A 57671-nucleotide genomic window follows, 5' to 3' on the forward strand; every position below is an offset into this window, starting at 1 on the left:
CCAAAATATCGCTACCAGCAGCATCGTTAGCATGCCCAGTTTGTAGTACTTCGAATCGTACCACAACGACATGTCGTAGCTTGCGCTCGAACTTGCGCTAGTTGTGCCGTATGTTGTTGCCATCATAGTCCTCCATGTGTTGAGTTAAGTAACGCAGTATTAAGGTTTATCAAAACATCCGTCATCTATGTAATGTTTCCATAAAACCCTCTTCTACGCGATTAAGAATAGCCGGTTGCCGCTTCTTTGCAATGAGTGGATCCACTCATTTTTATAATCACAACCTGTTTTCTATAATCTTTGGTTTCTGACAAAGAGATTCAGTGTGTTGAGATCGATGCCAGATCGTTCAGAAACTGATTGCCCGGTTTTTGTACTTTTAGTCGCAATGCAAAACTAATCAGACTATTAGGACCACTAAGATCTAGTTTTCTTGAAATGTTGACGCGATGATTTTCTATCGTTTTTTTGCTTACAAATAATTTCTGGGCAATTTGCGGCGTGGTGAAGCCTTCGGCTATCTGATTCAATACTCTGCGTTCTGCTTTGGTGAGGTTCGTAATTTTATCGAATGTCACCTCAATTGATGCATCCTGTTTCGATTGATATCCATTGATTTCTGAGAGTTTTTCGAGACGTGCTTTTATACTGTTAATCAATTCCTCCTTGGTAAATGGCTTGGTTAGGTAGTCATCGGCTCCCATATTCATACCTGTGCGCGTATCGGCACGAGTCGATTTCGCTGTAAGAAATATAAATGCGGTGGGCGGTAATTGCGGTATTTGTTTTATCCGCGAGAACACGTCAAAACCGTCTATTCCCGGCAGCATAATATCGCAAATAATAATATCCGGCGTATGTTCCAGCGCCATTTGGATGCCTTCTTCACCGGCAGGTGCGCTGATGACGCGAAAACCGTAATGCGCAATGATTTCAGATATATTTTCACGTAGTGCTTGTTCGTCTTCTATTATCAGAATCAGTGAATCATTCATTGTCGTTACTCATAGGGGTAATTGAACCGTTACTGTGCAACCGTTACCAGATGTACTCTCAAAGCTGATATTTCCACCATGTATCATGATTAGTTTTCTTGCGATCATGAGTCCAAGCCCGTTGCCAGGGAAAATTTTGGCATTTGATGCTCTGAAAAACGATTGAAACAGGAACGGCTGGTCTTTTTCTGGGATACCGATGCCATAGTCCTTGATCGTTATTAAATACGCACTATCGTGGAAAGTAACTGTCAGCTCAGGGGCTGGCTTGCCTTCAGAGTATTTAAATGCATTCGACACGATATTGCGCAAAACATTCCTTAGCAGAATTTCATCGATACTAATGATGCGGTCTGATGTGTCAAATTGATAATTGAGTTTTCTCTGTTGCCCATTGGGCTCAGTATTAGACTCGACAAATTCATCCATGAATTGCCTGAACGGCAGGTTCTTTTTGAATAACTCTATTTTTCCTTCGTCAATTCGCCCGATATCCAGAATGTTTTCCATGAGTTCTGTCATGCGGATTATCTCCTCAGCCATGACAGCTTTATGCTTCTGAAAGAACTCAACAAAGGAGGGATTGAGGTCGATTGATTCCATTTTTAGATCCAGGAGATCAATGCTGGAACGAATGGTGGCAAGCGGTGTGCGGAACTGGTGCGAGGCTAGGCTGACGAACTGGATTTTAAAGCGATTCAGTTCGCGTTCTTTTTCCATCGCTTTTTGGTGCCGTTGTTCGGCCATCTTTATCAGCGTAATATCATTTTCAACAGCTACATAATTGATCAATTTCCCAGTTTCGTCATATACTGCAGCGATATCGAGATAGAGCCAGATCTTGTTACCACTTTTGGTGTAATTCAGAATCTCACCGGAAAATGCGTCTGTACTCTGTAGTGAGCAAGTGATTTCCCGAATTGTTTTGCTAGAAGTTTCTGGACCTTGGAGGAAATCTGCCGGATCAAGCCCCATGACTTCTTCAGATCGATACCCCAGGACTCTTTCAAAGCTGTTGTTCACCCATATAATCTTTTTTTCATGATCGGTGATCATGACGATGCCATTGGTTTTTTCAGCAACAAAGGCCATGCGCTGCAGGTCCAGCTCGCTTTTTTTTCTAGCGCTGATGTCTACACCATATTCGATTAGAAATTCTGCATCACCGTTTTCATCCAGCAGCGGATACATGTTGCGCATATAGATTCGCTCTATGCCATCAGCATCAGTGAGTTTTTCTTCACAAGTCACGGGCTTTTTATGCATCATGCATTCTTTCATTACGCCGCTGTGTCTTGATTCGGCGGCAGGAATCTGGTTCCCGGGAGCATGATATTCACTATGATTCATTCCGGTCATCACGCCACGGCGTTCCGTGCATTTAATAGCCGCACCATTGGCGTAAATGCAGTGGCCTTCTTTATTCCGCACGATCAATTCGGTAGGTAGTCGATCCAATATGTGATGGTAGAGATGCTCCTTCTTTTTATGACTTTCTATTTGTTTTTTCTGCGAGATATTTTGTAAAACACCATACAAACCGGCTAAATCTCCGTGATCATCAAGCATGGGGTAGATGGTGGTGGTGTGCCATTTCAGCCTGCCATCATTCATCACAATCATAAATTCTTCGGTACACTGTGTTTTTGTTGATATGGCATGCTCAATCAATTTGCGCATTTTTTCTTTTTCAGATTCCCTGTAGAAATGGGTATTTTCAAGCAGGATTGAGCAATTGAAGTCTTTATCTAACTCATAAAAATCATATAGATAATCCGACCAAGTGATGGTGTTTGTTGTAAGAATGCAAGACCAATCGCCGATTTCCGCTATTTTTCCGAGAAGGTGAAGTCGCTTCTGTTGAGATTCCGATGAATCGAAAGTTGTCAGATTAAAGTTAGGTTCAGAAATCATTGGAAGTTATGCTATGGGTTGATAGTTCTGATACTCAATAAATTGATTATTAATAGATTTATGATGGTCTTGATGCCACGCCACGTTATGATTTCACAGTGTGATACGGGGGGCGAATGAGAAATTCTAAAGAAATGCTGAGCAAAATGAAAATGCAATATGCGTTATTACAGAAAATGAATTTTTAGTGCGATAGCCTGAATTTCAATGACGCATATTGAAAGGATTTTCAATTCATAAAAAAACAGCGCTACTGAATAGCGCTGCCATAACGGAGAAAATGTAAAAACTAAGCAGTCGTATTGATATTTTGCCCGAGATGCGGGGGTAGATTTTGTATGGGTTGAGTATCTGGGATCGCTTCAATCAAAGCGAGTGCGCCAGCTGCACTCAGATCCATTGCTTTTTTAAGCACGGCGATGCTGACTGCCTGGTTGGTGCTGGTTTCTGCCATTGTCGTTGCTACATTTGCTATACCTGTTACGTCCATAAAAATTCTCCTTATCATTTACAGTGCTAATAGCGGCATGCGGCGTACGTTATTTTAGGAAAGGATCGAAATTTCTATAATCGATGCGCAATGAACTCGGTTGCATTGCAACAGTGTCGGTTGGTTTTTTCGGATCAGTCTTTTCTTAGAAATGTTGAAAAAATTCTTTTTAAATGATCTTTCCAATCAAAACCGACTTTTATGGGGACTTTCACCTGGAAGTCCATAGTTCCGGCATTGTTGCTATCCAGATACAAAATATACTGTCCTACTTCACTCATTCGAAATGACTGGGTGATTACTCCGAATGGATGTTGCTGTGCAGGCACTGACAGTATTTCATGTTCTTTCTCTTTATCATCATGGAACTCTACTTTTACTAAACGCAGCGCCAGTGGAATGTTGCGGGCCGATTCTGGATACAACAGATCAATCGTGATATTCAATGTACCAGGCTCAGGTATCTTGCCGCATTGCACAGGTATGTGCGGTGATCTGATAGTATCCTGAGGTGCTACGTAGTCATTGGGGAGATAGTATCCCGAGTAACCGACAGTGAGTGCTTCAGTTTGTATGGTACAAGCACCGCCGCGAAAGCCTTTCGGATAAGTTTCGGATAAGTCGCCTTGCGAACTTGCGTGATACAGCGCACCAAACGCTACAAAAATTGCCAAAATTCCAAACAAAATCGCAAACTGAGACTTGCGGGATAACAACTTTGATTGAACTGGCATAACAATCCTTTTATCAATTGAGTGCGATAGTAGAAATTCTATTTATCAACGCAGATTTGCTTTTGAAGTGCAATAACATAACTGATGGTAGTGTGATTAACAAGTAATTGTACTAAAGCAGCTCGAGCCTTTTCATCGTATGGGTACGGTGTTGTGTCGTTCCCGTACGATCCGGCTTCAGCTTGTCGCAGTACGGGGATGCTATCAGGTAGCCGATTTTGGCAGCGTAGCGCCTCGTCTGGGGCGATTTAGACTTGTGGCTTCCCGACGAATGATGAGTTTCTAAAATTGTTTTTTGATACTATTTGCATATCATCTTGTGGTTTGCAGGGTTTTGACAGGATTCGCTATAAGGAGGCAATTGACAATGCCAAGAATTGAAGCAGTATTCAAGAACGCGAGCGGTGAATCATTATCGGGCTCCCTGGAAATGCCGTCTGGTGCTGTTAAATCGTATGCATTATTTGCGCATTGTTTTACCTGTTCTAAAAATAATCTGGCGGCTACACGGATTGCACGTGCTTTAGCCGATTTTGGGATTGCTGTATTGCGCTTTGATTTTACCGGACTGGGGAATAGTGAAGGTGATTTCTCAAACACCAATTTTTCATCGAATTTGCAGGATTTATTGGCGGCGGCTCATTATCTCGAGGCGCAATATGCTGCGCCGTCCCTGTTAATTGGGCATAGTTTGGGCGGTTCCGCTGTACTCGCTGCGGCTCAGAATCTCTCGGCTGTCAAAGCAGTGGCTACTATCGGAGCACCAGCAACTGCGGCGCATATTAAACATTTATTCGCTGATTCCTATCAGCAATTAAAGAATCAACAATCGGTGCAAGTTGAGCTGGGCGGGAGAAGTTTCAAAATTCAACATCAATTTGTCGATGATTTGGAGAATTACAATTCTGTCGAGCATATTAAATCGTTAGAAAAAGCCTTATTGATATTTCATTCGCCGCTGGATGATGTGGTGTCTATCGACGAAGCGGCACGGATATATACTGCCGCCAGACATCCCAAAAGTTTTGTATCGTTGGATCATGCAGACCACCTCTTATCCAATCCTGAAGATTCCCGGTATGTCGCAGAGGTTTTATCGGCGTGGGCCAGTCGCTATCTGGAAACAGATCAAACTCCAGTTAAAAAAGCAGATTCGGACATGCTAGCTGTTGCGCCGGGTAATGTGATCGTGCGCGAACGAGATAAAAAATTTACGCGTGAAATCTCGATGCAACATCATACGCTAATCAGTGACGAGCCCATCGCCATGGGAGGCGCCGATCTTGGACCGAATCCCTACGAATTGCTGCTCGCCGCATTGGGTAGTTGTACCTCGATGACGCTGCGCATGTATGCCGATCATAAGCAGCTTGATTTGCAAGATATTCAAGTCGAATTGCACCACAGTCGGATTCATGCGGAAGATTGCACCGATTGCGAGAAACAAACTGCACTCATTGACAGGATTACGCGCGTCATTCAATTGACAGGTAATCTGGATGCGAAGCAACGCACCCGGTTATTGGAAATCGCGAATAAATGCCCTGTCCATAAAACCTTGCAAAATAAGATACAGATAGAAACCAGTATAGTAGATTGATTTTGTTATGCAACCAGATGATAGCGTAGAAAAATATCGCATCGATAAATGGCTGTTCGCGGCGCGCTTTTTTAAAACCCGTTCATTGGCGGCTGACGCGATTGACCGTGGCAGGGTTACGCTGAATGATCATCGGATCAAACCTGCCAAAGTGGTTGCAGTGGGGGATACGCTGACGATCCGTATCGGTAATGTTCAATATGTGATTACAATATTGGCATTATCCAATAAACGAGGCTCCGCAACGCAGGCGCAGCAGCTTTATAGTGAAACGGATGCAAGCCAAACACAACGAGAGATGGTAGCGGCTCGCTTAAAAGCGCAGCCTCAGCCATTTTTTACCAAAGGCCGGCCAACCAAGCGCGATCGGCGCGTGATTGAACGAATTTTTTCGAGTGACGATGAGTTCTGAGCTTGCGACAAGGAGGTTAGTGGCCTTTTTCAGCAGTCTGAACGCTACTTTTCTTATAATGAATGCAATCAAGTGAGAGAACATGACCAATAACACTTTTAGCCTGGACAAAGACCAGTTGATTAAACAGTCTTTTGCGCAGATGGATGTGCATCTGCAAGGGACAAATTACACGCAAGCACAGAAACTGGCACTAACCTGTCGCATTTTGTTTGATAACGGGCACGACTCAGGGTTAGCAGGGCAAATCACGGCGCGTGGTGAAAAGCCGGGAACCTATTTAACGCAAAGACTAGGGTTGGGCTTTGATGAAATTTGTGCGAGCAATTTACTGCTCGTCAATGAAGACCTGGAAGTTTTACAGGGCGACGGCATGGCGAATCCGGCAAATCGCTTTCATTCATGGCTGTATCGCGCCAGACCGGATGTACAGTGCATTGTACATACCCACGCAGTCCATACGGCTGCACTCAGTATGCTGGAAGCGCCGCTGGAAATATCGCATATGGACAATTGCGTACTCTATGACGATGTGGCTTTTATACCCAAGTGGCCGGGGGTACCGGTAGGTAACGAAGAAGGTGAGTTGATTTCCAAGGCCATTGGCAGCAAACGCGCTTTATTGTTGGCACATCATGGCTTGCTGGTTGCCTGTTCGAGTATTGAAGAAACCTGCATGTTATCCATTGCTTTCGAACGGGCTGCGCGTATGCATCTGTTGGCGGCATCTGCGGGTAAGATTCAACCCATTGATCCTGATTTGGGACGAGAAGCGCATGATTGGATTCTGCGCGGACAACGCAGTGCTGTGGGTTTTGCCTACTATGCACGACGTAGTCTGAGAAAGAATGCCGAGTGCTTGGAATAAGTTTTAATTAAGTCTGAGTGACTGAAACGGTCACTATTTTGGCTGCTAGCGCATATATGAATTGTACCGATTAGCTGTTTCAGTTAAAATCCGCTCTTCCCAGGCGCGTAGCTCAGTTGGTTAGAGCACCACCTTGACATGGTGGGGGTCGTTGGTTCGAATCCAATCGCGCCTACCAAATCAGATTCCGCAGCAATCCATATGCTTAAGCTGCAGCTAGATTTGCATAGTAGTGCTGTGTAAATTGTGCTGGCGATAGATAGCCCAATCTTTCCTGTTTGTCCTGCCGGTCATAGAAGATTTTGATATATTCTGTATCATTTTTAATGACTTGTTGCCGTGTTTTGAATCTCCGATGGTGCACCAACTCGGTTTTAAGTATTCCCCAGAAGCTTTCCATTGGAGTACTACCATTGCAGCCGCCTTTACGGCTCATCTTAAGAAGCTTAACTGCTTGTTCCCTAAATTTCTGACTATATTGCGTGCGAAGTAATTCCATCTCTCCATTCCTCCATTCCTCCTTCCCCCTTCATTTCGTAAATATACCTAATTCGAAAGATCAGAAATAAGTCCGTAAAGCTATTTTAATCCTTGTAAGGTTTCTTCATTTCAGGCCGTTGGTGATAAAACTGGATTTTCAGGAAACCTGTTTGTTTCCTGATACTTCCAGTTTTTATTTGAAAAGGGCAAACCTCGTGAAAATGAGGGACGCAAAGTCTAGGTCTACAGGGTTTATACCTCAGGATAGCATGACTGCCAAATACATCGCTAATTTGCTGCATGAGAAAATATGCGCGAGTGCATAGCGTTTTAACGATGATTTGTTCAAGCAGTTTCTTTCCGAAGTTTTCCCTGATGTTGAGAGGAGTCAACTTATGGAAAGCAATAAACAATCGTTACTAGCATTCGCTTCACTAATTGCTTCGTATCATCAATCAAATGTCCCTGAATTAAGCAACACCCAAATAACGCAATCCAGTTCTACAAAAGCTTTTCAATTTGTATTGTCGTGCAGTATGGTTGTAATTGCGAGTGTTTGTAGCACGATATTACCTGTACATGCCAATCCGAGTTTTGTTGATCCTGCATCACTTAAATTTACACCTGCAAAAAAGAATGGTGGCGCAGAAGATTGGGTAAAAGGGCGAATTTTGGTTATGCCACGTGCTGGTTTGCCAGAGAAAGTACTGGATAAGATCTTGGAGGAGCACGACGGTAAAGCCAGGAAAATTGGTCAAAGCGATTTGTACATTGTCGATTTGCCGGAGTATTCGGAAGAGGGCGCCGTTACAAAACTGAAACACCATCCGCATCTTAAGTTTGCAGAGCTTGATCGCGTTGTTACTTCCGCATTGGTTCCTAATGATCCTTATTATAACTATCTGGGGGATGCATGGCATTTGCCCAAAATAGGTGCAACCGCTGCATGGGATATTGCTCAAGGCGCGGGCATTACCATTGCGATACTGGATTCAGGTGTTGATGGCACACATCCTGATCTTTCAGCGAATATGGTGCCGGGTTGGAATTTTAACGACAATAGTGCTGATTCCTCGGATTTAGGTGGGCATGGCACATTAGTGGCCGGCGCGGCTGCTGCCATTACCAACAATAACTTAGGTGTAGCAGGTGTCGCGGGGCAATCAAAACTCATGCCAATTCGTGTTACTGATTCGGCTGGGTACGGTTCTGTAAGTGCGATCGCGCAAGGAATTACTTATGCTACTGATAATGGAGCACGAGTTGCCAATGCAAGCTTCCTAGGGCTTAGCAATTATCCGACAATACAAAGTGCTGCACAATACATGAAAAACAAAGGCGGTTTAGTAACAGTTTCTGCAGGAAATACGGCATCTTTGGAAAATTATCCGGTTATCACATCAATGATTTCCGTATCGGCTACTGATGAGAATGATTTAAAATCTGGCTTTTCAAGTTATGGTGATTATGTAACAGTATCAGCACCCGGTTCTGGTATTTGGACCACTCATAGCGGTGGTGATTACTGGGGAGTTTCCGGCACTTCGTTTTCCAGTCCAATAACCGCTGGTGTTATCGCTTCAATGATGTCGGCCAATCCGAGATTGAGCAGTGGTGAAATTGAGAATTTATTGTTTTCCACTGTGGTTGATTTAGGCGCAAGTGGGCGTGATCCTTATTTTGGCCATGGCCGGGTGGATGCTGCGCGAGCTGTACAAGCTGCAAAAATAGCCGTGCCAATCCAGGATACAGAAGCGCCCAATGTGTCGATTGTCGATCCGTTGGGGGGGGCTACTGTGCAAGATTTAGTACCCGTTGATATTCAAGCGATCGATAATGTTGGTGTAGCACGGGCTGAATTGTGGGTTAACAATACCAGTGTTGCTGTGGATAGTTCTGCACCGTTTGCGTTTACCTGGGATTCGAAGGGTGCTCAGAATGGTACGGCCAGTCTTACGGTTCGTGCATATGATGCGGCAAATAATATGGCTGCTTCGAGTATTGAAGTGAGCGTCAATAATCCAGTGCAGCCGCCGGTTGCGGATACGCAACCCCCTGTTGTACAGATCATTAATCCGGTAGCAGGCAATGTTTCCGGTAATGTCGCGATTAGTGTGAATGCATCCGATAATAGTAGCGCTTCGGGTATTTCGCTATGGATTTATATCGATGGATCGCTAAAGGCTTCCGGCACGGGCAGTACCATGAGTGCCAATTGGAATATTCGTAAAAATGTCAGAATCGGTACTCACACCATCCAAGCTGTGGCGAGAGACGCTGCCGGGAATACATCCAGTACTGCGGTAAATGTCAACGTAGTCAAGTAAACCAAACCAAACCAAAAGTTGAGTTACTGCTCCTCGGTATGACTCAACTTTTTTGGATTGAATAGTAAGAGATTCGTCCCGGTATTGTCTATGTTTTACTGAAGTGAATAAGACTGCTAACTTACGAAGACCATGGAAACTTAAATCCGCGTTGAGTTTCTTCTTTGGAAATATTTTTTTCATCGGAAGTCATCGTATTTAAGGGGGCCTCACTATCACTGATTGCATTTTGTTGCACAGCCGATGCTTTAGGTTCCGGTTTGGTGTGAAATAGTTGACTGAGTTGCTGTGCCAACTGACTGGCTGCTTCTATACTCAACGCGATACGGCAGGACATGGTTGCATCAATGGTATCCGGTGTTTTTTCTCCGGATCTGGCCATGCGATTTAATGTGGTGATCAGTTGCGGATCAACAAAACCAAAGTCCACGATGATAACGCGTTGTCCACCTTGCACAGCGGTGAAATTTGCATAGATTGGCTGGCTGGTATGTTGATTTTGCTGCATTTTAACGTTGATCTGTAGTGCTTGTTGGCGAGATGTATCGGCCGAGTTACCGGCTTGTGTATCACTATTATTCGTCATAATTATCTCCTTTAATTTTGAGTCTTGATTTGATTGCTATGTTCAGCGGTCAATCGGTATCGCTTTGTTTTTTTCTGAGCATACCATAACAAAGACCCCTTCCAGATTTGATTCTGGAAGGGGCCGTGGTACTTCAGTTCAGACTATAAAATAAAAAGCCTAGAGAAGCATATCATGAGTGAGATTCGCACCTACAATTTCAACTTCAGGTAGCGATCTTTCACCAACAGATAGATCGGATCCCAATACATCGTGGTCATATCCCAATACATGGCCATACTCGTGAACGACTGCAGAGTAAAGGTCGATCATGTGTGGGTTGACATGATTGCTGCCGATAGACCAACCATAGCCGGCTGCATCGTCGTCGATAGTGATTCCCAACGAACCGTTCCATTCCGCCAGTGTTTTACCATCATCCTGATCTCCCAGGTTGCTGATATTCAAGCTGGTTTCACGAAGCGCTATCAAATCATCCGAGCTTGCACCGTGCTCTGACCAATAAGCAATTGCTTTATCGGCGACATGCCCCAATACGGCCGCGTTCAATATTGGCGCATGACCGCCTACAACAGGGTTGCCATCAAGGGTGAGAGCAGCTTTTGGCGCTAACGTAATGCCGCCGGTATCGGTTTCGTCAATCGTACCGTCTTTGCCAACATCGGTATTGAACATGTATTTCACAGTGGGCCATGCTGCAGAGTTAGTTCCTACGGTCGTACCCACTACTGCACCTGTATCATACTTCGTTGAAATTACATACAAGGAACCATCTGCATCTGGTGTGAAATTAATGGTTACATCACCCGCATTAACGCCAGTTCCCAATGTGATTTGATTTGCAGCAAGACTGACTTGTGTAGCAGTATCACCCGGATCAATACCATTGTTGTCAAGATCAGTGATTTTGAACAACTTGACATCGTTCTTGGTCAGGCTGAAAGCACCCACTGAACCACTGTTGTCACTTTGGTCAATAAACACGGTCATTGGATCCGGTGCGGTACCTGGATCGGATCCATCAAATCCTTTAATGGTATTGGATAGACCTGTGTAGTAGAAGAACACACCAGGATTGGTACTGTTGATCAATCCGCTTTTTACACCATACTGGATAACACCGCCTTGCGAGGCATAAAAATCCTCGAAGTTTGGTGCGGTACCATTAATATACTGCTGAACAGTCGTGCCGGTCGGTGTAATTTGAGCAAAGTTGATGAACTTGACGTTCGCGGTATCCGTATCGGTAGCCGTTGAGTTGTCATCATCTTTACCAATCGCCGTCACTGTATTGGTGTTGGTTGGAACTGCAATACTCACTGGCACGGTCAGGTTGGCTTTAAAGTTCCAGGATTCATTTTTGTCAACTTTATAATCGCCATTCGTATCACCGCCTACATAATAATCGCCATACGAAGTGCCGGATGAGAATCCGGTGAGTAAATTAACATCATCACCTGGTGCTGCAGTACCACGATCATCTACCAATGAGGTAAGAACGAGTGCTTGATCCGTTGAAGCAGGGCTCGTATTGGTAACCACATACTGATAATTTGCTTTGCCATCAGCGGTTGTGAGTGATTCACTATCATTGAAAGTGCCGTCTTTGTTAGCATCGACAGTTTTCACAATATTGATGGCAGGCAAAATATCCCGTGCGGTGACGGTGTGATCATCATCATCGGTAGCGGTAGAGCCATCATCGTCGGTAACCACCACGGTTGCGACGTTATGGTGAGTTGCATTGGCATTGAGATCCAATGCGCGATCGATACTGAACGAGAACGATGCGCCGACGCCCAACACGACTGGCAAGCCGCCATTGGCTGCTTCCGCCGCTGCTTTCAGATCACCGAATTGGTCATCGGTCAGCGAAGTCACTGTGACTGAATCCACCGTGCTGTTGTTGGTGATGGTGAAATCATAGGTTGCGGTATCGCCGCCTTCATTGATGGTAGCTTCGCCGGCCTTGATCAGGGTGACCGCTGGTGGAACATCTTGTGCGGTGACGGTGTGATCATCATCATCGGTAGCGGTAGAGCCATCATCGTCGGTAACCACCACGGTTGCGACGTTATGGTGAGTTGCATTGGCATTGAGATCCAATGCGCGATCGATACTGAACGAGAACGATGCGCCGACGCCCAACACGACTGGCAAGCCGCCATTGGCTGCTTCCGCCGCTGCTTTCAGATCACCGAATTGGTCATCGGTCAGCGAAGTCACTGTGACTGAATCCACCGTGCTGTTGTTGGTGATGGTGAAATCATAGGTTGCGGTATCGCCGCCTTCATTGATGGTAGCTTCGCCGGCCTTGATCAGGGTGACCGCTGGTGGAATATCGGTTCCAAGATACGAGCTGTCATCGGTATCATTAACAGTTTTAGTAATATTTGCATCGTCTTTAAAACTGCCAGTTGCCGTTCCAATGTTGGAGTATGCACCAACACTCGCAACGCCTGTAGCTTCGTAAATCCAGCTTTCGCCTAACTCTAGAACATTATCGCCATCATCGCCGCTAACGTAAGCCGGTACGACACCTTTATTGTCGCTTACGCTTACATCGGATAAATCGACGTTGCCGGCTCTGGTGACAGTGTATGTCCATGTAACGGCGCTGTTTTCCGATATGGACAATCCATCGCTGCCGTTGGTGACTTTGTCGATGTTGATGACAGGATCTGCACCGAAGTAATTGGCGTCATCGGAATCTGTGTCAGTGACTGTTTGTCCGTTTGAATTTACCGCTTGATAGGATATTGTTCCTGTATCTGTATGTTGCCCGCTCTGCCAGGTTGCTCCAGTGAAAGTAGGTGATACGTATATCTGTGAAGGACCAATCGAAGAGATAAGGATATTACTTCCTGCTACTGCGCCATTCAGATCAAAATCCGAGTCTGAAAGGGTAATGTTTGATAAGGTAGCGGTAAGACTGGAATTTGTTACTTCAAATTTAAATAGCGGATTGGTGCCACTGTTCATGATGGGACCGGGTGCAGTATCGGCATCTACCCACGTGGTGCCGCCATCAATAGAAACGAATTTCTGAATATCCAATAGCCCTGTTGTAGGGACTATCGCACGGTTACCAAAATTTACGTTTGTTTCGGTTGGATCCACTGCCGTAATTAAAATGGGCGCTGGATTTGTGCTGGTTTGCGTCCAACCAGTTTGGTTGACTTCCCGCACACTATACGGATCGTTGTCGATATCGGATTTGTCCGCATCCGGTGTGACGGAGAAAGTATATGTGCCATTGGCAGCAGTGACTGTCGATGTCTCTCCGGCATCCAATGTGCCATCGTGGTCGGTATCCAGGAATATGGTCCAATTGGCCAAGCCGACTTCGTCGTCTGCGTTGCCTGCAACATTATCGATACCATCAGCATCGCGCGTGCCGTCACCATTTTTATCGTTGAATTTCATGCCGCTGATTTCACCGGCAATAATCGCTGAAGGTGCAAGCTGTATCGATGTTGCGCCAGAGCCGCCGATCTCAACGGTTGTTTGCAATGAACCGCCTGTCCAAGCATTGGCACCATCGGTGGGGCCGCTTCCCTGATTAGGTACTTCGCCCGGCTTGGCGATGCGCAGGCCATAGTAGATTTCGGCGAGACCATTCGTCGTCGTCACGCCGGTGTATACAAAGGTAACGGTGACCTGACCGTCCTTATTGCCTGTTCCGGTATAGGTTACAGCGCTGACATTAGTAATATTGGCATCGACAGTGTGGAAAACACCACCACCATTTATGCCGCCACCATTGGTGAAGGTGTTATCCGCAGTAGGCGCGATATAGGGAGTGGTTGCATCATGGGGGCCGGGTTGCCGACTAGTGTCAAAGGTTGTGATTTCGGTAAAACCACCTGCATTGGAGGTTTGCTGATAATAATTGTAGGTAATGTCAAAGGAATACGTTTGTCCATTGGTGAGGGGCGTTTGATTCGATGCTTTGTATATGAATACATGCGGAATGACTTCGCCCTCAAAATAATTGGATTTCGCATCTGAAAGAATGTTGTTATTCCAATCCGCTACTTGTGAATCACCATCAGCCCAGTGTTGATAAACTTTATTAGTACTTCCTATTGCCATGATTATTCCCTCCAATTGGTTTTAAGACGCTTTGCCGTCGACGACTATTTCATTTTTTTGTAACGTAATGACAATGGAATTAACCTTGCACTTCGCCCGTCTTGGCATTCGTTTACTGTTATGGTTCTTTTTGTTAAGCTTAAAGTTGTATTTTTCTACATGCCGTTTTTATTCCAGTAAACTTCTAAGTCAAATATCCCGATAAATTGATAACTTCTAAGTCAAATATCTCGATAATTTTATTAAGAAATAAAAACCACTCTCTGAATGTAGCAATGTGAATCTATCATCGAACGAAACGTTGAAGTTGGCTGAAATCTCTCAAGAGATTCGATGAATATAACTAGAATAATCAGGATAAACCTCCTAGGAGGTTTGTGCGTCAACCAATCGTGACTTAGCTGTGCCGTGGAATCTGAATAAATTGTTAGGTGTTAATGGTTTATCGAGTTAGCGAGTAGCTACAGTCAAGCCACTATGTTTCCATAGCCGGAATTTGTAGTCTTGATTGAATTGCCCACTTGTGGAGTGTGAATTGCTGGTATTGCATTGATGCGTCCTACAAGAAACATGGGATTGTCTAGTGTATTGATTTCGATGAAAATTGTCGTCCGGAACAATGATTCAATATAGCTGATTGAGTTGTTCCGACAGATGAGCGCAGGATTGTTGAGAAAACGTGCCGGGAATAAAATTGGCCTTGATAAAATATTTCCTTTGATCAAGTGATTATTTTTGCTTTAGTTTATGCTTGTGCACATAACTCCATAATTCCAGCTTATTGCTTACTTCAAGCTTTTCGTAGATCGATGTGAGATGGTTGCGGAGCGTACTTTCGCTGATGTTGAGTTTGTTAGAAATCACTTTGGCGGGTACGCCGGCATTTTCTATCATGGTGAAAAAAATCTTTTTCTCTTTAGGGGTGAGTTTATCGACTTTATTTTCTTCTTGAATATACTCTTTTTCGGAAGCTTGCTCAGATAGTTTGCCGATGAGTTTTTTAATATAAGTCTGATTCAACCATAGTTGACCTTCATGTACTCTTTCAATTGCTTTCAGAATCGTGTTCAACGACGCTTCTTTTTCAATGATGCCTTTGGCACCGGCGAGTATGGCTTTGTCATAGACTTCAGAGTCTTGCATCCATTTCAGAATAAGAATCTTGGCATGTGATGATGTGACCAATTGCATAATAGTTTGCGACTCCTTGTCAGAATTAAGATTCATATCAAGGAACATGACATCGGGTGATAATTTCTCAAGATTGGGAATCGCACTCGTGCAATTAGCAAAGCTTCCAACTACTTTCATCTTCGGTTGCTGTTTGTTAATCAGTATTTCCAGACCATAATGCACGATACTAGAGTGCCCAATGAGTAATACTCGGATAGGTTTTTCTGATGGATCGCTCATGATTTTTTTTCGGGAGTAACTCGTGGACAGTATATTACGGTATCGGTTGCATAAGAAAATGAGCAAGCAAGCATACTTTTTTATATCTTTTTTATGAATTGCTAATAAATTCAACACAGAAGCTATCATGCGCCGCGTCAAATCATGTTTTGGTAGTGATTTGTCGAGTGATTACATACGCACCCCGCGTATTCCGTGAAACTCCAATAATAGACATGAATGACTATCTGGCAAGGGTTTTACTTACATGGTAGACGGTAGCTGACTTTGAATACGCTTTGTCTTGGCACGTATTCTTCTGGCATCTTTAGGATCAATAACCAGCGGTCGATAAATTTCTATTCTGTCATGGGGTTGCAGTCGGTTACCGCGCTGTGTCATTTTGCCGAAAATACCGAGTTTGCTTGTTGTCAGATCAATATCGGCGAACTGATCCAGTATGCCTGAAAGGATGATGGCCTGTTCAACTGTACAATCAGTAGGTACATTGAGCTTCTTGAGGATCTGAATATGGGGCAGTGCGTATACAACTTCGATTTGGAAAGTGTTGTCACGGTTTGCCATAAATCGTTTCAGCCCGTTCAATGAAGGATTCTACAAAACTATTGGCGATCATGTGAAATACCGGTCCCACGAGTTTTTCAAGAATTTTGTGTGAGAACGTGTAATGTAATCGAAATTTTATCTTGCACGCGTTTTCGGATAATGGGGTGAATTGCCAGTAACCATCGAGGTGCTCAAACGGGCCATCCAGTAGGCTCATTTCGATTAAATCGGGCGGGAAGCGTTTATTTTTTGTGGTAAAGCTGTGCTGAATGTGGTGATAGTCAATCTTAACCGTTGCATGCGTTGTTACTTCGTCTTGAGGTTCCACCACAGTCCCGCCGCACCACGGAAGAAATGTGGGGTATTCTTTAACGTTATCAACCAGTGCAAACATCTGGCTTGCTGAATATTCAACTAAAACTGATTTTTCTATTTCTGCCATAAATGTAAATCACCCCACGTTCATGAGGTAATACTGAAAAACTGATAAAATATACGACATTTTAGTGATTCTCACCCATTCCATTCTTCTGTATGAGTATAGTACAAAATAAAAAAGCCTTTCACGATTATTTTATCGAAGAGAAGTATGAGACAGGTATGGTGCTGGAAGGGTGGGAGGTCAAAGCCATTCGCGACAGCCGGGCTCAATTGAAGGAAGCGTATGTTATTATCCGCAATGGCGCGCTATACCTCATTGGATGTCATATCAGTCCGCTCAAAACGGCTTCAACGCATATTAATCCTGATCCAGTCAGAACACGTAAGCTACTGCTGCACGCGGAAGAGATCAAGCGACTTATCGGCAAAGTTGAACGTGCCGGATACACGCTGGTTCCGCTAGATATGCATTATAAGACGGGTAGGATCAAGCTGGAAATCGGCTTGGCTAAGGGTAAGAAGCAGCATGATAAGCGCGAATCCGAGAAACAGAAGGAATGGGAACGCGACAAGCAACGCTTGATGCGCGCCAAGTAAAACCATCAACAATGATTGTTCGAATTAACTTTCAGAAATAATTTTTATTCTTTACGACTATGCAGAAATCGATTGCTATCTGGTTATTAATTTGTTGTGCCATGGTCTTTGCCATGGTGGTGGTGGGTGGTGTGACGCGATTGACCGACTCAGGGCTTTCTATTGTGGAGTGGCAGCCAATTGTGGGCACAATGCCGCCGATTACACAGCAGGATTGGGATGTGTTACTGGAAAAATACCGTGCTACGCCTCAGTATCAAAAAATCAATAAAGGCATGAGTGTCGATGAGTTTAAAAGTATTTTTTGGTGGGAATACTTTCATCGTGTGCTTGGTCGGTTGATTGGATTGGCATTTTTTGTTCCTTTTGTTTATTTTCTGCTGAAAAAGCAAATAAACCGATCATTGGGAATCAAACTGGCGGGAATATTCATACTGGGCGGACTACAAGGATTCATGGGCTGGTATATGGTGATGAGCGGGTTGGTGAATGATCCTCATGTCAGTCAATATCGGCTTACCGCGCATTTGGGATTGGCATTTGTCATTTTTGCCGCTATGTTTTGGGTTGCATTAGGATTGCTGTCGCCGGAAAGAGAGAACGCACAATCGAATGAAATGATGCAAAGTTTGCGGCGATTTTCTGTTGGCCTGACGTCATTAATTTTTATTATGGTTCTATCGGGCGGTTTTGTCGCTGGTATCCGCGCGGGCTTGGCCTACAATACTTTTCCGCTCATGAATGGGCATCTTATTCCGCCGGATCTCTTTGTGCTGGAACCGTGGTACCGTAATTTCTTTGACAATATCACCACCGTGCAATTCGACCATCGATTGATCGCGTGGATATTGATTTTCTCAGTGCCGTTGTTCTGGTATAGATCAAGTAAGGTGGCGTTATCCAGTACTACGCGCCTTGCTTGTAATCTGTTTTTACTGATGTTGGTAATACAGGTGAGTCTGGGTATAGCAACGTTGTTGCATGTGGTGCCGATTCCTTTAGCAGCTTCGCATCAGGGCGGGGCAATGTTGCTGTTTGCAGCATCTTTGTGGGTGAGCCACCGATTGCGTTGATGTTGATAAACCTGGGTATGTCATTGATATAGCATCACCCGGGTTTAATTTTGGAAACTGTTCCTCAATCTACGTCCGTCCGGTCATTTAATCCAAGTCTCTCCATCCTGTAACGTAGCGACCTGACTGTGATACCCAATGTTTTGGCTGCTTTGGTGCGGTTATAGCGACTTTGATTGAGTGCTTTTACAATGGAATCCTTTTCCAGATGATCAAGAAAATCTTGCAAGGGTAGACCTTGATCCGAATCGATGGATAGTCCGCTAGTCGAGGTGTGTGAAACTTCTTTTTGTGTTTTGGGTAGTTGTAATTCCTCTTTGCCGATTTGTATCGTCGAACAAAATGCTAACGTACGTTCCAGTATATTTTCGAGCTCTCGGACGTTGCCAGGATACTCATAGTTCATCAACATCGCCAATGCGTCTTTTTTTAGAGTGCATAGAGGGCGTGCGGCTTCTTTGCATAACTTTGCCAAGATTACTTCCGCAATGAGCGGAATATCTTCGGGCATTTCACGTAATGCGGGCATATCCAATTCAATGACATTCAGGCGGTAATACAAATCCTGCCGGAATTGACCGGTTTCGACGCAATGGCTGAGTTTTTTGTGCGTAGCGCTGATGATGCGTACATCGACATTCTTTTCTTGTGTATCACCGATTCTCCGGACTTGTTTTTCCTGAATCACCCGCAACAGCTTAACTTGCATGGCCAAAGGCAAATCGGCCACTTCATCAAGAAACAGGGTGCCATCGTTGGCCGTCAGGAAGAACCCATCATGATCTTTATCGGCGCCGGTAAAGGCGCCTTTTTTATAACCAAAAAATTCACTTTCCATTAAATTTTCAGGGATGGCACCACAGTTGACAGCAATAAACGTATGCTTGTGCCGAGCGCTTTTTGCATGAATCATGCGCGCTGCCAACTCTTTGCCACTGCCCGATTCACCGTAAATATAAATGGAGGCTTGGCTGCGCGAGAGCTTATCGATGGTTGCACGCAGTTGGCGCATGGGTTGAGACTCGCCTAGTAACACACGTTGATCCGGTCGTATTGGTGCTGCAGATGCGGATTCAGTCAGTACGGGCGGTAGACTCAAAGCTGATTTGACCAGATCACGTAACTGTTTTAACGAGACCGGTTTGGATAAATAATCAAAAGCGCCGGCTTTGAGAGCCGCAACGGCGTTTTCTGTGGTGCTATATGCGGTGATTACGGCAACTGGCAAGTCTGAACAATGGTTGGCGATAAATTTAACCAAATCCAAGCCATCTCCATCAGGTAAACGCATATCGGTAAGGCATAACTGAAACCGCCGCGACTGCAATAGTATTTTGGCTTCACTGATACTTTTTGCGCTGGAAACATCCATTCCCATGCGGGCTAGTGTGAGCTCAAGTAATTCAATAATATCAGGCTCATCGTCTACAATGAGTATAACAGGGGAGGGTGTATGCGGGTGTGGATGAATGACTCGCCCTTTATTCATTGGCATGGTTGGCTGCCTTTGCAGATTATCCTGAGATGTCCACCTGAAGAGCCCTCGATATATTCCAGTAATGCTTGATTGGCTTCGCACAGCTCACGTGCAATATATAAACCTAGACCCGTACCGCTTGTTGCAGTCGTGAAGAAAGGTTCAAAAATTTGTTTTATTTGCTGCGAATCAACGCCCGATCCATCATCAATAATATCCAGGTGGACGGTATTTTTGTTTACTCCGGCAGACAATGCGATGTGAATACTATTGTTTTGCTTGCGACAGTGCCGCCATGCGTTACAACATAGATTCCATATGATTTGATTCAAATGATCACGATCAAAATTAACCCAACAATTTGTCGAGACATTTACGCTGAATACGTTTGTATTGATGTGCTCGGTATGACAAAAGACTTCAAGGAATTTATGAATAAATTCATTTGCATCAATGGGATCTGGTTCTGAGGCATTGCGTCGGTTGAGTTGCAGTACGTCGTTTACGATTTTGTTTAAGCGCTGGGTGTTATCGCAAATAATATGTATCAGACGGGTATCTGTATTATTTGCAAGTTGCTCTTCCTGCAATAGCTCGGCGGCATGGCTGATTGCGGAAAGCGGATTACGAATTTCATGCGCGATATTTGCTGTTAAACGGCCTAATGCAGCAAGTTTCAATTGCTGTAAATGTGCTTGTATGCGCCCCATATCTTCTAGAAAAATAACAACACCATTACGAAAATCCTCCTGTATGGGTAAGAACCGGGTGCGTACCAGTGCATTGCTGTGATCTAATCGCAGCGGTTCAAAACTAGTATGTTGGTTACTTTGCCAGCTTGTGAGCCGATTGGCGATTTCAGGCGCACGATCGGACAATTTGAGAAATTCGGCGTGATGGATAGGGACACCCAAGTTAAGTAACTTCTCGGCATAGGTATTACGGTGTCGAATGTAGCCATGTTTATCAACGATCAGTACACCCTCATGTAGATCTTGAATGACTAATTGATTGACTTCCGCCATGTTGGCCAGATCCATACCACGTTCTTGTGCCAGTTGTTCACTGGCCAAAGTATATTTGGCCAGTTGCTGCGCTAACCAAGCTACTGCAAAGCACGCCATGCTTAATAGCCCCGCTTGCGAGTATTGGGCAGTATAGGAATCAACCATCAGTAAGGAATAGGTCTCTTGCAGCAATAAACTGATGGTTGCAATGGATGCAAAAAATAGCGCCATACGACCACGGCTAATCAAGCCTGCGCCGGCAAGCGATACCAGCAATAATCCACCCAACCCGCTTTGTAATCCGCCGCTGGCATACAGCATGACAGAGAAAAAAAGTATGTCGCCGATTACCTGAATAGCGAGTTGCCGATTAAAATCTGGGCGACGTAATTTAATGAGCAGCATGGATACGCCGCTGAATAAGGTGTAGCTTAGGCTGGTATAAAGAAATAGTAGATGGTGATATGAACCGAAGCTGGTGAACTGAAATTGCCACGTAATGATCGTCAAAACGCTACTAATCACTAATCGATAACTATTGAAATAAAAAAGAGAGTGCCAGTACTGATGAGCATCATCATGCGCCGTGATTCCAGAACTCAGTGGTAAAAACATTAAGTGTTTTGCTTGTGATAAATGAGTGGACACGGCGGTTAACTTAAGATGGAGAATTAGTATGTTGATGACAATGCTCGTGACAGCAAAAATAGCGATTACGGTCGCTGATGGCTTCACCTTTAGGCAGATGAATACCGCAATATGTGCAGCTCACCATATCTTCAATTGGCTCTAAAGGTGTTTCTTTTTTTTCTTTCCTGGATTTGCGATTATTGATTATCCAGTAAATCAGTATTGCTATGATGATGTAAAAAAATAATTTGCCCATATTAGGTATTTCTTTTATATGACATTCATCAGAGTTTTATTTGCCATCGCTATACATTTAAGCATAGCAATTTTTTACTTTGGCAAATTGCAGATTAACTGTGGTTTAGTTGCCTTTAAGTAAAAAATGTGGGGATAGCCTGCTTAATGAAAGCAATTTCAGATAAAAATCTTCTGATAAATAGGTTAAATGTATAAACGTTGATTGTGTTACAGATGAGACAAGGATGTTTGAGAAAGTTTCTATGGTTGATAGAAATAAAGATTGTCCAACTTAATAAATTAAATTGGTACAATTTGTAAGTTTTTGTTAGGTAGTTTGAGAATAATTTCGGGTAGTTAGTGGTTGCGTGTAACAGCAAAATTGGCCAACTGCAGCAGGCATTTTTTGTTTTCTGAGTCCGGTAAAGAAGCTATCGCGGTAATGGCCGTCGCGATTTCTGCTTCAGCACATTGTTTGGCATAATTTAAGGCGGTTGTTTGCTGAATGACACCGAGAACAGGCTGAAAACCATCTTTCCCACCGTCTTCAATTGCTTTGCGGATAATACTCGCTTGTTCTGCTGTGCCCACTCTCATTGCATAGATGAGCGGTAATGTAGGTTTTCCTTCAGCCAGGTCGTCGCCAAGATTCTTGCCGATGTTTTGATTATTTCCAGAGTAATCAAGCATATCGTCAATGAGTTGAAATGCGGTTCCCAGATGCATGCCATACACTGCCATGGCTTCTTCCTCTTCTGGCGTTGCATTCCCTAGAATTGCTCCCAATCGACTGGCTGCCTCAAATAATTTAGCGGTTTTGTACCGTATGACTTGCAGATAGTTTTCTTCCGTTACATGTGGATCTCGGCAATTGAGTAACTGTAACACTTCGCCTTCGGCGATGGTATTGGTTGCATCGGCTAATATTTGCATTACACGCATATCGCCAACTTCAACCATCATCTGAAAAGCTCTGGAGTAGAGAAAATCCCCTACCAAAACGCTTGCTGCGTTACCAAATAATGCATTGGCCGTTTCTTTGTTACGCCGCAATTCGGATTCATCTACTACATCATCATGAAGTAATGTAGCCGTATGAATAAATTCAACTACTGCGGCGAGGTTATAATGAAATTTTCCGGAATAACCGAAAGCGCCTGCGGACAGAATCACCATTGCAGGTCGTAGGCGTTTTCCTCCACTATTAATAATATATTCACTAACTTGGCGAATCAGTAAAACATGAGAATGTAACTTCTCCCGAATGACATCATCAACGATGCTCATGTCTTGAGCAATGAAACTTCTAATATATTCGATTGACACAATGTCACCTTACAGAAAACGCTATGGTAGGAATGACAATACCCAAGTGTCAAGCATAAAGATAAATTGATTGAAGTGATCTAAATTTTCTACCACAATCAAGGGTTATTTATGTATAATTCGCGGTTCTGTAAAAAGGGAAGTATGGAGTCAATTATGTATGCGGTCATAAAAACCGGTGGTAAGCAATATCGAATTCAAGTGGGTGAGAGGCTGAAGATAGAACAGCTTAAAGCTGAAAGTGGCAGCGAGCTTGTGATTGATCAGGTACTGATGGTTGCGGATGGCGATAAAATATCGATGGGAACACCGCTCGTCAATGGCGCTAAAGTGAGCGCGACAGTGCTTGGGCAAGGTCGCCACGATAAAATTCGCATTTTTAAGATGCGCCGTCGCAAGCATTACCAAAAGCATCAAGGGCATCGGCAGAATTACACTGAAATACAGATTACCGGTATTTCAGCTTAAGGAGTATATCAATGGCACATAAAAAAGCAGGTGGGAGTTCACGAAATGGACGCGATTCACATTCCAAACGCCTTGGGGTTAAGCGTTATGGTGGTGAGTTAATTTCAGCCGGATCAATTATTGTCAGACAGCGTGGTACACAATTTCATCCTGGGGAAAATGTTGGTATCGGCAAGGACCATACTTTATTTGCTAAAGTGACTGGAAAAGTGAGTTTCAGTATTAAGGGTGCACTAAAACGCAGGATAGCAAGCGTAACACCGGCATAAAGTATAAACACATAGCGTATTCAAGAAGCCCTATCTAAAGTGATGGGGCTTTTTTGTTTGCAGGGTCATATAAATAGTAGGAAATAGATAACTAGGGTTTATGAAGTTTATTGATGAAGCGGTTATTCAAGTGCTAGCTGGTAAAGGCGGTGATGGTGTCGCCAGTTTTCGGCGTGAGAAATATATTCCTAAAGGCGGCCCTGACGGTGGCGATGGCGGGCGTGGCGGTAGTGTATTTGCAATGGCGGATCGTAATATCAATACACTGATTGACTATCGTTTTGCGCGCATTCATCGCGCCAGGAATGGACAAAATGGTCAAGGCTCTGACCGCTATGGAAAGAGTGCTGAAGATATCGTGCTGCATATGCCGGTTGGTACGCTCATTAAGGATATCAACACGGGTGAAACGATTGCCGATTTGACGCACGATCAGCAAAAAACGCTTTTGGCCAAAGGTGGGACAGGAGGCATTGGCAATCTGCATTTTAAATCGAGCACTAACCGTGCTCCACGTCAGTTTACCTATGGTGAGCCAGGGCAAGAATTTGAATTAAAACTGGAACTTAAAGTGCTGGCGGATGTGGGATTGTTGGGTATGCCGAATGCCGGGAAATCTACACTCATACGTGCGGTATCTGCCGCGCGCCCCAAAGTAGCGGATTATCCCTTCACAACATTGGAACCTAATCTAGGTATGGTGCGAGTTGATCAGAATCGCAGTTTCGTCATGGCAGATATCCCTGGTTTGATTGAAGGCGCTGCCGAAGGTGTGGGATTAGGGCATCGGTTTTTAAAACATTTAACACGTACCCGGCTGTTACTGCATGTCATTGATATGGCGCCATTGAATGAAGACACGGATCTTGTGCATGAAGCCCATGCGTTGGTAAAAGAGTTACAGAAATATGATGAATCCCTGTATCAAAAGCCGCGTTGGTTGGTGCTCAATAAAATCGACATGATGCCGGAAGAAAATCGTGATGAGTTATGCCGTCAATTTGTTGACAAACTGGGATGGCAAGACAAATATTTTGTCATTTCTGCATTGACAGGCGAAGGTTGTAAGCTTTTAACCTATGCCATCATGGATTATCTGGAGCAGAATTTGCCACCGCAAACTGAAAGTCAAACCCCAGAAAACGATCTCGTCAATCCATGTTAAAGCAAGCACACCGTATTGTCATCAAAGTGGGCAGCAGCCTGGTGACCAATCAAGGCAAAGGGCTTGATCACGCCGCACTGGCTTGCTGGGCAGCGCAAATCGCAAACCTCGAGCAAATGGGCAAGGAAATCATCTTAGTTTCATCGGGTGCGATTGCCGAGGGCATGCATCGTTTGAACTGGGAGAGTCGGCCTACCGCACTGTATGAATTGCAAGCTGCGGCTGCGGTTGGGCAAATGGGGCTGGCACAAGCCTATGCTTCCAGTTTTTCTCAGTATGGTCTGCAGACTGCCCAAGTGCTTTTGACTCACGAAGATTTGTCCAATCGGAAACGCTATCTCAACGCACGTTCAACGCTTACGACTTTATTGAAGCTCAATATCATTCCCATCATTAACGAAAATGATACGGTTTCGATTGATGAAATTCGCTTTGGCGATAATGACACCTTGGCGGCGCTGGTGACTAACCTAATTGAAGCCGATGTGCTGGTTATTCTGACCGATCAGGCGGGTTTATTTACCAGCGACCCACGTAAGAATCCGGATGCAAAGTTATTGAGTGAAGTGCATGCCGGTGATCCGGCGCTTGAAAAGATGGCCGGCGGTGTTGGCAGCAGTATTAGTCGTGGTGGCATGCAAACTAAAGTGACCGCGGCAAAGCGTGCGGCGCGCAGTGGCGCGGACACCATTGTCGCTTCCGGTCGTGAAGATAATGTGTTGATACGCCTGAGCCAAGATGAAGCAATCGGTACACGTTTTCTGGCCAAGATACCGGTATTGGCGGCGCGTAAGCAATGGCTTGCCGATTATTTGCAAGTGCGTGGCTATGTCACGCTGGATCAAGGTGCCGTGAAGGCGCTTTCTGCAGATGGAAAAAGCTTGTTGCCCATTGGTGTTATTAGCGTCAACGGCGAATTCGAGCGCGGAGAAGCCGTATCCTGCCTGGATAGAGAAGGTCGTGAGATAGCTCGCGGCTTGATAAATTATAGCGCGGTGGAAACTCAAAAAATTTTGAGGCAGGCTAGCAGTGAAATTGAAGCCATACTTGGTTATGTCGACGAACCGGAATTAATTCACCGAAATAATCTGGTTTTGCTCTAGCTTGGGTTGGGGATGTGCAATCAGTTTGACTCCACCCGGAGGAACTCGTGATCATTCAATTCGATAAAAACTCGCAACGTATCGCAGCCATCGACTGGCTACGTGGGTTTGTCATGATTCTGATGGCGCTTGATCACGCGTCATGGTTCTTTAATACGAACCGAATTTTTGCTGATTCGGTATTGCTTTACCAACCTGGCGATTTGTTTGCCACCGATCAGTTTCTGACACGCTGGATCACGCATATCTGTGCCCCCACTTTTGTTTTTCTCGCCGGTACATCCATTGCCATCAGCAATTTTCAGTGTCGTCAGCAAGGCATCAGTCAATCTGTAATTGATCGTGAATTATTGATTCGTGGTGCTTTCATTGCTTTACTGGATATCTGTGTATTTTCCCTGATTTCCGGCAAGATCGTGTTGCAAGTGTTGTACGCCATCGGAATCAGCATGATGTTGATAGTTTTTTTGCAACGCCTGGGCACGCACCTGGTTTTCTTTTTGGCGATATTGATACTTGCAGGCAGTGAGTTATTGCTCATAATGATGTGGGAACCGGGCGGTAACGTACCGCTGTGGCTGGCGGTCACTTTTGCGCCGGTATTCGGCGAAACCTATACCGTGTTATATCCTGCGTTGCCTTGGTTGGGCATGATGATGCTGGGTTGGGTGTTCGGTGAGCGATTAATGTCAAAGCAGCTTGGTTCGTGGTCGACAGAGCACTTATTGATGGTTAGCGGCGTGGCAGCGCTGATTTTGTTTGTGGTTATCCGCAGTTTTAATGGTTATGGCAACCTATTCATGGTCTTGGAAGGAAACACGCTGGTGCAGTGGCTGCATATCAGCAAATATCCGCCCAGCTTGGCTTATACCTTGCTGGAACTGGGTTTGATGGCGGTCATTCTTGTACTGCTAATGCGGTTAGAGTCATTCAAAGAAACTATCAATTCCAATGGTCCCGTCTTAGTCTTCGGGCAAACCGCGTTGTTTTTTTACCTTGCTCATTTCTGTGTGCTGGCGGTATTGCGCCTCGTGTTGGAGCGGAGCAGCCTGGAACAGACTTACTGGATTACTTTGTTGGTGTTGGTGATTTTGTACCCGGTCTGCCGTATCTACCGTTCATTGAAATGGCGATATCCACAAAGTTTGTTGCGTTTTTTGTAATATGATCAATTGGTTGCGGATATGTGCAGAACCTTCGCTTCATTCAGTTTTTATTCATGTTGACCTGTGTACATTGGTGCCATCAGGAATTAACCTGGATCAAATAACTGAAGAAAGGAGATGCATCATGGAAACCAAAAAAACAGTCTGGACCGGCTTTTTAGCAACTTTGTTATTGGCATGCGTTTTGACCGTTCCTACTTTGGCACAGGCAGGCAGAGGCCATCATGGTCACCATCATCATGGTCACCATCACGGTCATCATCATCAGCACCATCATATGGGTGGTGGTTATAACTATACCTATAGCCAACCACGCGGTTATTACCGTCCGTACTATCCGCAACCCCGGTATAACTACTATCCAGCACCAGTTTATGGGCCGGTGTATGGTATTCCTCCTCAGATGATGATGGGCATTAGTACCGGAGATGCGAGCTTTATGTTACGCTTCTAAGCCAGAGTGCTGGTAACAGGTAGTTTGGTCAACCTGTTACCAGTTCAACGCATACATCCAGTACTCAGGACTGTCAGGTAATGAATAGATGGCGGGAAATTTTAGTGGTTGTGGTGGTATTGGCCGGCCCGATTGCGCAAGCATCAGCCGGCTGGCAAAATAACGCTGCCAACTATTACCGTACCAATAGCACCATCCCTTCTGCCGGTATCACCGAACAAAAAGCAATCACCATCGCGCAACAGCGTTTCAAAGGTCGTGTGCTAGCAATTAACCATTCTGACGATGTTTATCGCATTAAAATTCTCAGCTCTCAAGGCACAATACATATTATTTTAATCAATGCGCTGGATGGAGCAATTATATCGACCCATTAACTGCTTGTTAATTGAGATGTCATGCAGATTCGTATCCCCTTTATTTTGAATTTTCAAGAATACTGAAAACTATGCGCATCCTAGTGATCGAAGATGAAATCAAATTACAGAACCAGATTCGTCAACAACTGGAAACGGCGGGTTACATGGTCGATACATGCAATGATGGCAATGAAGGATTGTTTTTTGCCACGGAGTATCCGCTCGATGCCGCCATTATTGATATTGGATTGCCTGGAAAATCAGGGTTGGAAATTATCAAGGCACTGCGCGAAAAAGGAAGTCTGCTGCCCATTTTGATCTTAACCGCCAGAAGCAGTTGGCAAGACAAAGTACAAGGGCTTGAAATGGGCGCGGATGATTACCTGACCAAACCGTTTCAGATGGAAGAACTACAAGCTAGGGTCAAGGCACTGTTGCGCCGTTCGACCGGCATTCCACAGACGATATTGGACTGCGGTCCCATATCGCTGGATGTTACTTCCCAATCCGTCGCTGTCAATGGGGAAACGATAGAGCTGACATCGTTTGAGTACCGCTTATTGGAAGAACTGGTGCGCCATCATGGTGAGATTCTTTCCAAACATACATTGGCCGATTATCTGTATCCGCACGATGAAGATCGCGACAGCAATGTATTGGAAGTCATGGTCGGTCGCTTGCGCCGCAAACTCGATCCAGACGGCACCCTTAATCCGATTGAAACCATGCGTGGCCGAGGTTATCGCTTTACCTTGGAGTGCAATAAATCTTCATGATGTCGTTAAATCAGCGCATTTTATTCAGTGCAACGCTGGTTTTGTTGATCTTTGTCGTAGGCATTGCATTAACGCTGGATCGCGCATTTTATGATAGTGCGCGGTTAGGGGTGCAGGATCGTTTGTTTGCCAAGCTACTGATGCTCATGGGAGATTCGGAAACAGAAGAATCCGGTGCGCTGGACGTATCGACCAACTTGCTGGACGCAGAATTAGGTCACATCAATTCAGATACGTATGCATTTATCATCGATCAGACCAATACCATTGCCTGGCGCTCCACTTCATCGCTCAATGAGCAAATTCCAGCAGTGGCTCTGCTTGAAAAAGGCAAAAAAGAATTCGCGGAAATCATGATCGATGGCAAGCCTCATTTTATGTACAGCTACGGAGTTGCCTGGGAAACACCATCGGGTGATTATCCACTGACCTATTTTGTCATCATTAATACCGAATTGTTTGAGGCACAGATAGAACGTTATCGTGAAGACCTGTGGGGATGGCTCAGTGTCATGGTTGTTTTGTTGCTGACCACGCAAATGGGAGTGTTGCGCTGGGGCCTGCAACCGCTGCGCAAAGTTTCTGCTGAACTGGTAGCGATAGAATCCGGCCGGCAGGAAAACCTGAAAGGGAATTATCCCAGTGAATTGAAGCTGTTAACCGATAGCATCAATTCTTTGATCAACCATGAACACAAGCAACAAAAACGCTACCGTAACGGCCTTGCAGACCTGGCACATAGTCTTAAAACGCCGCTCGCCGTTCTCCAAGGCGCGGTGAATAGCGAAGACGATGAACAATCCCGGCGCAAAACGATTCATGAACAAATCGACCGTATGGACAACATCATTCAGTATCAGCTGCGTCGTGCTGCCACTGCCGGCAGCTCGCCAGGCATGGGATTGATCATACTACGTCCGATGGTCGACCGAATTGTGGCGACCGTTGCAAAAGCGTATCGCACCAAATACCCGGAAATCGCTATCGATATCGACGATGCCATCGGCTTGCGCATTGACGAAGGTGATTTGATGGAATTGCTCGGTAACTTGGTCGACAACGCTTTCAAATGGTGCCGCCAGAGCATCCATCTGTTTGCGGGTTATCAGGAAAACTGGATAATCATCCAAGTCAAAGACGACGGTCCCGGAATCCCACCGCATGAAATCGCCAGAATCCTGGAGCGCGGCGTGCGTGCCGATCAATCTACACCGGGTCATGGCATTGGCTTGGCGATTGTGCGCGATATCATTCAAGTGTATGGCGGAGAACTGTCGATTGAGAATAATCCAAGCGGGGGCGCCTGCGTTACCCTGCGTTTGAGGAAGAGCAAATAACCTGTTCGCATCGCACATTCCAATCCACTTTTTTTAAGCTTTTATCAACGTCCACATACCGATGATGATAAATCCAACGCCGGCGATATAATGCAGGTGTTTCGCACTGATATAGTCGGAAATGACGCTGCCTGCCAAGACACCAATTGCCGAAGTTGCGATCAATGCCAATGATGCGCCGATAAATACCGTCCATTTACTGACTTCCTTGTCGGCAGCAAACAGCATGGTCGCCAATTGCGTTTTGTCACCCAGTTCGGCAATAAATACCGTGGCAAAAACGGTTAATAATATTCTGTAATCCATTTTTATATCCTGAAAATTAATGGTGTATTGATGTGGTTCGATTCAAAGCGGTGATCATATAGAAACCATGTATCTTTTTACAAAAAACAGTGATAATAAATGACTAGTAGCATGTTCTTCGTAAAAAAATCTATGGGGTTTCTGCAAAACGATCTGATAGTCAAGATTAACCCGTTCATGTAAAAGGAAAACTCATGATTAAAGCTTATGCAGCGTTTGAGTCGGGTGGAAAGCTCCAACCTTTTGAATACGATCCCGGACCGTTGGGTGAACATGATGTTGAGATAGCCATCGAGCATTGCGGCATTTGCCACAGCGATCTGAGCATGCTGTACAACAACTGGGGAATCACGCGATATCCATTTGTACCGGGGCATGAGATCATCGGTACGATCGCAGCCAAGGGCGTGCATGTCAACAATCTTGCTGTGGGACAACGCGTCGGCCTGGGGTGGCATTCCGGTTATTGCATGACCTGCCACAATTGCATGTCCGGCGATCATAATCTGTGCGCACAATCGGAATCCACGATCGTAGGCCGTCACGGCGGTTTTGCCGACAAAGTGCGCGCCGACGCTGCCAGCGTTGTGGCATTGCCAGATAGCCTCAACGCGCAAAGTGCAGGGCCACTGTTCTGTGGCGGCATCACGGTTTTCAATCCGCTGCTGCAATTCGACGTTCCGCCTACCGCTAAAGTAGCTGTCATCGGTATTGGTGGCTTGGGTCATATCGCATTGCAGTTTTTAAGAGCGTGGGGTTGTCGAGTAACCGCCTTCACATCGAGTGATGACAAAAAGAAAGAAGCCTTAGCGTTGGGTGCGCATGATGTACTGGATACGAAGAATCCAACCGAACTGGCCGCTGCGGCTAATCGCTTTGATCTGATTCTAACGACCGTCAATGTAAAGCTGGATTGGAATGCCTATATCGCAACCTTACGTCCTAAAGGCCGTCTGCATTTCCTGGGAGTACCGCTTGAGTCGGTTGATATCAATGTGTTTCCGTTGATTGCCAGCCAGCGCTCGGTTTCAGGTTCGCCCGTCGGCAGCCCCACCGGTATAGCCACCATGCTGCGTTTTGCCGAGCAACATAAAATCGAACCCATCATTGAAGTGTTTCGTTTTGATCAGGTGAATGAAGCACTTACCAGACTGGCAAGCGGCAAAACCAAATACCGCATTGTTTTGAGTAATCAATAACAGATTTGTCCTGAATAAATTGTTGAATTAGGCAAAATAAGGCACACGCAACGCAGCAAACTGTCTCAAATCATTAGCTCGGTAGATTTTCGAGTATTGCGCGATTCTCTGTCTTCATAGTTAGCGAAACAAAAAGTTTGATTTGACCACAATTATCGCAATGGGAACTTTTCCGTACTGATTTACTCACTATTTTAGTAAATTTTGTATGCCGGTTGACATTCAAAAGCGCAATCGTTGCCCAATGCCTTTATAATACTGAGTAGTATTCGATACAACAGCTACCCGATTAGCTCGGTAACTATCTGATTAAATCAAAAAAATCAAATCTTAATACTTCTGAAAAATAGAATAAAAACCTCTTGTCTTAAATGATTGGAGGCTTCATCACTGGAAAGCTCATTTTATGATTCATATATCACGCAAAAAAGAAATTCGTTCGCATACTTCCCTGCGAGGTTTGGCAGCTTTGATAGTTGTCTTCGTTCATTTTCGATCCTTTTTTCATTCATCGATAGATCCCGATGAATTTACATTTTTTCTGTATAAAGGTTATCTTTGGGTAGATTTCTTCTTTATTCTCAGCGGTTTTGTCATGGCGTATGTGTATGATATCGAACACCCGAAGCGCTATAGCATGCGTGACACGATGCATTATCTGATTGCTCGAATTGCTCGAATATATCCATTGCATCTGATATCGCTTGTGGCAACACTGCTATTTTTTATTATGGTTGCATTCATAAATTGGGGATTGGGAGAAGAGCCTTGCTGTGGATTCGATGACTCCTTACGAAATGTTGAATCATTAATAGCCAATCTATTTCTGATTCACGCATGGGGTATATTTGATTGGGTAACGTGGAATTTCCCCTCATGGTCTCTGAGTGCGGAATTTTTCTGCTATCTGATTTTTGCTGTGCTGCTGACTATAAATGGCGACAACCGTAAGCTGGCTTTGGTTGCGCTGTCATGCACTGCAGTGCTTTTCTATTGTTTATGCATTGCTACCAGTAGCGATGTCGATGAGAACTTTCGCTTGTCTACCATACGCGCTGCGTCGGCTTTCACGATCGGTATGATGTTGTTCTTGGGGCGTGAGGCGGTTTCTGCTGTCTCGGAAAGAAGTTTGACGTGTATTCAGATTGCTGCCTGTATTGCACTTTTTTTCTCGCTTCACTTTGGTGTAACCGATATTTTATCGATTGGTTTGATGGCCTTGATCGTTTTGGTGACCTGGGAAGATCGTGGCTATTTATGCAATTGTCTCGACACGCGCTATGTTCATACGATTGGGTTGCTGTCGTTTTCTATCTATATGTGGCATTACCTGATCAAGTTTATTGCCAAACAAGATTGGGAGAGCTTCACCGGGCTGCCCGTGCAAAGCAGTGTAATGGGATCGGTGCTATTTGTTGTCTGCATGATTGGTTTAGTCATTCCAATCGCAGTCGGGAGCTATCGACACCTGGAAATACCCGCGCGACAATGGATTAGCTTGCGATTGAATGGCTTACTTGAAACCAAGTATTCCAAGTATTCACCAAACTGGCAGTTGGCATTGATATCTAGTGAAAGAAAAAGATGAACATATCTTTTCGGTGATTTATCAAATCGCTAAAATTCTTCCTGATTGCCAACAAGCATCATGAGTTTCAGGAGTTGTCTGGCGATGTATGTGTCTGATGATGCATAAAATTTAACAGATGCATATCCGGACTTTCAGTCCGTAACTCAAACCCACCGGCTTTGGCCGGTGGTTGTTTATTTAGCTAGCGAAGATGCTGTTTTTGTTATGAGCGACAGTGTCAGCATTGATCAGAATCTGTGTTGTTGGTATCGAATGAAAATTCGATTATGGGTTGTGTCTTGCAATCACAAGCATATTAAGCGCTACGCATGTGATAGCGTTCCAACCAGAATTTGTACTGATCAGGAAGTATTTGCTCGGGTTGTTTAATGCCAAGATCGAGAGCCGCCTTGTAAGCCCAATGCGGATTTGCCAAATGTGCACGACCAACGAATACAATGTCCAGGTCTCCATTACGAACGGAGGCATCGGCAAGCGATGGGGTATCAAAACCCCAAGCCGATCCGACCGGAATACCGGCTTCTTCCTTTATGCGTCTGGCATAAGGGGCCAGAAAAGCCGGTCCCCAAGGAATTTTTGCTTTTGGTGTCGAAAAGCCTATGCTTACGCTCATAAAATCAAGACCGTTCTCTTTAAATTTCTTTGTCAATACAATTGCTTCCCGAAGTGTTTCTGCATCATGACCATCAAACTCCAATGCACCAAAACGTATTGTAAAAGGCAGGTTCTCAGGCCAGATCTTGCGTACGGCTCTCATAGTTTCCAACAGATACCGGCCACGATTCTCTGCATTTCCGTTATATTCATCGGTGCGCTGATTGGTGTGACGAGAAAAAAAACTCTGCGCCAGATAGCCATGCGCAAAGTGCAATTCCAACCATTCATAACCCACATCTAGAGCCCGCTTGGCCGCTGCTACAAAATCATTTTGCACACGAGAAATATCATCTTTTGTCATGGCGCGTGGCACTCGATTTAACGCGTCGGTTCCGAATGATGTAGCAGAAGGCGCGATCGTTTCCCAAGCATTGGGTTGATCGATCGAAATATGATCATCTCCCTCCCATGGCTTATTTGCACTGGCTTTCATGCCTGCATGGGCAATCTGAATTCCAGGAATTGCGCCTGCCTTTTTAATTGACTGAGCAATTCTCGCATGTTCAATTGCTTGCTCGTCATTCCATAGTCCTGTGCAAGCATTTGTAATCCGTCCATCTGGGGAAACCCCGGTCGCTTCTACAATAACAAGACCAGCTCCACCTCTTGCAAGCCCTGAATAATGTGCAAAATGCCAATCATTAGGTACACCATCAATGGCAGAGTACTGACACATGGGTGGTACAGCAATGCGATTGCGTAAAGTTATATCTTTTAACTTGAACGATTCAAATAAAGTGCTCATCGTTTTTTCTCTTTATTTTTTATAGGTTTTAGGTTCGTAAGGTCTAATATCTGATTAATGGTCATCGCCACTGACAGTTCATCAGATTATTCTTACCAACATTAAAGCGATATATTACTTGCCTGGAGATACCATATCAACAATCGAACACGCTGTGTTTTTATCCAGCTACAGAGCTACTCTATTGGTTGGCATATCACTGAGAACGCATCGATTTTTTAACATACTTCTAAATTAACAGATCATGCCTGCTAGTTTGGAATCTTTCATGATAAACTTATTTTAAAAAATCTATGCAACCTTCTGGAGGGAAACGGAAATGTCGGTTATGCATACTGTCATTCTTGATACACTGCGGAAGTTACATAGTTAGCAAGCTTGGTAAAAATGCAGTGAATCTAGCTATTAAAAGCCATGCAACTGTTGCTGGGATCTCTTCAGTGTGAACATAATATTTTTCATTCCTGACACGCTATCAGATGAAATTGCGGTGTAACTGAGCGCAATGCAATCTTCTACGCTTATTTATATTTTTTCATAATCTTAATTTCCAAAAAAATAGGGCATTCGGAAAACTAAGGGAAAATTATGTTTAAGATTTTAGAACACTCCAAGCAATCAAGAGATTCTCGGTATTTTATATCGTCATTTCTATTGTTATTGTTTTCCTTTACAGTAAATAATACATATGCAACAACGCATTCGAAGGAGCATTTATTAGCCGTATATATTTTTAAACTAGCTGAACATATTCAATGGCCTAATTCCTCTCAAAAGGATTTTTATCACTTACACCTCATTGACAAAGATAGTCAGACAGAAGATCAGCTCAGGATAATCTCACAAATTAGAAAATTACATGGAAAAGAACTCAGAATCACTCGCAGTACTGGCGACAATATACCGAATAGTGTCGAGCTGATTTTTGTCGCCAAGAATGCAATAGAGAAATACTCGCAAGTTTTTCCGGTAACGCAAAATACAAATACGCTGCTCATTTCCAATGATCTGAATAATGATCGGATCGCACTGATAGATTTAAGGGAAGCTTCAGGTAACAAGATTTCATTCAAAATCAATAAGGCAAATATTTTAAACCGTAACTTAAGCCTTAACCCCGACATCATTCTGTTGGGAGGTACCGAAATTGACGTTGCCCAGTTGTATAAGGAAGGGCTACAAAACCTCCAGGCTCAGGATCAATTATTACAAGTCCTAAAACAAAACATTGCCTCTCAGCAAGCTAAAGACACGCAATTGAAAGCTGATCTTACAAGAACTAAGAACGAAGAATCACGGCTTTCGCGACAATTATCTGATGCAGAGGAAAAAATAAATCAACAAAATAGTGAAATCGCAAAGCTGCAGAAAAAAATTGAAAAGGAACAAGCAGAACTAGAAATACTGAGATTGAACACGCAAAAAATACAGGCGATGCTTATTCAAAAGAATAAAGCGATTCATGATAGCGAAGTTAGATACGGTCAGCTCAAACTGGACATAGAAGAAAAAACAAGAATTCTAGATGAAAAAAAACAGAAGATCCTGTTAGCCACCAATCAGCTTGAAAAACAAGAAGCCATCATTCATTACCAGCAGAGATTTTTATTCCTTCTCATGGTTATCGGATTACTGACCGTACTGCTGTTGATCATAACCTTTATTGGGTACAGAAATAAAAGGCTATCGAACCAATTGCTGGAAAAAAATGCAGTGGAATTGGCACAGGCAAAAAAAATTGCCGAACATCACGCATCAGTAAAAAGCGCGTTCTTATCGAATATGAGCCATGAGTTACGTAATCCTCTCACTGCCATTATAGGTTTTTCACATTTAATCTACAAAAACCCGATAACACCGCAAAATATCAAAGAACACTCGAATATTATCACGCGCTCAGCTAATCATCTTCTGGGACTCATCAATGATGTTCTGGAAATGTCTAAAATTGAATCTGGAAAAATTGAACTGTATGAAGAAGACATAGATTTTCGCGGCATGATTAATGATGTAGGAAATATGTCGAAAATTCTAGCAGAAGAAAAAAATCTGAATTTAATCTTAGATCTTTCTCCTACTTGTCCACATTTTATACGCGTAGACGCAGGTAAATTGCGTAGAATTTTTATTAATTTGATCAATAACGCAATTAAATACACTAAGGAAGGTGAAATTTCGGTGTGTATTAAATGCGAGCCAAGCGAGAATCAAAAAATTAATTTACTTTGTGAGATAAAAGATTCTGGTATAGGAATTTCAGCTGAGAATTTTGAAAAAATATTTCGTCCTTTTGAGCAAATACCAAAAGATAATCAAAGAAAAAATTCAATGCCTGGTACAGGATTAGGCCTGAGCATCAGCAAAGAGCTCATTGAGTATATGCACGGATCAATCAGTGTAGAGAGTAAACAAGGCTTTGGTTCAACATTCAGATTTAATGTCATTGTATCCAGTTCTCCGCATGAAGCGACGTCATTACAGTGCAGAACTGAAAAAATATTTCTAGGAATAAAGCCTGACCAAAAAAGAGTAAAAGCATTGATTGTTGAAGACATTAGCGATAATAGAATTTATCTGGAAAATACGCTTAATAACTTACATTGCGAAGTTGTATCGACTGGAAATGGCGAAGAAGCAATAGAAGCAATTAAAACCCATCAATTCGATATCATTTTTATGGACATAAGAATGCCTGTTATGGATGGCATTGAAGCAACCGAACTAATTCGCCAATTGCCAATGGGAAAGAATATTAAAATCATAGCTATAACGGCTTCAGCTTTTAAAGAAGAGCAGGAAAAAATTATGCCGCACGGTTTTGATGATTTCATTAAAAAACCGTATTTACCAGAAGAGATTCGTGATTGCCTGGCAAAGCACTTGCAGCTAGAGTTTATATATCAAAGCGACTTTACAGACCTAGAGTCATGGGAAGATAGCAACAAGAAAGTCAAAGTTGACATAAAAGTAGAACTCAAAAAACTTACGCTGAATGAGAGACTTGATTTAGAATCGGCGGTATTGACACTTGATGTCGAAAAAACGATGAGTCTTATTGATGCGATCAAGATACAGCACCCAGAATTGGCCGATAGTTTGCGAGTACTTGTCGAAAATTACGATTTCACGCACTTACAGTCGATTATTAAAAATATAAAAACAATCTAATGGCGAACGAACAAAAATTAAGCTAGGAAATTATGAAAAATCCACCAGATGTATTAATTGTAGATGATACGCTAGCCAATTTAAAAACGCTGGCAACTATCCTTAAAGAAGAAAACTACAAAATACACCCCGCCACCAGCGGCAAGCTCGCACTGGATAGCATTAATCATTCCCTTCCGGATCTCATTCTTCTGGATATTCGGATGCCTGATATGGATGGCTACGAAGTCTGCAAAATAATTAGAAATATGCCTTCTTGCAACTCCATTCCTATTATCTTTATTAGTGCTTTAGATGATGTATCCGATAAAGTCAAAGCTTTTTCAATGGGTGGAAATGACTATATTATTAAACCGTTTCGCGAAGAAGAAGTTAAAGCCAGGGTTGCTACGCATCTCAAAATAAAGTGCTATCAAGACAAGATGGAAGATCTGGTTGCCGCAGCGCTTAACGAAATCAATGCTCTGAATCATGAAATTATCGAAACCCAAGGTGAATTGCTATTCAGGTTGAGCGAGGTTTGTGAATCTAGATCACGGGAAACAGGTTCGCATGTTAAGAGAGTCTCGGAATTTTCGTATTTATTCGCAAAACATTATGGTTGCAGCAATGAAGAAGCTGAATTGATTAAATACGCTTCACCCATGCATGATATTGGAAAAATCGGAATACCTGATTCCATTTTACACAAGGCTGGCAAGCTGGATCCGGAGGAATGGAGAATCATGCAATCTCATCCAGTGTTAGGGTATGAGATACTGCATGGCTCACCTCGTCCTCTAATAGCCCTGGCAGCACAAATAGCCTATGAACATCATGAGAAATGGGATGGGGCAGGCTATCCCCGTCAAATTTCTGGCAATGAAATAAGTTTAGCGGGACGCATCGTCGCATGCGCCGATGTCTTGGATGCGTTGTCATGCGCACGCTGTTATAAACCTGCTTGGGAGATTGATATGGTCATGACTTATTTTCGTGAGGAATCAGGAAAGCATTTTGATCCTTCCCTCGTTGAAATATTGCTTTCACAGCAAAAAGAATTTTTGAATATAATAGATTTGTACCAAGACAAACTTTAATCAAAAGCATTACAGGCAAGAATTTCATCTGGAGTTGGAACTATCCTCATTTCCCAGAACTTGGAATTTTCCAATTTCAGGCATTCTGATGGTTGAATCCACGAAATCAATAGCCTTTTTGCAGTGTCAACATCATAGACGCTGGTTCTGTCCAGAACAGACCAGGTTGTAAAAAATTACGCCGACTCAGCTCATCATCTGCGAGTGCTAGAAGATTATGTCCATCAAGGCGTACATAAAGATCCCGACCGAGTTGTTTTGATAGGCCCACATTCCATAATGCCGACGTATCGTATGCATCATCTGGGACTGTAATATTAAGTTTTGCTAATTCATGCTTAAGGCGATCAAAGCTCCAGTTTACAACCAGTGAACTGGAAGCTTGAAAACCGTTACCCCATTTTTTGTCTAAAATAAGCTTGGACTGATGATCTGGAAATCGATAGAAAACCCGAGCAGTGCTGGCAAAATTACGGTCTGTCGTGCCATAACTGTGTAATAGTGTGACGTTGAAGCTATCTGATGTGTAGCGAAGCGTTGCGTCAATTCCTGCATTGCGATAACCATTATTGTAATGATCACCCTCACTGTTAGCCCGCCAGTTTAGCCAAGGGGTAACAGTGGCATGAATTTTATCGGTTGGATGATGCTCGTAGGTCAACTCGAGGTTATCGACCTTATCGGGTAAAGCCCCTACATGACCGTAAGCGATACGAAAATCGCGTATATCATCTTCGGTTAAGAATCGAACCGCTCTACTGTAAACAACCTGTAGGGAATTATTATGCTTCAGATCTTTAGTGATAGCGAAACGAGGAGATAGCGATGTGCTGGAATGTTCATGAAAGTCGACACGGCCTCCTGCAAAAACGGCCCAATCTTCGCGTGGCTTCCAGTTGATTTCACTAAATATTCCATGATTCAGGATCGTCCAAGGTTCTACTTTACCCGATGTTAGCATAATGGCTTGATGATCCCGATCACCTTTTTCAAGGCTGCGCATGCCTAGCCGATTATGCCGAAATTCATAACCCAAAGCAGCTTTAATATTGGAGTCCTGGGGTTCCCAACGAATCAGATTACGTGAAACCAAATGATCTTCACGATCGGAACGGCTGGTAAAAACACTTACAGGTGCATTTTGAGCAGAATCCAGCATGTCATAAGAGGCATTGAGCTCCAGTCGAGTTGCCTCATTGAGTTTGATTTTTCTTGTCAACGAAGCCGTGGCTTGTTGATAAAAATATTGTATTCCATTCGGAAAATCAGCACTGAGACCAGGAACCGGTGATGCACTGGCAAGCGGCAAGGCCGTATCGACGGGATTCTTGATACCACCGCGCACATATCGTATCCATGCACTCCACGATTCGTCGTCATACTGCGCATGAAACTTATATTTGTTCTGATCTTCGTAGTTTTCCCGCAAATGTGGATTTTGATACGGCACAGGCGAACCGGCAAGAACCTCGCGTCCATCAAATGTCATACCGGATTGACCTGAAAACAAATGCGCCGAATCACGCGAAACGCCTGGTTGCCAGGCCACGCCCGCATAAATAAACAACCCCCTGTTATCACCTAACCGCCGCCCATGCCGAAATTCCAGTGTGCTTAAAAACTCATTAAACCCCTGACGTAAATTGATATCCGTACCTGAAAAGCTCAAGCCGGTATGCGTGGTCACATCGATCAGACCCGTGGTCGCACCATTTCCGCGAATCGATCCGCCAGGCCCGCTTAATACACCGATATGTTGAATATCGCCTAATAATGGGATATCGCGCTCTGTATTCGTGCCGCGTTGTGCGACGTGACGCGATTCCAGGCCGTTGACAACATAGAGCAACCGAGAATTCCCCATTTCACCGCGCATACCAATATTTGGCACGCCAAAATTATCATGGACGACATAAGCGCCGGGCACCAAAGCTTCCAGTGCTTGATTAAGGTCTCTAAATCCATGGTTTTTTAGCTGATTGCCCTGAATTAATGTAACTGAGCCAGGGATTTCTTTTTGCGATGTTGGTGTTAAGGAAACAGACGGGAAAAACTTTACACTTGAAAGTTCAGTTAAGGGCAAAGCTAATAATTCCTGCAATACGCGGTTATTACCTGGTCTTTTCGTGGGATGAGACCGACTAGTGGCCCCAGTTGCTTGCAAATTGTAACTGCAAAATAATAAAAAAATAGAAAGTTGCGCTAGTAAGATTTTCTTGCCCATTTTCTGCTATTCTCTTTCTCATGAAAATAAACATACAAAAAATAGTTCCTTAACTCAAACAGTTTAGTATCGGATTATGCATCAATCAAGATCATATCTAACACATTCCGCAAATTTATGAAATATGAAAACCACACGTGATCTCACAGAGCACTAATTTGGTGAGAATTGTAAGAAGATTCAGGCTATATTAATTAAATCAAGCTGGTTCCAATAAGATAAATCTGCTTCATACAGCAAGGATGTGATCCTGTTATGGTTGCATCTGATATATTTTCTTGGTTAATCACTTTATTGTAAAAAAATAAACTTGTTACGTCCCCAGTTGTTACTGCGACACATAGCAATATCAGCGTACTTTATGGGTGTTTTTATGTCAGTACCGCTTGCAGGAAACATTGCGACACCGATGCTATCGATATCATATTCTATGTTTACTTATTAAAAGTAAAGGCTCTGATAGAATATGAGGGATCTTCTTGGATACTATACATCTGAGGTAATGGAATGGACGCCCGCTATCTTAAACGGCATCGAAGTGCCAAAGCAGTGATGCAATAAAGCCCACCAAATAGTTATGGAGTCACGTCCATCTTCATTTCCGCTAATTCCTGCTTAACTCTGGATGGCTCTAATTCAAGCTCAGTCAGCGGTTTCTGATGCTTGCCTACTGTAGCGGGTTCACTTCGTTTGTCGTGCAAGTTTCTTTTCTGCGACGCGCTACAAGACCCAACAGACCAAGTCCTGTCAACAGCATAATGTAGGCTTCTGGTTCTGGCACTGGCGTAATCGACAAGTGTGCACCTGAGTTGTCGAATGTGAAGTTCGTTCCCAGCCCTGCGTTTAAACCGTGGAAGCTGACCGTTAAGCTATCCCATCCAGTAATATTATCGGCGAGCAGAAAATTCCAATGATTACCCGCTGAAGCTTGAAAGCCATCGATAAAACTGAACAGAACATTGCCTCCGGTAAAATCGACATTGCCGTTAATGGCCAACACGTCATAGAGTCCAGTTCCCGTTCCGGCAATTTCAAAATTAAGATTGCCGCTGCTGTGAAAATCGCCGTTGAACGTTAATGTACCTGGGGAATTGCCTGGATTGACACTGGCTCCGCTAGCGATGGTAACATCACCTGTGAATGAGCCGGCTCCGCTCACACTGCCGTTATTGATCTGCAAAGATGCCTGACTGAAGCTGCCGTTATTAATGGTTTCACCGGCATCTTGGGTGAATACGCCAGAACCGTTAATTGTTTTGGAATTCTCAAGCAGACCGGTATTGGTAAATTTGCCACCATTTTCCAGGGTACCCGTGTTAATTAGGGTACCACTGTTGTCAATTACACTCTCTCGAAAATCAGACAAGTCGTTGACAGTATTGCTAAGGATACCCTCATTGTTTAGGATGCCTTCGTTGTTCAGATGGCCGCTGTTGATCAGCGTGTTATTATTGTTTAGGGTGCCTTGGTTACCGAATCCATCTTCCTCGCCATTGATCAAGGTGCCGTAGTTAGTCAGTTTGCCATCAGTGTTGTTGGCCAGAAAGCCTGGGTGGTCGAAAAACCCTGCGTTATTCAGGGTGCCGTAATTGTTTAGGATGCCGCTGTTGTGCAAGGTTTGGCCGTTTATCAGTCGACCGTCGATGTTGTTAGTCAGAATGCCGTAATTGGTCAATCTGACACCCTCAAAAATGAATAGTGAACCGCTATTGTTCAAAGTGCCATAATTATCCGATATGAGATTATAGACCAGCTTGTTATTATTATTTAGAGTACCTGTAATGGTGTTGGTTAAGACACCACTCTCTATGAACCCGCTGTTATTTAAGATACCATCATTAATCAGCGTTCCGTCGCTCAGCCCGCCATTGTTGTTCAAAGTACCTTTATTGGTCAGTGTACCGTCTATGACTATGTCACCATCGGAATCAAAAATGGCGAGATTTTCTGCATCTGAATCAGAGATAACGATTGTGTTGCCAATGGGATTCGGATTCGGAGCAATCTGATAGGCTTGTATAAGAGTGGAGGTGCTTGTAAGCGCGATACTTGCCAGTAGCATAGAAATCTTTGTCATGTTCATGATGTTTCCTTTTATTGATGTCTATAGATTCAGACTCAAAATGATTTATAAGAATCATGGGTGGAGCGTTGAAGAACTGTCTGCGTTGCCGCCAAGGTGTTAAAAACAGGCTCAAGATGTTCATTGGTCACGTATAAACTGCGCATTCTCGCTATACCCGAAATGACAGTCATTTAAAAGCCTTTTCATTGATGAACTCTAAACCATCAGTGATCATAGAATATCTTCTGTAATTTATAGACTACTAAAATTTTTAGTGAGATAGCTTGAGGTAAATCAATAAGAATCTGGATTCATTAGCAATATTCAGATTTTTTCTGACTTTGCTGGTGATTAGATTCGCCATAAGAAGGCGCTGGCTTTTTTTCCTGTGACCTTGCCTTCAAATGCCAGTCCGGCATTTGCTTGGGAAAGCCCAAAACAAACATGCAGCGGTAATAAATGCTCTTCCCTGGGATGGCAATAGCGCGCAAAAGGTGCTTGATCCCAATGGATGAGTCGGGTTTCACGTTCTTGCACCGAAAGTTCCGGGTTGGTGCAGGTATCGATCAGCCAGTGTTCGAAAGCTTCATTTTTTGGATCAGGCGCATTGGCAGTTGGCGAGAAAAAGGCCCTGAGGTTGTGAAAGGAAAAACCGGAACCAATGATCAGTACGTTTTCCTGTCTTAATTCCGTCAAGGCTTTGCCAATTGCGATGTGCGCTTCGGCGCTGAGATTACTCAGCAATGATAACTGCACACAAGGAATGGTGGCGTCCGGGAACATGATTTTCAGCGGTACGTACAAACCATGATCAAAGCCGCGATGATTATCGAGTTTGGCTGCGATCCCGCCTTGTTGCAACCAGTGGTGCATTTTCTCGGCGAGAATCGGATCGCCGGGTGCGGGATATTGGATTTGATACGCCGCCGCGGGGAAACCGCGATAGTCGTAGAGCAATGCAGGTGTTTTGCCACTGGTAATGGTTACGACAGTTTCTTCCCAATGAGCGCTGATTACTATGATTGCCGAGGGCTTGCCGAGCGTTGGTGCTAAATTTTCCAGGAAACTGACCATATCCTGGTGGTTTGCATCGCCAAGCAGCGGCAGGGGACCCGCACCGTGGGGAATAAATAGTACAGGACTTAGCATGGCAGCCGGATATTGATCCATCTTGTCGATGTTTCCATATTTTACAGAATCAGGGTTTTTATCACCAATCCAATGATAGCACTGGCAGCAATCACGTGAATGACACCGAGTTTGAATTTAAACAGTGCAATGGCGGCAGCCAGCGAAATCAACGCCGAAATCCAGTCGAATGCGCCATCGAAGCCCGCAGGCCATAGTACGTGGTAGCCGAAGAATAGTGCCAGATTCAGAATCACACCCACGACAGCGGCGGTGATCGCCGTCAGGGGTGCGGTGAATTTCAGGTCATTATGCGTGGATTCCACCAGCGGGCCGCCCGCCAGGATGAAAATGAACGACGGCAGGAACGTGAACCAGGTGACCAGGCAGGCTGCGACAGTTCCGGCCAGCACTACCGATTCTGCTCCGAAAACGGCTTTGACATAGCCGCCTACAAAGCCGACGAATGCGACCACCATAATCAGCGGACCGGGTGTGGTTTCACCCAATGCCAGACCATCGATCATTTGCTCGGGCGTGAGCCAGCTATAGTATTCCACCGCGCCTTGGTACATATAAGGCAGAACCGCATAGGCACCGCCAAAAGTGACCAGCGCTGCCTTGGTAAAGAACCAGCTCATTTGCGTCAACGTGTGTTCCCAGCCGTAGGTGGTGGCGAGCAATCCCATTGGAATAGCCCACAGCAGTGCGCCGATCACCGCAATGAGCGCCAATCGTGGCCAGCGATGTTGCGCATGTTCCGGTGTCGGCGTGTCGTCGTCAATCAATGCTGCGCCGAAGGATTCTTTGGCTTTGCCATGACCGCCACCGGCCCTGAATTTATCCGGTGCAATACGGCCACCCACAAAACCAATCAACGCGGCTGCTATGACGATGATTGGGAATGGCACGTGCAGCGCGAAAATCGCGACAAACGATGCCGCTGCAATGGCCCACAGTACATTGTTTTTCAATGCCCGAGAACCAATGCGGTGAGCCGCCTGCACCACAATAGCCGTCACTGCCGGTTTGATACCGTAAAATAAGCCTGAAACAAGAGGGACGTCGCCGAAGGAAATGTAGATCCACGACAGCACGATCAATATGGCCAGCGAAGGCAGCACGAATAGCGCACCGGCGACAATCCCGCCCCAGGTTCGATGCATCAGCCAACCGATATAGGTAGCGAGCTGTTGCGCTTCCGGTCCAGGTAGCACCATGCAGTAATTGAGTGCATGCAAAAAGCGTTTTTCGGAAATCCAGCGGCGATTGACCACCAATTCCTGATGCATGATTGAAATTTGCCCCGCTGGTCCGCCAAAGCTGATAAATCCTAGCTTGAGCCAGAATAGAAATGCCTGCCAGAAACTGACAGAAGGCGCCACGGTAGTGGTCGGTTCAAGCGAAGAAGTTTCAGGCTGATCCATCGTTTGCGGCTCCTTGTTCGAAATTTTTCAGCAAACCGTCAAATACCGAGCTTGCTGTTTTTAAAAGCTTATCATCGTCGCCAATGGCATGACATAATCCCGCCAACACGCTCTCAATGCCGACGGCTTCGGGCAGTTGTATGCCGCCGACATCCAGGTAATGCACCAAAGTACCGAGCCGTTTCAGTCCGATCTGCTCCAATCCGAAACTCTCCAGCAGTACTTCAAACGTAACGCGGTGGTCGATATGCGTAAATCTTGCGCCATCGAAATCAAATCCAAGCGCATCTGCGGGACAGTCTGATGGTGATTTCAGCCACAGAAATTTGGCTTTTTTATCGATAAAACTGCGTATTAACCAGGCGCTGGCCAAACGATCTACCCAAGGGCGGTGACGGGTTGCCCATATGCGACCTTGAAAATCGCTGATCTGGAGACGGTTTATCGTGCGGCGGCTGATCGCATGCGGTTCATCGGGTGTCAGTGCTTGTGCGGTGGCCAGCTCCAGTTCTTGCAATGCGGTGTCAACTTGCTGCTGATGATTATTGGGAAAAAAATCAATAGCGATCAGACTGGTAAATGCTTTGCGTAATTTGCGCGTTTGCTTGAGTTTCTCCTGTGCGGTATCGCTGTTTAGCCCATTGCGCACATCAATGATTTCAGTCAGCAACTTGATGTAATCTCCACTGCGATCAAATAAGTGTACCAGCTCGGTGTGGTCAGGCTCATTGACATGCAGCACATAGGCAGTGCCGCCGCTTAACTGTACATCGGCAGCAATCATGTTCAGCGTGTTGCAGCAAGATTCCTGATCCGGCATTAAATACACGCCATCGCGCAATACAGCGGCACCGGAGGCTTTTAAGGTGCGCCACGAGCGCATGCGCACGGTGGCATTTTCAGTGGGTAACGATAGGATCAGCGCGATCAGTTTCATAGTGTAGAGATTATGACATATCTGTATCAGTGTCTACAATATAGTGTTGTGTGAGTCTTCTGCATCGAATAGTCAAGATGGTTGCAATCGTGGAATCGATATTATTTATTTACAGTTTGCAGCAGGCATTTCACCGGATATTAAGCGATCATTCTCAGTATGATATTCTATTCGTGTAGGGGGGTATTATTTTAAAAACGAATGGAGGGTCTTTAACATGAAACACTATATGAAACAGCTGGTCATGTCTGTTTGCACATGCTTACTACTGGGTAATATTCATTTGGCTGCAGCTGATACCGCCAGCGATACTGAAATTTTGCTGAATTGGGCTGAGAATACTTATCCGGAGTACTTTCCAACGCATCAGGCCACACAGAATATTGATCCTTGGCTGTACAGGTTTTATCCTGAAACAGGCATTTATGCCGGCGTAAACAGGACCGACAATAACGTCTACGCGCTGGGAGGACCATGGGGAGATACGCCAACATTAATCGACACACTGCCTAATTTGGTTGCTCTTGCAGGTTCCGGCAACAGCAGCATTCCTGCTTGTAATACCGCGAGTGCACCGGCTGGAATGCGTTATGCTCAGAATGGCAATATCGTTGATATCACCACGGACGGACAATGTATTCCATTGCCTACCAGCAACAACGTGTGCCAGGCACCCCAGCAAACGACAGAAACAGGGATTTCCGTATTGACTAGCAGCACGGTTATCTCATCCAGATTCGAAGGGTTCAAAATTGATATTCCTGGTATTCCGAATCCATTCGAGTCTTTTGCCAGTAATTTCTCCAACAGCAAACATTGCACCATCAACGTGCCCGCCGAAGGAGCCAATCTGATTATAAACTCCGATGTCTGTTATGACATGACTGCACAATTTGGCAGTGAATTTGAAAATATTCCTGGAATCACGATTACTCCGCCGATTACCATGGCGAGAAAAGATACCACGACCAGCCAGACCGTGCCGGATTGTTTTGCTACCGATGCGGATACTATTTTCAATACAGTTACCAACGAATTCTGGATCAGGAAGGATGGCGTTTTCGAGAAACAATAGTCATCAATTTCATCATTACAGATCGTAAGGAACGCAACGTTTTTAGTCGCATCAATTGACACAAACGTTGCGTTCTGTGGTGGTCTCCGCTTACTTAACAGGCCATTGAAAAACTATCTGCGTTGCCGCTACGGTGTTAAAAACAGGCTCAAAATGCTCATTTATTACGCATAAACTGCGCTTTCCCTCCTGTTTTTGCCTGGTATCGGCTGCCTCGAAAACGTTTTCCAATGGCTTGTTAAGCCCTGCCAGAGTTTTCCTCCAAATAGTGCAATTCGGGTATATTTCCAAATAAAACAAAATCGAAGAACAGCACCGCTAATCAAAAGCTGGTGGCGAATGTCCGTGTTGAGTTGACCGGAAAGAATCTAGCCTGCCGGTGTCCGCACGATGCCCATCCGAAGATATTTGTCATGTTGCTGTTCTGTTTTAGCTGGTCAATAATAAAGAGGGAATAGTCAAAATGATTGAATATGAGCTGTCAATATTTCTATTGATTATAAGCACCGTGATCATGGTACAGATTGCTTTTAGAGATTTTTTTATGAATTGGCTGAGTGTTTCAACGGAGACTTATGCCAAGTGGTTGTTCTATCTTACCAGCATACAACTTATTGTGATTATTGCTGCATCCATGCACTCGATCATTGATGCTCATCAATAAACAATTAATAGAGATTCTGGTCATGTGTTGGGGTGTGGGGCGGGGGATTGATTCTATTTTTAGGAAATAACGCCGGGGAATGTGATATAAGATCAGAATTGAGATTGAATGGCTTGATTGACCGCTAAAAATTCGTGCAGTAAATTTATTATGGCAGAGTTTTAGGCATATAACCTTTGATTAAATAATTAATACACTTATTAATCAATTTATTGATAATATTTGATGGTGCCCAGAAGAGGACTCGAACCTCCACACCCGAAGGCACATGGACCTGAACCATGCGCGTCTACCAATTCCGCCATCTGGGCGATGCAGCAGCCTAGTCAGGCTGCGAAAGAACGCGTAATTCTATAGGAAACCACTGTTTTGTCAAATAAGAAGAAGCAAAAGCTGCGTAATCTGGATCCGCATTATCAGCGCGAAAAAGAACGCTATGAGCATCCATTGCCAAGTCGGGAATATATTTTGCAGATTTTGCAACAGCAAGGAATCCCGACTGCCGAGCATGCATTACAGAAAATACTGTCGATTACTAAAAAAGAAGAGGCGTTATTCAATCGTCGACTGACGGCGATGATTCGTGAAGGTCAGATTTTCCGCAACCGCAAAGGCGATATTTGCGTCATGGAAAAACTGAATTTGATCAAAGGCAAAATCCAGGGTCATGCAGATGAATTTGGCTTCCTGATTCCGGATGACGGTAGCCCGGATCTGTATCTGAGCGCCAAGGAGATGCACAAAGCGTTGCACGGTGATCGGGTTTTGGTGCGTGAAATCGGGCTGGACCGGCGCGGACGCCGGGAAGCCGTCATTGTGGAAGTGCTGGAATCTACCAATACACAGTTGGTAGGACGGTTACATATCGATCACGGTATTTTGTTTGTGGAGGCCGAAAACAAGCGCATCAGTCAGGATATTCTGATCGCCCAGGAGCATTCGCTCAAAGCCAAGGCGGGCCAGGTTGTCATGGTGGAAATTATCCAGCAACCCAGCAAACAAACACAGCCTATCGGTAAGATTATTGAAATTCTTGGCGACTACACGGCGCCTGGCATGGAGATTGAAATTGCGTTGCGTAAACACGATCTTCCGCATGTTTTTTCTCCCGAGCTTGAGAGGCTGTCAGCTAAATTCCCCAAGAATGTGTTAAAAAAAGAATTGGCGGGGCGCAAAGATATTTGCCACTTACCGCTGGTGACCATTGACGGCGAGACTGCACGGGATTTTGACGATGCCGTTTTTTGCGAAAAGGAAGACAAGGGATATCGGCTGTATGTAGCGATTGCGGATGTCAGCCACTATGTAAAACCACATGACGTGATTGATGAAGAAGCGTTGAATCGCGGCAATTCCGTTTATTTTCCACGCCGCGTCATCCCGATGTTGCCCGAGGTTTTATCGAACGAGTTATGTTCACTCAATCCGGATAAAAAGCGCCTCTGTATGGTGTGTGAAATTCAGTTTGAGGCGAATGGTGACATACTGGATTATTCATTTTATCCGGCTGTGATGTGCTCACATGCACGGCTGACCTATACGAAAGTAGCTGCAATGCTGGCTAATCCCAAAGGTGCGGAAGCTAAGGAACACGCAAAGTTGTTACCGCATTTGCAACTCATCTATAAACTATTCAAGGCTCTACTGAAAGCGCGTAAAAAACGCGGGGCGATTGATTTTGAAACCATTGAAACACAAATGTTTTTCAACGAACACGGAAAAATCGAGAAGATTGAGCCGGTACAGCGTACCGAAGCGCATCGCCTGATTGAAGAATGCATGTTGGCAGCCAATGTTTGCGCCGCAGACTTTCTGCAGAAACATGGTCAAACGACGCTGTACCGTATTCATGAAGATCCAACACCCGAGAAAGTCGTCGCCTTGCGCAATTTTCTCAAGGAATTCGGTATTCAATTGGGCGGAAAAACTAAACCCAGTGCCAAAGATTATGCGCAGACGTTGCTTAAAATATGCGACAGGCCGGATGCGCAATTGTTGCAAACAGTCATGCTGAGATCTTTGAAACAGGCTGTTTATAGTCCCGACATTACCGGGCATTTCGGGCTTGCTTACGAGTCCTATACACACTTTACTTCGCCGATCCGCCGCTATCCTGATTTGCTGGTACATCGCGCGATTAAGGCGGTACTCGCCGGTGAAATCTATCAGCCTGGAGATTGGCAAGAATTAGGCAAGCATTGTTCAATGACCGAGCGGCGTGCCGATGACGCAACGCGTGATGTCGAATCCTGGCTCAAATGTTTTTATATGCAGGATAAAATCGGTGAATGTTTCGACGGTGTAATCAGCAGCGTGACGGGGTTTGGCTTGTTTGTGGCTTTGGACAATGTGTATGTGGAAGGGCTTGTACACATTTCAGAACTGCCGAGTGATTATTTTCATTTCGACGCCACCAAACATAGCTTGCTGGGCGAACGTAGCGGCAAACAATACCGTCTTGGCGACCGGTTGCGCGTCAAATTGGTTCGTGTCGATCTGGAAACCAGTAAAATCGATTTTGTATTAGCGGATCCGGATAAAAAACCGCTTCGATCGAAAGTAACGGCTTCATCCAAAAGCAAGAAAGCGCGCTAACAGGTTGTTGAAAAACTATCTACGTTGCCGCTGCGGTGTTAAAAGCAGGCTCAAAATGCTCATTTATTAAGCATAAACTGCGCTTTTTCGCCCGCTTTTGCCTTGCATCGGCTGCCTCGAATACGTTTTTCAACGACCTGCTAATCCTTAAATTGTTTTACAATATGCGGTTAGTAAGCATTATTTAGCAGAGTTTCCAGGTTTGTTAATAAAGGATTATGTCCAGCACTCGCCTTATTTTTGGTTTTCATGCGGTTACCAGTCGTTTGCGGCAGAATCCGGATAGCATCAAAGAGATATTTATTGATGCCATGCGCGGTGATCAGCGTGCACGCGACTTAATCAAACTCGCTGAAAGCCGGAAAATTCATTATGTTTCTTGTGAAGGATCAAAACTCACCAGCATGACCGGTAGCGACCGTCATCAAGGGGTCGTGGCCAATATCGATAGTACCCGCAGTTACGTCGATATCAACGATGTGCTGGATACATTGACCGAACCTGCACGGCTGTTGGTATTGGATGGAATCCAGGACCCGCACAATTTAGGCGCCTGTTTGCGCGTTGCCGATGCGTTTGGGGTGCACGCAGTGATTGCGCCGAAAGACCGAGCGGTTGGACTGACCGCGGCTGTATATAAAGTTGCCAGCGGTGCCGCGGACACTGTGCCTTACATTGCTGTCACCAACTTGGCACGTACACTGAAGCAGTTGAAAGAACAGGGTGTTTGGATTTTTGGCACTGCGGAAGATGCTGAACATGACTTAACGCAGTTCCAGATCAAGGGCGCTGTCGCTTGGGTGTTTGGTTCCGAAGAAAAAGGATTGCGGCGCTTGACTCGCGAGAGCTGCGACCAATTGGTGAGAATTCCAATGCAAGGCAGTATCGAAAGTTTAAATGTTGCCGTCAGTGCGGGAATTTGTCTTTTTGAAACGCATCGCCAGCAATCTTCGGTCTGATCTGTGTTCCTGGTAAAATACATCGAATTTTCAGACAACGGCAATCCACATTACGTGCTGTAATTCAGCTCAAGCAACCTATTGATATCGCTTATTTTCAACTATGACTCCATCTGATTGTCCAAATTTTAAAGCACATTTTGTCGAACTTTTTCGTGAGGCATCCAGCGCCATTACGACACTGGATGACGCGCTTCGTATTGAACTGACGCGCACCAAACAGGCTAGTCATGGGGATTATTCGTGCAATTTAGCCATGCAGCTAGCCAAACCCTTGCATAAAAATCCGCGTGAAATTGCCAATTTGCTCATTGCTGCACTGCCGTCCTCGCCTTATTTAGAGAAAGTGGAAATAGCAGGCGCAGGGTTTATCAATCTGTTTTTGAAAAATTCCGCCAAACAGCAATATTTACATCACGTTTTGCAAAGCAAGAATGCGTTCGGTCATAGTGGTTTTGGTCAGGAAAGAAAGATTCAGGTGGAATTTGTCTCAGCCAATCCGACCGGGCCATTGCATGTCGGTCATGGGCGCGGTGCGGCCATCGGTGCCAGCCTTTCGAATATATTGACAGCGGCGGGCTTCAATGTGTCGCGTGAATTTTACGTTAATGACGCGGGGCGTCAGATGGATATCCTGACGCTGTCCACTTGGTTACGCTATTTGGAACTGAATCATGTGTATACGCCTTTTCCGGCGAATGCTTATCAGGGTGAGTATGTTAAAACCATGGCGCAACTGATCTTCCAGGCACATACTGATCGCTACGTGCACGAATCGGCCTTGTTGTTGGATGGTTTGCCGGAAACGGCTCACACTACGGCGGTCGATACCGACGAGCATTTGGATCAATTGATTGCGAATGCAAAAAAAATCCTCGGCCAGGATTATGCTTATCTGCACAATTTTGTCCTGACAGAACAATTAGGGGATTGCCGCAATGATTTAATGGAATTTGGCGTGGAATTCGATACTTGGTTCTCAGAACAATCATTGTTTGATAGTGGTCTTGTCGCGCATACCATTCAATTGCTTGAGAAGAAACATTACTTGTATCAGCAAGATGGCGCCACCTGGTTTCGTTCAACGGATTTCGGTGATGAAAAAGACCGGGTTGTGCAACGAGAAAACGGGCAGTTCACCTATTTTGCTTCGGACATTGCTTACCATCTGAATAAATTTGAGCGGGGCTTTGATCAAGTCATCAATATCTGGGGTGCGGATCATCATGGTTATATTGCGCGGGTGAAAGGTGCTTTGCAGGCGCTGGAATTGGATCCTGCGAGACTGGAAATCGCGTTGGTGCAATTTGCGGTACTCTATCGAGACGGCAAAAAAGCGTCCATGTCGACGCGCTCCGGTGAATTTGTCACACTGCGAGAGTTACGTCAGGAAGTCGGCAAGGATGCCGCGCGATTTTTTTATGTGATGCGTAAAAGCGACCAGCATTTGGATTTTGATTTGGATCTGGCCAAATCGCAAAGCAACGACAATCCAGTTTATTATGTCCAGTATGCGCATGCCCGCGTGTGCAGCGTTCTGGCACAATGGGATGGCGATATGAGCGATCTGGTTGAAGCCGATATGGGAGCATTGTCCAACCCGGTAGAACTGGCTTTGCTGCAGAAATTGATCGATTTTCAGGATACTGTGGAAATGGCTGCCAAGGAATTTTCACCGCATCTGATTGCCTTCTATCTCAGAGAATTGGCCAGTGAATTTCATAGTTATTATAATTCAACGCGTTTCCTGGTACCTGAAATTCCACTGCTGCATGCACGCTTGGCGCTTATTGCATCCGTTCGGCAGATACTGAATAATGGTCTTGGGTTACTGGGTGTTAGCGCACCTGATAAAATGTAGTCGAGTTAATACACAAGGAAACTCATGAGTCGAGATTACAAAGCCCGAAAATCTTCAAAATCCGCGGATGAAAAAGGCGGTTCAGCATTTTTTGGGGGATTCGTTGGTTATGCGTTAGGTCTTATGAGTGCGATCGGCATATGGTTGTATCTTAACTATGCGCCGAGTCCTTTTTTATCTACCGAGAAAGTTGCGGGCTCATCTGCAAAAAGTGAACCGCAAGCAGTACCTGCTGAGCAACTCAAAACACCAGCAAAACCCGTTCAAGAAGAGCCGTTAATTGCAGTCGAAGAAAAACCCCGGTTCGATTTTTATAAGATACTGCCAGGCATCGATGAACCGGAAATTTATCAAACAAACAAACAGGCCGATGCGCGACCCGTTCAGCCACCTGTTGCTACTGCTAAAATCCCGGAAAGCAGCAGTAAGCCGGTTGAAATTGTGCGGCAACCTGCTCCAACACATCCCGTCGTCAGTCCGATTGAGACCAAACAACAATCTGCATTAGTTCAACCGCGCAATTTCCCAGAAGCTGTGCAACAGCCTGTAGCGCCGCCGCAAGTTAAACAAGTTAAATCGACAGAGAAATACTTTCTACAGGCTGGATCATTCAAGAAAAATGATGAAGCAGAAAACCTGAAAGCAAGGCTCGCATTGCTGGGCGTATTGGCATCCGTGCAACCAATTGATTTAGCAGATAAAGGGGTTTGGTATAGAGTACGTGTCGGGCCTTTTGCTAAAAAAGAGGATGTTGATCAAACGAGTGCTTCCTTAAGAGAAAACGGAATCGCCACTCAATTTATTAAAACGCCCTAATGATTCAGAATACTTATTTATCGGTTTGCAGTTTTCCAGAATTTCATATCAATCGAAGTGGGATAGTCAATTAGGTCATTTGTTTAAGGAGTTAAGATGAATTATCGTCAATCGCTTGTAGTTTTCTTTTTATTATTGAGTTTTGGTTTGATCAATAGCTTGAGTGCGCGCGCTGATATCGTTGAAGGTAAGGACTATACGGTTTTGACTAATCCTCAGCCGACGCAGGATGCTAACAAGATCGAGGTGCTGGAGTTTTTCTGGTATGGCTGTCCACATTGTTATAGCTTGCATCCGCATCTTAAAACATGGCTGTTGAACATTCCCGGTGATGTCAGTTTTCGGTATGTTCCGGCGATTCTCCGTCCCAACTGGGTAGCGGCTGCAAAAATATATTATGCGATCGAAGCGATGGGAATAGCGGATGTGTTACACGATAAAGCCTATGACGCCATTCATCGTGACAAAATTGATTTGAATAATGAATCAGTATTGTTTGATTGGATTGAGAAGCAGGGTATCGATAGGAAGAAATTTGAAACCACTTATAAGTCTTTCGGTATACAGAATCAGGTAGCAAGATCAACGCAGATGACGCGGCAGTATCAGCTGAATGGTGTTCCCGCTTTGGTTGTGAATGGGAAATACCTGACCAGTGGAAGAATGGGTGGTACGCCACAAGATACGATTAAAACTCTGGAACTGCTGATTGAGAAAGCGCGCAAAGAAAAATAAGCGGATAGAATATATTGATTTGACGGGTCGAATAAGACGTTAATGGCAACGGATAAAATCATTTTTGGAGCAGGCTGTTTCTGGGGCGTTGAGGCAACCTTTCGCAATATTAAAGGTGTCGTCAACGTCACTTGCGGATATTCTGGCGGACACACTGACAATCCAACGTATGAAGCGGTATGCACCAATACTACCGGTCATATTGAAGTGGTGTTGGTGGAATATGATCCGGCAGAAGTAGGCCTTGAAGTGCTGCTGGAATATTTCTGGAATTGCCACGATCCGACCACGCAGGATCGTCAAGGCCCTGATATAGGTTCGCAATACCGTTCGGTTGTCTTTTTTTTCACACCGGAACAAGAACGCATCGCTGAAGAATCCAAGAATAGGCTGCAAGCCAGTGGCCGCTGGCAAGACCCCGTTGTCACTCAAATTTTACCGGCCGCTCGATTTTACGTGGCTGAAGCATATCATCAGAATTATTTTAAGAAGCGCGGTATAGGCTAACTCCCGGTCAATTAATATTTGGCCGTGCCGATGATAAGGTTTTTGCGATGCTTGTAAGGTAGCTCTTTACTGAATAATAGGTATAACTGATTTTGTAGCGAAGGTATTGGAACTCCTTGCGGCATATACGACCACTTTCTTTCATAGATGATTATGGCTACAGAATTACGATATAAAGAGAATTCATCGTGCATTGGTGATGTTGCATCGACAAAGAAAAGGCCGACAACCTCCACCAAAGAAAATCTGTTAAATGCGATGAGTGACGATCCAAATCTTCCGTCATTGGGTGGATCCATCTCTTATATTATTCAATTATCTTCGTCGGAAGACGAGTCAATACGACAATTGTCGCATTTTATATTGTCGGATGTTTCATTGGCGCAGAAAATTTTAAGCTTGTCCAATTCGATAACTTTTCGTACCAGTTCTACGCAAGCAATTACCAGCATCACTAAGGCAATCTTTCTGCTTGGTTTTGATACTGTTAGGACGTGCGCGCTAGCCATACTATTGGTTGATGGTATGATGTCGGGTAAGCGCGCAGAGTATGTGCGTACCGAATTGATCCATGCGCTGGCGGCTAGCATGATAGGCCGGGAACTTGCTAGGCATAGTCAATTTAAGGATGGCGAAGAAATCGCCGTGGCTGCGCTATTTAAAAATATAGGTCGATTACTGCTCGCCGCACACGATCACGATAAATACGAAGCGATGATGGCTTGCATCGAACAAGGTACACACACGCCAGAGCAAGCATCGATGCATGTGTTGGGTTTCAGTCTTAGTGATTTTACAGAAACGATTCTGGAAAAATGGAATATTCCGGCTATCATTATTCAAGCAATTAAGAATAAATCCGCGGGCACCTTGAACGCCCCGAAGAATAAACAGGAATGGATGCAACAAGCTACTGAATTGAGTGATAAAGCAGTACCGCTGATCGTTAAGGCCGGTGAATCAGGAAATTTGGAGCTGGAAAATAAATTGCTTGTACGGTTTGGTAAAGCGCTTGATCTCAGCAAATCTAAGCTGGACTTATTGATCAACGATGCAGCAGAAGAAGCTGCTGCGCTACAAGTCAATGCAAATCTATTGCCGGCTGTGAAAAATGGCAAAATCAGCGCAGATATGAAAGATATAGAACTGCATTTACATGATGGTGAAGATGTATTAGCTGAGCTGATACTTATGGATACCGCTGCCGATGATGTGCAAGTTGTTCAACGCTATCCCAGTGGTAAACCGCATAATGCCTCTGTATTATTATCGGTAGCGGTTCAAGATGTTGCAGAAATGATGGTCGCCAATAATTACAAGCTCAGCGAGTTGATCATGTTGATTCTTGAACATTACTATACTAGTCTGGGTTTTCGCTTTGTCACACTCTGTTTAAGGGACGAGCAGAAACATCAATACCGGGCACGTAGCTCCATAGGAAGGAATGACCCTGAATATCTAAATGCCTTCTGCTTCCCGGCGATTCTGTCAACGGATTTGTTTTATCTTGCGATGGCGAGAGACATTGATTTATTTATTTCAAATGCTGTAGAGCCTAAGGTTCGAGAATTACTGCCGCCTTGGCACCAAAATTTATTACCAGACACGCGTAGCTTTATTGTGCTTCCCTTGACTTTCAATAAAAAAC

The 57671-nt window shown here is 44.5% G+C and carries 48 protein-coding genes, 2 tRNA genes, 1 pseudogene and 1 riboswitch (1 of these 52 running past the window's edge); of the genes and pseudogenes, 29 read left to right on the plus strand and 22 right to left on the minus strand.

What is annotated here, in order from left to right; translation table 11 throughout:
* Positions 1-320 precede the first annotated feature (320 nt).
* The 4 genes from C8R34_RS03160 to C8R34_RS03175 all read right to left on the minus strand — a co-directional run bounded on the left by C8R34_RS03160 (position 321) and on the right by C8R34_RS03175 (position 4133).
* On the minus strand, positions 321-995 hold the full coding sequence (locus C8R34_RS03160) for a response regulator transcription factor (RefSeq protein WP_110337764.1): 675 nt from the start codon (positions 993-995) through the stop codon (positions 321-323).
* Between the two features lie 9 nt (positions 996-1004).
* Positions 1005-2909 (minus strand): PAS domain-containing protein, encoded by a 1905-nt coding sequence (locus C8R34_RS03165; protein ID WP_110337766.1) that lies wholly within the window; start codon positions 2907-2909, stop codon positions 1005-1007.
* Between the two features lie 289 nt (positions 2910-3198).
* Positions 3199-3399, minus strand: a complete 201-nt coding sequence (locus tag C8R34_RS03170; protein ID WP_110337768.1) for a YjfB family protein — start codon at positions 3397-3399, stop codon at positions 3199-3201.
* Between the two features lie 134 nt (positions 3400-3533).
* Positions 3534-4133: a hypothetical protein gene (locus C8R34_RS03175; protein WP_110337770.1), complete on the minus strand. Its 600-nt coding sequence runs from the start codon at positions 4131-4133 to the stop codon at positions 3534-3536.
* A gap of 367 nt (positions 4134-4500) precedes the next feature.
* On the opposite strand from C8R34_RS03175, the gene C8R34_RS03180 reads away from it, so the two are divergent.
* From C8R34_RS03180 to C8R34_RS03195, 4 genes are all read left to right on the plus strand, one after another.
* On the plus strand, positions 4501-5733 hold the full coding sequence (locus C8R34_RS03180; RefSeq protein WP_110337772.1) for a bifunctional alpha/beta hydrolase/OsmC family protein: 1233 nt from the start codon (positions 4501-4503) through the stop codon (positions 5731-5733).
* Positions 5734-5740: 7 nt separating this feature from the next.
* Positions 5741-6145 carry an RNA-binding S4 domain-containing protein gene (locus tag C8R34_RS03185; RefSeq protein WP_110337774.1) on the plus strand — a complete coding sequence of 135 codons (405 nt, stop codon included), beginning with the start codon at positions 5741-5743 and terminating at the stop codon, positions 6143-6145.
* A gap of 82 nt (positions 6146-6227) precedes the next feature.
* Positions 6228-7013 carry an aldolase gene (locus tag C8R34_RS03190; protein WP_110337776.1) on the plus strand — a complete coding sequence of 262 codons (786 nt, stop codon included), beginning with the start codon at positions 6228-6230 and terminating at the stop codon, positions 7011-7013.
* A 101-nt stretch (positions 7014-7114) separates the two neighbouring features.
* Positions 7115-7191, plus strand: a tRNA-Val gene (locus tag C8R34_RS03195).
* Between the two features lie 27 nt (positions 7192-7218).
* On the opposite strand, the pseudogene C8R34_RS03200 reads toward C8R34_RS03195, so the two are convergent.
* Positions 7219-7485, minus strand: a pseudogene (locus C8R34_RS03200) (IS3 family transposase); the annotation flags it as partial.
* Between the two features lie 203 nt (positions 7486-7688).
* Positions 7689-7774, plus strand: a riboswitch (cyclic di-GMP riboswitch).
* 114 nt (positions 7775-7888) lie between these two features.
* Between C8R34_RS03200 and C8R34_RS03205 the strand changes: the two are divergent.
* Positions 7889-9820, plus strand: a complete 1932-nt coding sequence (locus C8R34_RS03205; protein ID WP_258364333.1) for a S8 family serine peptidase — start codon at positions 7889-7891, stop codon at positions 9818-9820.
* Between the two features lie 121 nt (positions 9821-9941).
* On the opposite strand, the gene C8R34_RS03210 is transcribed toward C8R34_RS03205, so the two are convergent.
* The 5 genes from C8R34_RS03210 to C8R34_RS03230 form a co-directional block, all read right to left on the minus strand.
* Complete coding sequence (locus C8R34_RS03210) at positions 9942-10406, minus strand: DUF3467 domain-containing protein (protein ID WP_110337780.1); 465 nt, start codon at positions 10404-10406, stop codon at positions 9942-9944.
* A 159-nt stretch (positions 10407-10565) separates the two neighbouring features.
* Complete coding sequence (locus tag C8R34_RS03215; protein WP_110337782.1) at positions 10566-14501, minus strand: hypothetical protein; 3936 nt, start codon at positions 14499-14501, stop codon at positions 10566-10568.
* A gap of 729 nt (positions 14502-15230) precedes the next feature.
* Positions 15231-15914 carry a response regulator transcription factor gene (locus tag C8R34_RS03220; RefSeq protein ID WP_165872514.1) on the minus strand — a complete coding sequence of 228 codons (684 nt, stop codon included), beginning with the start codon at positions 15912-15914 and terminating at the stop codon, positions 15231-15233.
* Positions 15915-16157: 243 nt separating this feature from the next.
* Entirely contained in the window at positions 16158-16478 is a 321-nt protein-coding gene (locus C8R34_RS03225) for an RnfH family protein (RefSeq protein ID WP_110337786.1), read from the minus strand.
* Entirely contained in the window at positions 16465-16902 is a 438-nt protein-coding gene (locus C8R34_RS03230; RefSeq protein WP_110337788.1) for a type II toxin-antitoxin system RatA family toxin, read from the minus strand. The genes C8R34_RS03225 and C8R34_RS03230 overlap by 14 nt, the downstream gene beginning before the upstream one ends.
* Positions 16903-16994: 92 nt before the next feature.
* On the opposite strand from C8R34_RS03230, the gene smpB reads away from it, so the two are divergent.
* Positions 16995-17438: an SsrA-binding protein SmpB gene (gene smpB / locus C8R34_RS03235; RefSeq protein ID WP_110337790.1), complete on the plus strand. Its 444-nt coding sequence runs from the start codon at positions 16995-16997 to the stop codon at positions 17436-17438.
* Between the two features lie 59 nt (positions 17439-17497).
* Positions 17498-18511, plus strand: coding sequence for a COX15/CtaA family protein (locus C8R34_RS03240; protein WP_110337792.1), 1014 nt, complete (start codon positions 17498-17500; stop codon positions 18509-18511).
* 64 nt (positions 18512-18575) lie between these two features.
* On the opposite strand, the gene C8R34_RS03245 is transcribed toward C8R34_RS03240, so the two are convergent.
* The 4 genes from C8R34_RS03245 to ispB all read right to left on the minus strand — a co-directional run bounded on the left by C8R34_RS03245 (position 18576) and on the right by ispB (position 23188).
* On the minus strand, positions 18576-20000 hold the full coding sequence (locus tag C8R34_RS03245; protein ID WP_375342112.1) for a sigma-54-dependent transcriptional regulator: 1425 nt from the start codon (positions 19998-20000) through the stop codon (positions 18576-18578).
* Positions 19997-21610 (minus strand): nitrogen regulation protein NR(II), encoded by a 1614-nt coding sequence (locus C8R34_RS03250; protein ID WP_258364334.1) that lies wholly within the window; start codon positions 21608-21610, stop codon positions 19997-19999. The genes C8R34_RS03245 and C8R34_RS03250 overlap by 4 nt, the downstream gene beginning before the upstream one ends.
* A gap of 43 nt (positions 21611-21653) precedes the next feature.
* Positions 21654-21881, minus strand: coding sequence for a PP0621 family protein (locus C8R34_RS16825; protein WP_110337798.1), 228 nt, complete (start codon positions 21879-21881; stop codon positions 21654-21656).
* A 338-nt stretch (positions 21882-22219) separates the two neighbouring features.
* Positions 22220-23188 (minus strand): octaprenyl diphosphate synthase, encoded by a 969-nt coding sequence (gene ispB, locus C8R34_RS03260; RefSeq protein WP_110337801.1) that lies wholly within the window; start codon positions 23186-23188, stop codon positions 22220-22222.
* 156 nt (positions 23189-23344) lie between these two features.
* Between ispB and rplU the strand changes: the two genes are divergently transcribed.
* The 9 genes from rplU to C8R34_RS03305 all read left to right on the plus strand — a co-directional run bounded on the left by rplU (position 23345) and on the right by C8R34_RS03305 (position 30285).
* Positions 23345-23656 carry a 50S ribosomal protein L21 gene (gene rplU, locus C8R34_RS03265; RefSeq protein ID WP_110337803.1) on the plus strand — a complete coding sequence of 104 codons (312 nt, stop codon included), beginning with the start codon at positions 23345-23347 and terminating at the stop codon, positions 23654-23656.
* 11 nt (positions 23657-23667) lie between these two features.
* Entirely contained in the window at positions 23668-23925 is a 258-nt protein-coding gene (gene rpmA / locus C8R34_RS03270; RefSeq protein ID WP_110337805.1) for a 50S ribosomal protein L27, read from the plus strand.
* Positions 23926-24025: 100 nt separating this feature from the next.
* Positions 24026-25090 carry an Obg family GTPase CgtA gene (gene cgtA, locus C8R34_RS03275; protein WP_110337807.1) on the plus strand — a complete coding sequence of 355 codons (1065 nt, stop codon included), beginning with the start codon at positions 24026-24028 and terminating at the stop codon, positions 25088-25090.
* Positions 25084-26193: a glutamate 5-kinase gene (proB, locus tag C8R34_RS03280; RefSeq protein ID WP_110337809.1), complete on the plus strand. Its 1110-nt coding sequence runs from the start codon at positions 25084-25086 to the stop codon at positions 26191-26193. Before cgtA ends, proB begins: the two co-directional genes overlap by 7 nt.
* A gap of 47 nt (positions 26194-26240) precedes the next feature.
* Positions 26241-27356 (plus strand): DUF1624 domain-containing protein, encoded by a 1116-nt coding sequence (locus tag C8R34_RS03285; protein ID WP_258364335.1) that lies wholly within the window; start codon positions 26241-26243, stop codon positions 27354-27356.
* Between the two features lie 127 nt (positions 27357-27483).
* Complete coding sequence (locus C8R34_RS03290; protein WP_110337811.1) at positions 27484-27813, plus strand: hypothetical protein; 330 nt, start codon at positions 27484-27486, stop codon at positions 27811-27813.
* A gap of 80 nt (positions 27814-27893) precedes the next feature.
* Complete coding sequence (locus C8R34_RS03295) at positions 27894-28190, plus strand: PepSY domain-containing protein (RefSeq protein ID WP_110337813.1); 297 nt, start codon at positions 27894-27896, stop codon at positions 28188-28190.
* A 71-nt stretch (positions 28191-28261) separates the two neighbouring features.
* Positions 28262-28948, plus strand: coding sequence for a response regulator transcription factor (locus tag C8R34_RS03300; RefSeq protein ID WP_110337815.1), 687 nt, complete (start codon positions 28262-28264; stop codon positions 28946-28948).
* Positions 28945-30285 (plus strand): ATP-binding protein, encoded by a 1341-nt coding sequence (locus tag C8R34_RS03305; RefSeq protein WP_110337817.1) that lies wholly within the window; start codon positions 28945-28947, stop codon positions 30283-30285. Before C8R34_RS03300 ends, C8R34_RS03305 begins: the two co-directional genes overlap by 4 nt.
* 33 nt (positions 30286-30318) lie before the next feature.
* Here the strand turns inward: C8R34_RS03305 and C8R34_RS03310 are convergent, their stop codons facing one another.
* Positions 30319-30591, minus strand: a complete 273-nt coding sequence (locus C8R34_RS03310) for a TMEM165/GDT1 family protein (protein ID WP_110337819.1) — start codon at positions 30589-30591, stop codon at positions 30319-30321.
* Positions 30592-30785: 194 nt separating this feature from the next.
* Between C8R34_RS03310 and C8R34_RS03315 the strand changes: the two genes are divergently transcribed.
* The gene (locus C8R34_RS03315; RefSeq protein WP_110337821.1) at positions 30786-31790 is read left to right on the plus strand and encodes an NAD(P)-dependent alcohol dehydrogenase; all 1005 of its coding nucleotides are present in this window, start codon (positions 30786-30788) and stop codon (positions 31788-31790) included.
* Positions 31791-32196: 406 nt separating this feature from the next.
* Positions 32197-33378 carry an acyltransferase gene (locus C8R34_RS03320; protein ID WP_110337824.1) on the plus strand — a complete coding sequence of 394 codons (1182 nt, stop codon included), beginning with the start codon at positions 32197-32199 and terminating at the stop codon, positions 33376-33378.
* A 298-nt stretch (positions 33379-33676) separates the two neighbouring features.
* Here C8R34_RS03320 and C8R34_RS03325 read toward each other — a convergent pair whose 3' ends face one another.
* On the minus strand, positions 33677-34783 hold the full coding sequence (locus tag C8R34_RS03325) for an NADH:flavin oxidoreductase/NADH oxidase (protein WP_110337826.1): 1107 nt from the start codon (positions 34781-34783) through the stop codon (positions 33677-33679).
* Positions 34784-35371: 588 nt separating this feature from the next.
* On the opposite strand from C8R34_RS03325, the gene C8R34_RS03330 reads away from it, so the two are divergent.
* Positions 35372-37951: a YfiR/HmsC family protein gene (locus C8R34_RS03330; RefSeq protein WP_110337828.1), complete on the plus strand. Its 2580-nt coding sequence runs from the start codon at positions 35372-35374 to the stop codon at positions 37949-37951.
* 32 nt (positions 37952-37983) lie between these two features.
* Positions 37984-39030, plus strand: coding sequence for an HD domain-containing phosphohydrolase (locus C8R34_RS03335; RefSeq protein ID WP_110337830.1), 1047 nt, complete (start codon positions 37984-37986; stop codon positions 39028-39030).
* 106 nt (positions 39031-39136) lie between these two features.
* On the opposite strand, the gene C8R34_RS03340 is transcribed toward C8R34_RS03335, so the two are convergent.
* The 5 genes from C8R34_RS03340 to C8R34_RS03360 all read right to left on the minus strand — a co-directional run bounded on the left by C8R34_RS03340 (position 39137) and on the right by C8R34_RS03360 (position 46811).
* On the minus strand, positions 39137-41113 hold the full coding sequence (locus C8R34_RS03340) for a TonB-dependent siderophore receptor (RefSeq protein ID WP_165872515.1): 1977 nt from the start codon (positions 41111-41113) through the stop codon (positions 39137-39139).
* An 808-nt stretch (positions 41114-41921) separates the two neighbouring features.
* A complete protein-coding gene (locus tag C8R34_RS03345) occupies positions 41922-43337 on the minus strand; it encodes a PEP-CTERM sorting domain-containing protein (RefSeq protein ID WP_110337834.1) in 1416 nt (471 codons plus the stop codon).
* A 333-nt stretch (positions 43338-43670) separates the two neighbouring features.
* Positions 43671-44489, minus strand: coding sequence for a class III extradiol ring-cleavage dioxygenase (locus C8R34_RS03350; RefSeq protein WP_110337836.1), 819 nt, complete (start codon positions 44487-44489; stop codon positions 43671-43673).
* Positions 44490-44509: 20 nt separating this feature from the next.
* Positions 44510-45874, minus strand: a complete 1365-nt coding sequence (chrA, locus tag C8R34_RS03355) for a chromate efflux transporter (protein ID WP_110337838.1) — start codon at positions 45872-45874, stop codon at positions 44510-44512.
* Positions 45861-46811, minus strand: a complete 951-nt coding sequence (locus tag C8R34_RS03360) for a chromate resistance protein ChrB domain-containing protein (RefSeq protein WP_110337840.1) — start codon at positions 46809-46811, stop codon at positions 45861-45863. Before C8R34_RS03360 ends, chrA begins: the two co-directional genes overlap by 14 nt.
* 217 nt (positions 46812-47028) lie before the next feature.
* Here C8R34_RS03360 and C8R34_RS03365 point away from each other — a divergent pair, with 217 nt between their 5' ends.
* Positions 47029-47886, plus strand: coding sequence for a hypothetical protein (locus C8R34_RS03365; RefSeq protein ID WP_110337842.1), 858 nt, complete (start codon positions 47029-47031; stop codon positions 47884-47886).
* Between the two features lie 463 nt (positions 47887-48349).
* Positions 48350-48550 (plus strand): hypothetical protein, encoded by a 201-nt coding sequence (locus tag C8R34_RS03375; RefSeq protein WP_110337846.1) that lies wholly within the window; start codon positions 48350-48352, stop codon positions 48548-48550.
* A 226-nt stretch (positions 48551-48776) separates the two neighbouring features.
* On the opposite strand, the gene C8R34_RS03380 is transcribed toward C8R34_RS03375, so the two are convergent.
* Positions 48777-48861: transfer RNA gene (locus tag C8R34_RS03380), tRNA-Leu, on the minus strand.
* 58 nt (positions 48862-48919) lie between these two features.
* Between C8R34_RS03380 and rnr the strand changes: the two genes are divergently transcribed.
* From rnr to C8R34_RS03415, 7 genes are all read left to right on the plus strand, one after another.
* Positions 48920-51145, plus strand: coding sequence for a ribonuclease R (rnr, locus tag C8R34_RS03385; RefSeq protein WP_110337848.1), 2226 nt, complete (start codon positions 48920-48922; stop codon positions 51143-51145).
* Between the two features lie 218 nt (positions 51146-51363).
* Positions 51364-52104, plus strand: a complete 741-nt coding sequence (rlmB, locus tag C8R34_RS03390) for a 23S rRNA (guanosine(2251)-2'-O)-methyltransferase RlmB (protein ID WP_110337850.1) — start codon at positions 51364-51366, stop codon at positions 52102-52104.
* Positions 52105-52207: 103 nt separating this feature from the next.
* Positions 52208-53965, plus strand: a complete 1758-nt coding sequence (argS, locus tag C8R34_RS03395) for an arginine--tRNA ligase (protein ID WP_110337852.1) — start codon at positions 52208-52210, stop codon at positions 53963-53965.
* A 24-nt stretch (positions 53966-53989) separates the two neighbouring features.
* Positions 53990-54781 (plus strand): SPOR domain-containing protein, encoded by a 792-nt coding sequence (locus tag C8R34_RS03400; protein WP_110337854.1) that lies wholly within the window; start codon positions 53990-53992, stop codon positions 54779-54781.
* Between the two features lie 96 nt (positions 54782-54877).
* Positions 54878-55516: a thiol:disulfide interchange protein DsbA/DsbL gene (locus C8R34_RS03405; RefSeq protein ID WP_110337856.1), complete on the plus strand. Its 639-nt coding sequence runs from the start codon at positions 54878-54880 to the stop codon at positions 55514-55516.
* 42 nt (positions 55517-55558) lie between these two features.
* Positions 55559-56023: a peptide-methionine (S)-S-oxide reductase MsrA gene (gene msrA / locus C8R34_RS03410; protein WP_110337858.1), complete on the plus strand. Its 465-nt coding sequence runs from the start codon at positions 55559-55561 to the stop codon at positions 56021-56023.
* A gap of 153 nt (positions 56024-56176) precedes the next feature.
* Positions 56177-57671: the 5' portion of an HDOD domain-containing protein gene (locus tag C8R34_RS03415; protein ID WP_258364336.1), read on the plus strand. Its footprint extends 119 nt past the window's final position; 1495 of the gene's 1614 nt are visible here — the first part of the coding sequence; the start codon lies at positions 56177-56179; its stop codon lies off the right edge, out of view.

The sequence above is a fragment of the Nitrosomonas sp. Nm84 genome (assembly GCF_003201565.1).
Classification (GTDB): Bacteria; Pseudomonadota; Gammaproteobacteria; order Burkholderiales; family Nitrosomonadaceae; genus Nitrosomonas.

Coding starts and splice junctions, on each gene's coding strand:
- C8R34_RS03325 (WP_110337826.1), bottom strand. CDS start 34,783: ATGAGCACTTTATTTGAATCGTTCAAGTTAAAAGATATAACTTTACGC.
- C8R34_RS03245 (WP_375342112.1), bottom strand. CDS start 20,000: ATGAATAAAGGGCGAGTCATTCATCCACACCCGCATACACCCTCCCCT.
- C8R34_RS03215 (WP_110337782.1), bottom strand. CDS start 14,501: ATGGCAATAGGAAGTACTAATAAAGTTTATCAACACTGGGCTGATGGT.
- C8R34_RS03205 (WP_258364333.1), top strand. CDS start 7,889: ATGGAAAGCAATAAACAATCGTTACTAGCATTCGCTTCACTAATTGCT.
- chrA (WP_110337838.1), bottom strand. CDS start 45,874: ATGGATCAGCCTGAAACTTCTTCGCTTGAACCGACCACTACCGTGGCG.
- C8R34_RS03175 (WP_110337770.1), bottom strand. CDS start 4,133: ATGCCAGTTCAATCAAAGTTGTTATCCCGCAAGTCTCAGTTTGCGATT.
- C8R34_RS03240 (WP_110337792.1), top strand. CDS start 17,498: ATGCAGAAATCGATTGCTATCTGGTTATTAATTTGTTGTGCCATGGTC.
- smpB (WP_110337790.1), top strand. CDS start 16,995: ATGAGTATAGTACAAAATAAAAAAGCCTTTCACGATTATTTTATCGAA.
- C8R34_RS03170 (WP_110337768.1), bottom strand. CDS start 3,399: ATGGACGTAACAGGTATAGCAAATGTAGCAACGACAATGGCAGAAACC.
- C8R34_RS03305 (WP_110337817.1), top strand. CDS start 28,945: ATGATGTCGTTAAATCAGCGCATTTTATTCAGTGCAACGCTGGTTTTG.
- argS (WP_110337852.1), top strand. CDS start 52,208: ATGACTCCATCTGATTGTCCAAATTTTAAAGCACATTTTGTCGAACTT.
- C8R34_RS03220 (WP_165872514.1), bottom strand. CDS start 15,914: ATGAGCGATCCATCAGAAAAACCTATCCGAGTATTACTCATTGGGCAC.
- C8R34_RS03160 (WP_110337764.1), bottom strand. CDS start 995: ATGAATGATTCACTGATTCTGATAATAGAAGACGAACAAGCACTACGT.
- msrA (WP_110337858.1), top strand. CDS start 55,559: ATGGCAACGGATAAAATCATTTTTGGAGCAGGCTGTTTCTGGGGCGTT.
- rplU (WP_110337803.1), top strand. CDS start 23,345: ATGTATGCGGTCATAAAAACCGGTGGTAAGCAATATCGAATTCAAGTG.
- C8R34_RS03345 (WP_110337834.1), bottom strand. CDS start 43,337: ATGAACATGACAAAGATTTCTATGCTACTGGCAAGTATCGCGCTTACA.
- C8R34_RS03230 (WP_110337788.1), bottom strand. CDS start 16,902: ATGGCAGAAATAGAAAAATCAGTTTTAGTTGAATATTCAGCAAGCCAG.
- C8R34_RS03290 (WP_110337811.1), top strand. CDS start 27,484: ATGGAAACCAAAAAAACAGTCTGGACCGGCTTTTTAGCAACTTTGTTA.
- rlmB (WP_110337850.1), top strand. CDS start 51,364: ATGTCCAGCACTCGCCTTATTTTTGGTTTTCATGCGGTTACCAGTCGT.
- C8R34_RS03350 (WP_110337836.1), bottom strand. CDS start 44,489: ATGGATCAATATCCGGCTGCCATGCTAAGTCCTGTACTATTTATTCCC.
- C8R34_RS03180 (WP_110337772.1), top strand. CDS start 4,501: ATGCCAAGAATTGAAGCAGTATTCAAGAACGCGAGCGGTGAATCATTA.
- proB (WP_110337809.1), top strand. CDS start 25,084: ATGTTAAAGCAAGCACACCGTATTGTCATCAAAGTGGGCAGCAGCCTG.
- C8R34_RS03405 (WP_110337856.1), top strand. CDS start 54,878: ATGAATTATCGTCAATCGCTTGTAGTTTTCTTTTTATTATTGAGTTTT.
- C8R34_RS03335 (WP_110337830.1), top strand. CDS start 37,984: ATGAAAAATCCACCAGATGTATTAATTGTAGATGATACGCTAGCCAAT.
- C8R34_RS03400 (WP_110337854.1), top strand. CDS start 53,990: ATGAGTCGAGATTACAAAGCCCGAAAATCTTCAAAATCCGCGGATGAA.
- C8R34_RS03185 (WP_110337774.1), top strand. CDS start 5,741: ATGCAACCAGATGATAGCGTAGAAAAATATCGCATCGATAAATGGCTG.
- C8R34_RS03295 (WP_110337813.1), top strand. CDS start 27,894: ATGAATAGATGGCGGGAAATTTTAGTGGTTGTGGTGGTATTGGCCGGC.
- C8R34_RS03360 (WP_110337840.1), bottom strand. CDS start 46,811: ATGAAACTGATCGCGCTGATCCTATCGTTACCCACTGAAAATGCCACC.
- C8R34_RS03225 (WP_110337786.1), bottom strand. CDS start 16,478: ATGGCAAACCGTGACAACACTTTCCAAATCGAAGTTGTATACGCACTG.
- C8R34_RS03320 (WP_110337824.1), top strand. CDS start 32,197: ATGATTCATATATCACGCAAAAAAGAAATTCGTTCGCATACTTCCCTG.
- C8R34_RS03190 (WP_110337776.1), top strand. CDS start 6,228: ATGACCAATAACACTTTTAGCCTGGACAAAGACCAGTTGATTAAACAG.
- C8R34_RS03310 (WP_110337819.1), bottom strand. CDS start 30,591: ATGGATTACAGAATATTATTAACCGTTTTTGCCACGGTATTTATTGCC.
- C8R34_RS16825 (WP_110337798.1), bottom strand. CDS start 21,881: ATGGGCAAATTATTTTTTTACATCATCATAGCAATACTGATTTACTGG.
- C8R34_RS03330 (WP_110337828.1), top strand. CDS start 35,372: ATGTTTAAGATTTTAGAACACTCCAAGCAATCAAGAGATTCTCGGTAT.
- C8R34_RS03375 (WP_110337846.1), top strand. CDS start 48,350: ATGATTGAATATGAGCTGTCAATATTTCTATTGATTATAAGCACCGTG.
- C8R34_RS03165 (WP_110337766.1), bottom strand. CDS start 2,909: ATGATTTCTGAACCTAACTTTAATCTGACAACTTTCGATTCATCGGAA.
- rpmA (WP_110337805.1), top strand. CDS start 23,668: ATGGCACATAAAAAAGCAGGTGGGAGTTCACGAAATGGACGCGATTCA.
- C8R34_RS03315 (WP_110337821.1), top strand. CDS start 30,786: ATGATTAAAGCTTATGCAGCGTTTGAGTCGGGTGGAAAGCTCCAACCT.
- C8R34_RS03210 (WP_110337780.1), bottom strand. CDS start 10,406: ATGACGAATAATAGTGATACACAAGCCGGTAACTCGGCCGATACATCT.
- C8R34_RS03365 (WP_110337842.1), top strand. CDS start 47,029: ATGAAACACTATATGAAACAGCTGGTCATGTCTGTTTGCACATGCTTA.
- C8R34_RS03300 (WP_110337815.1), top strand. CDS start 28,262: ATGCGCATCCTAGTGATCGAAGATGAAATCAAATTACAGAACCAGATT.
- C8R34_RS03250 (WP_258364334.1), bottom strand. CDS start 21,610: ATGTTTTTACCACTGAGTTCTGGAATCACGGCGCATGATGATGCTCAT.
- cgtA (WP_110337807.1), top strand. CDS start 24,026: ATGAAGTTTATTGATGAAGCGGTTATTCAAGTGCTAGCTGGTAAAGGC.